We start from the raw sequence: 57671 nt of genomic DNA, 5'->3' as shown, positions 1-57671 counted from the left end.
AGGCGATTGGTGCGCAGGTCCAGCTCGCGGTAGGTCAATTGCTCCTCACCGAACACCAGCGCCAACGCATCGGGTCGCTCACGGGCTTGCGCCTCGAACAACTGGTGAGCACACATGCCGGACGGGGTAATTGCCGCGCTAGGGTTCCAGTCATGCAGCACCCGTTGGCGCTCGGCCCCACCCAGCAACGACAGCTCACCAATAGCCGTCGTAGCATCATCGACCAGTGCCCGCAACAGATTGCCGAAATGCTCGGCCAAGCGCTGGATAGCCACATCGTCCCAGTTGGCGCGGTTGTGGCTGTACTGGATGGACAGGGTCTCACCCAATGTGGCGGCCAGGGTCAGGGGGTAGTTGGTCTGCTCCAGGTTGGCCACCGGACCGAAGCGCAGCCCCTCTGGTGCACCCTCTTGCAGAGCCTGCGAAACCGGGTAGTTCTCGAACACCAGCAGGCTGTCGAACAGCGATTCGCCGCCCAGGCCGGCCCAGCGCTGCACCTCGTTCAACGGAGTATGCTCGAACTCGCGCATGGCCAGGTTGCAGGCCTGCACCTGGGCAACCCATTCGGCCACGGTCTGCTCGCTGCGCGGCGCACCGATGACCGGCAAGGTATTGATGAACAGGCCGATCTGCTCCTCCACCCCCGGCAGGTCCGCAGGGCGCCCCGCCACGGTGGCACCAAAGCATACGGCAGGCTGCCCGGTGTAGCGTTGCAACAACAGCAACCAGGCAGACTGCACCAGGGTATTGACGGTAACCCGGTTGGCACGCGCGAAGCCTTCGATTCGCAGGGTTATCTCGCGATCGAACAGTTGATAGTGCTCACCCTGGCCTTGCTGCGGTGGAGCGCCTCGGCGCACCGCCTGGGACAGCCGGGTCGGCTCCCCCAGCGGCGCCAACCGAGCCTTCCAGAACGCTTCGGCTGCCGCTGCGTCCTGGCGCTGCAGCCAAGCGATATAGTCGCGATATGGCGCCGTCTGTGCCGTGACCTGCCGCCCGGCATAACGCTGCAGCACCTCTCCCAGCAGGCGTGAAGTGCTCCAGCCATCCATCAGGATGTGATGGTTGGTGTAGATCAAATGGTGGCAGTCAGCCGCCGTGCGCACCAGCGTCAGCCGTTGCAGTGGTGCCCGGTCTAGCGCGAAACCAGCTTGGCGGTCACCCTCGGCCAAGGTTTGCAGTGCCTGTTCCAATGCCGGCTGGCCGCGCCAGTCGTGCTCGACCAGCGCCTGCACAACTTCCTTGTGCACCACCTGCACGGCCTGCTCCAACTCACCCTGCCAGATAAAACTGCTGCGCAGGATAGCGTGGTTATTCACCGCCGCCTGCCAGGCCTGGCGGAAGCGCTCCACGTCCAGCCCCTGGACATCCACGCGCATCTGGTTGATGTAGTCACCGGACTGCTGTTCGTACAGGGTATGGAACAGCATGCCCTGCTGCATCGGCGACAACGGATAGAGATCGGCGACCTGCTCGACCTGCACGGGCAGGTTGTCCAGCTGCGCCTGCGTCAGGAAGGCCAGCGGGAAGTCCGAGGGCGTGAAGCCACGGTGCTGCGGCTGGCTGCAATGGGCGATAAGCAGCGCCAGCTCTTGCGCATAATCGTCGGCCAGGTGCTGGACAGTAGCCTCGTCGAACACTTCGCGGCTGAAGCTCCAGCCCAGTTTCAGTTCACCTCCATACACCTGCCCGTTCAGTGCCAACAGGCTGCCCAGCGGCGCATCTTCGTCACAGGTGGAGCCAGGGTACTCCTTGGCTGGCTCGAACAACCCCGCTTGCTCGTCGAAGCTGGCGTCAAACTGGCCGAGATAGTTGAACACGATCTCGCCACGCGGCAAGGCCGCCAGGGTCGCCTGCGCCTCGGCGTCGCCCTGGTAGCGCAGCAGACCATACCCAAGCCCTTTGTTGGGCACCGCGCGCAACTGCTCCTTGATGGCTTTGAGCGAATCGGCCATTCCGGCCTGCGGGCTGAGCCTGACCGGATACATGCTGGTGAACCAACCCACGGTGCGGCTCAAGTCGACCCCCTCGAACAGGTCTTCACGCCCATGGCCCTCCAGGCGCACGAGCACATCGGCGTTACCCGTCCAACGGCTGATCACCCGGGCGAGTGCTGTCAGCAACAGATCGTTGACCTGTGTGCGGTAGGCTGCCGGTGCGTCCTGCAGCAGTTTCCGGGTCAGCTCGCGGTCAAGGCGGGTACTGACCGAGGTGGCATGCCGCCCCAGGTTGCTGCCTTGTGGGCGGTCGCACGGCAGGACATCGCTGGCGCCGTGCAGTTGCGCCTGCCAATAGCCGAGCTCCGCTTGCAGCGCTGCGCTAGTCGCATGGCCCCGTAACTGCTCGGCCCAGGCTTTGAATGACGTTGTCTTGGCCTGCAATTGCACCAGCTCGCCTCTGCGCAACGCCTGGTAGGCCAGCTGCAGATCTTCCAGCAGCACCCGCCAGGACACGCCGTCCACAACCAGGTGATGGATGACCAGCAACAGGCGTTGGCTGCCGTCCGGCAAGTCGGCCAGAACGGCACGCAGCAACGGGCCGTGCTCCAGGTTCAGGCTGCACTGGGCCTCGTTGGCCAACGATGTCAGCGCCCCAGCATCTGCCACCTCTCGACGCCACAACAGAGCCTGCCCGGCACCGCCGAAGCTGGCCTGCCAACGGCCATGCTCCTGGACGAACTGCAGGCGCAGTGCATCGTGGTGTTCGACCAGCGATTGCAACGCCGCTTGCAGGTGTTGTTCATCCAGTACCTCGCTGGCGCGCAGCATCACCGACTGGTTCCAGTGATGCCGCTCGACGATGTCCGATGCGAAGAACCAGTGCTGGATCGGAGTCAGCGGCATGCTGCCTTCCACCCGCCCTTGATCGATTGCAGTACCGGTGTTTTGCCGGGCAATCGCCGCCAGCCCCTGCACAGTCTGGTGCTGGAACAGCTCCTTGGGGGTGAACTGGATGTCCAGCTGACGAGCACGGCTGACCACCTGCAGCGACATGATCGAGTCGCCGCCCAACTCGAAGAAGTTATCGGCAAGGCCAACCTTCTCCAACTTCAGCACATCGGCCCAGATCGCCGCGATCTGCTGCTCCAGCTCGGTTTGCGGCGCAACATATTCACCCTGCAGCAAGCTGGCATCCGGCGCCGGCAAGGCCTTGCGGTCGAGCTTGCCGTTACCGGTCAGTGGTAGCTGCTCCAGGAACAGCAGATGCGCAGGTACCATGTGCTCAGGCAGGCTGGCCTTCAGTTCGGCGCGCAGGCTGTCACGCAACACGGCCTGCTGTTCAGCCCCCTGCAGCAAGCCAGCGTCGACGGGTACCACGTAGCCCACCAGTTGCTTGCCACTGGCGCCATCCACCGCCAGCACCGCTACCTGGCGCACCGCAGGTTGTTCGAGCAAGCGTGCTTCGACCTCACCCAGTTCAATACGGAAACCGCGAATCTTCACCTGATGGTCGATACGCCCGATGTATTCGATGACCCCGTCGGTACGGTAACGGGCCAGGTCGCCCGAACGGTACAGGCGGCCACCGTTGTCATCGAAGGGGTTTGGCACGAAGCGCTCGGCGGTCAACCCGGGGCGACCGTGATAACCCCGCGCCAGGCCCGCCTGGCCAATCAGCATTTCACCTGTGCAGCCCGGCATGATCGGGTTCAATGCCGCATCGAGCAGGTACCACGACAGGTCGGGAATCACCTCGCCGATCGGGCTGCTGGCACCCTTTTGCAAGTCTTCGAGGGTGATCGGCCGGTAGGTCACGTGCACGGTTGTTTCGGTAATGCCGTACATGTTGATCAAGCGCGGCGTGCGGTCACCAAACACGTCGAACCAAGGCTTGAGGCTGCTCACCTCCAGGGCTTCGCCGCCAAACACCACGTATCGCAGGTTCAGGCCCTGGCCGGCCTTCGCCGCCTCGCAGGCTACCGGGACAAGCGGCTTGAAGGCTGATGGCGTCTGATTGAGTACGGTAACCTGCTCACGTACCAGCAAGGCATGGAAGTCTTCGCTGGAACGTGCCACATCCTTGGGCACGATGACCGCTCGGCCGCCATACAGCAACGCGCCATACAGCTCCCATACCGAGAAGTCGAAGGCGTAGGAGTGGAACACCGTCCATACGTCACTGGCGTCGAAATGGAACCAGTGGCGGGTAGCTGCAAACAGGCGCACCACGTTCCGATGCGGCAGCAGCGTCCCTTTGGGCTTGCCGGTAGAGCCCGAGGTATAGATCACATAAGCCAGGTTGTCCGCGCTCACCTGGCAGGCAGGGTTGGCTTCGCTGTAGCCGGCCAACTCGGTATCGCCGTCCAGCATCAGTGTCTGCACGCCTGCCGGTACGGGTAGCGCGTCACGCAGGTGCTGCTGGGTCAGCAACAGGCGTATGCCGCTGTCCTCGAACAGGTAGCTGAGGCGGTCCTGTGGATACTCCGGGTCGAGTGGCACGTAGGCAGCGCCCGCCTTGAGAATGCCCAGCAGGCCGATGACCATCTCAAGGCTGCGCTCAACGGCCAGGCCAACCAGCACATCCGGCCCGGCACCCAGCTCCAGCAGTTTGTGCGCCAACTGGTTTGCCCGTCGGTTGAGCTCGGCGTAACTCAGGGTCTGCTCGCGGCAGACCAGCGCCACCGCATTCGGAGCGGCTTGGACCTGGGCCTCGATCAGTTGATGAAGGGGCTGCTCGCCTGGGAAATGCGTCAAGGCCGGGTTCCAGGCCTGCACGGTCTGATCCTGCTGCGCCAGGCTGACCAGCGGCAGATCGACTACGCGCTGCCCGGGCTGGCGCACGATCGCCTCCAGCAGGTTCACCCAGTGTTGTGCCATCTGTTCGATGGTCGCGGCATCGAACAGGTCGGTTGCGTAACTCAGGGCAGCGCCGAGGCTGTGCTCGTATTCAAAGGTGTCCAGGGTCAGGTCGAACTTGGCCGTGTCGTGGTCCCAGGTCAACCCCTCCACCTGCAGCCCCGGCACGCTGCGCTGCTTGCCCTTGGCCTGCATCTGGTGGTTGTACATCACCTGGAACAATGGGCTGTGGCTCAGGCTCCGTTCGGGCTGAAGGGCATCCACCAACTGCTCGAATGGCAGGTCCTGGTGGCTCTGCGCGCCCAGCGCACGCTGTTTGACCTGCGCCAGCAGGTCACTGAAGGTCATCTGCAGATCGAACTCGGCGCGCAATACCTGGGTATTGACGAAAAAGCCGATCAGCCGTTCGGTTTCCACCCGGTTGCGGTTGGCAACCGGGACCCCGACACGGATGTCCGACTGCCCGGAATAGCGGTGCAGCAGGGTCTGGAAACTGGCCAACAGCAACATGAACAGTGTTGCGCCCTGACGCTGGGCCAACTGCCTGAGCGAATGCACCAGGGCCTCGGGCAGCCGAACCTCATGCCGGGCGCCTCGGTGGCTACTGGACACAGCACGGGGGCGATCGGTCGGTAATTCGAGCACTGGCTGCTCATCGCCAAGCTGTGCCTTCCAGTACGCCAGTTGCCGTTCCTGTTCGCCCGCTTCCATCCACTGGCGTTGCCAGATCGCATAGTCGGCATACTGGACCGGCAGCGTCGGCAGCTGCACCTCCTGGCCTTGGCTGTAACCCGCATACAGCTGCATCAACTCATCGATCATCAGCGGCATCGACCAGCCATCGGACACGATGTGATGCATGGTCACGACCAGCACATGCTCGTTCTGGCCCAGGCGCAGCAACTTGCCCCGCAGCAATGGCCCCTGCTGCAGATCGAACGGGCGGCGTGCCTCGGCTTCCACCTGCTCACGCACCTTGGTTTCGTCGGCGCATTGCAGCGTCTGGATATCCAGCGCCAGAGTGTGTTCGGGGTGAATGACCTGTACGGCGCCCTGCCCTTCTTCGCTGAAGGTGGTGCGCAGGGTTTCGTGGCGGGCAATCAGCGCATCGAAACTGCGCTGCAACGCCTCGACATCCAGATGACCTTGCAGACGCAAGGCCGCTGGTAGGTTATAGATCGATGCGGCAGGCTCCAGTTGCCAGAGAAACCATTGCCGCTGCTGGGCATAGGAGAGGGGCGGCGACGCTTCAGGCTCACGCTTGAAGATCGGGGTGACGCCATACAGGTTCACCCCCTGTTGCTTGAGCAAGGCTGCCAGGGCCTGGCGCTCTTTGGTGGACAGTAGCTTTACAGACTCAAGCAGCTCTTGCACAGTCAAAATCTCCTAAGAAACCAGCTTTTCAATTTCCTCCGTAGTTAGACGTTTCAGGGCCTCCAGGGATTTAGCCAGTTCATTCTGAACGGGGTCTACCTGTGGCATGAGCTGCTCAAGCTGCGCGCAGTAGTCGCCCAGATCGGGGTATTCGAACAGCGCCTTCAGACTGACCGGCAGCCCGGCCTGTTCCTGGACCCGACTGGTTACCTGGGTTGCGATCAGCGAGTGCCCACCCAGCAGGAAGAAGTTGTCACCCAGGCCAACCCGTTCGACTTTCAGCACATCTGCCCAGATGGCGGCCACCTGCTGTTGCAAGGGTGTGCGCGGCGGCACATGGGCTTCTTCCGGCAGGGCAACGTCCGGGCGTGGCAGCGCCTTGCGGTCCAGCTTGCCGTTGGGTGTCAGTGGAAGCTTGTCGAGCAGCAACAGGTAGGAAGGCACCATGTATTCCGGCAGGTGTTTCCTCAATGCAGCGCGCAGGTGGTCACGCAGGAACGATTGCGCAGCGGCATCGACCATCACGCCAGCATCGGCAGGCACCACATAGGCCACCAGGTGCTGGCCAGCGGGCCCGTCAACGGCCATGACCACGGCTTCGCGCACAGCCTCCTGCTGCAGGCGCACCTCGATCTCGCCCAGTTCGATGCGGAAGCCGCGGACTTTCACCTGATGGTCCACCCGGCCGACGTACTCCAGCACACCATCAGGCCGATAACGGGCCAGGTCACCGGTCCGGTAGATGCGCCCGCCCTGCGCATCGAAGGGGTTGGGAATGAAGCGCTCGGCGCTGAGCCCCGGGCGCCTCAGGTAACCACGGGCCAAACCGGCACCGGCCAGGTACAACTCACCGACGACGCCCACCGGCACCGGTTGCAGTGCACCGCTCAACACGTAGGCAGCACTGTTGTGCAAAGGCCGGCCGATGTTGGCCTTACCACCGGCCGCCCTCAGCGTGCAGGTGGAATAGGTCGTGTCTTCGGACGGGCCATACAGGTCGTACACATCACTCACATGCTCCAGGTGGTAGAGGTCATCGACAATCGACTGCTTCAGTGCTTCACCACAGAGGTTGATGGTTTTGACCGATGGCGGAATGTTACCGGTTTCGCACAACTGCTTGATGGCCGAGGGCACGGTATTCACCAGCCGCACCCGGTCCTTGGCAGCCAGGTTCGGTAGCTCGAGGGCATTGGCAGCCAGCACCGCATAGCCACCGGCCGACAGGGTGACGAACAGCTCCCAGACCGACAAGTCGAAGCAGATCGAGGTGGAGAACAGCACGCCACACAGGTCTGCCTGGCTGTAAACCGACAGCGACCAGCCGATCAGCGCCGCCACGCTGCGGTGCTCGACCTGCACGCCCTTGGGCTTGCCCGTCGAGCCTGATGTGTAGATGCAGTAGATAAGGTTGCGAGGGCTGGTCACACAGGTCAGCTCGGTGTCCGGGTAGCCTTCCAGCGACAGCTGGTCGAGCAGCAGCGTGCGCGACTGGAACTGCCCGGGCATTCGGGCAATCAGGCTGGTCTCCGACAGCAGCAGGATCGCCTGGCTGTCTTCGAGCATGTATTCCAGGCGGTCCTGCGGGTATTCCGGGTCCAGCGGCACGTAGGCGCCACCCGCCTTGAGAATAGCCAGCAGGCCGACGACCATTTCCAGGGTGCGCTGCATGGCGATGCCCACCAGCACATCCGGGCCAACCCCCTGTTCGCGTAGCTTGTGCGCCAACTGGTTGGCCCGGCGGTTGAGGGCGGCATAGCTCAGCGTCTGCTCGCCGAAGATCAGCGCCGGGGCATCCGGGGTTTTCGCCACTTGCGCCTCGAACAGCTGGTGGATGCAACTGGCATTCGGGTAGCTGGCCTGGGTAGCGTTCCAGTCTTCGATGATCTGCCGGTGCTCATTGGCGTCCAGCAGGGCCAGGTCTGCGATGCGCTGGGTGGGCTGCTCGACGATGGCCGTCAGCAGGTTCTGCCAGTGTCGGGCCAGGCTGCAGGCAGTCGAGGCATCGAACAGGTCGGTGGCATAGACCAGTGCAGCGCCGATACCGGTTTCGTGTTCGAAGGTTTCCAGGGTCAGGTCGAACTTGGCCGTGTGGTTGTCCCACGCCATAGCTTCCAGTTCCAGCCCCGGCAGACTGCGGCGCTCGCCCCTGGCCTGGGTCTGATGGTTGAACATCACCTGGAACAGCGGGCTGTGGTTAAGGCTGCGCTCTGGTTGCAGGGCCTCCACCAGTTGCTCGAACGGCAGGTCTTGATGGGCCTGAGCCTCGACCACACGCTGTTTGACCTGGCCCAGGAAATCCGTGAAGGTCATCTGCACGTCGAACTCGGCCCGCAGTATCTGAGTGTTGACGAACAGGCCGATCAGGCGTTCTGTTTCCACCCGGTTACGGTTGGCTACCGGCACGCCGACGCGGATATCAGCCTGCCCCGAATAGCGGTGCAACAGGACCTGGAAGCTGGCCAGCAGCAGCATGAACGGCGTTACACCCTGTTGCTGGGCGAACTGCTTGAGCGCACGCGCCTGCTGTTCCTGCAAGTCAATAGCAAGCCGCCCTCCCTTGAGGCTGCTGACCGCTGGTCGGGGGCGGTCCATCGGCATTTCCAGTACCGTGTCCTCGCTGCCCAGTCGCGCGGTCCAGTAGGCCAGTTGCCGTGCCTGCTCACCGGCCTCCATCCAGCTACGCTGCCAGATGGCGTAGTCGGTGTACTGGATGGGCAGCGCGGGCAGCTGCACATCACCGCCCTGGCTATAGGCCTCATACAGACGCATGAGCTCTTCCACCATCAACGACATGGACCAGCCATCGGCAATGATGTGATGGAGGGTCAGCACCAGCACGTGCTCGTGCGCATCGCGCGCCAGCAGTTTTACCCTCAGCAGCGGCCCATGCTCCAGGTCGAAGCCTTGACGTGCCTCGTGCTCCACTTGCTCGCGCAAGGCCTCCTCGCCTGCCCCATTCAGCTGTTCATAGGTCACCGTCAACGCAAGGTGTGGGTGAACCACCTGCTGCACCTGCCCGTCCTGTTGGTGGAAGGTGGTACGCAGCGCATCGTGCCTGGCCAGCAGGCTGTCGAAGGCTCGCTGCAGGGCTGCCCGGTCCAGGCTCCCCTTGAACCGCAAGGCCGAGGAAATGTTATACACCGCGCTCGCCGGGTCCAGCTTCCATAGGAACCACTGGCGTAGCTGGGCGTAGGAAAGCGGCAGTTGCTCGAAGTCTCCGCGCACCTGCGGAATGGGCAGTTGCGCCAGGCTGCCGCCCTTGGATGCCAGCTTTTCCAGAAACAGCTTGCGCTGCTCGAGCGGCAGCCGAATGAAGCGGTGAACCAGATCGGTGTTGCGGTTATCGGTGCTCATCTCAAACTGCCTCAAGCTCATTCATGAAATCGTGGAACTCGTCCAGGTCTGCCGTGCATTCGGTAATTGCTGCGCTGACGGCGGCGGCGTAGTCACCAAGGTTGTCGGTCTGGAAAATCAGGGCCAGGGGTGTATCCGCACCCAGTTCCATCTGCAGGCGCGCCACCGCTTGCGTGGCGAGCAGGGAATGCCCGCCAAGCTGGAAGAAGTTGTCGCTCAGCCCGACCCGCTCCAGCTTCAGCACATCCGCCCAGATCGCCGCGATCTGCTGCTCCAGATCACTCTGGGGCGCGATGTACTCGCCCTGCAACTGACTGGCATCCGGCTGCGGCAGGGCCTTGCGGTCCAGCTTGCCGTTCGGCGTCACTGGCAGTTTGCCAAGCAGCAGCAGGTGCGCCGGCACCATGTAGTCCGGCAAACCGGCCTTCAGCGCCTCGCGCAGGCTGTCGCGCAATGCACCTTCGTCTTGCGAGCTGTCGGCAGGCACCACATAACCCACCAGCTGCTTGCCGCTTGGCCCGTCCAAGGCCAACACCACGGCTTCCTGCACGCTCGGCAGCTCCAGCAGGCGCGCCTCGATCTCGCCCAGTTCGATGCGCAGGCCGCGGATCTTCACCTGGTGGTCGATGCGCCCGGCGTAGTCGATCACACCATCGGCGCGGTAGCGCGCCAGGTCGCCGGTGCGGTACAGGCGCCCGCCATTGTCGCTGAACGGATCCGGCACGAAGCGTTCGGCAGTCAGCGCCGGGCGCTGGTGGTAACCACGGGCCAGGCCGACACCGCCGAGGTACAGCTCGCCGGCACTGCCGCGTACCGCCGGTTGCAGGCTGCCTTCGAGGATGTGGGTCTTGAGGTTGTCGATCGGCTGGCCGATCGGCACGCTGATGCTTTCGTCCGGCTGGCAGGTCCAGTGGGTGACGTCGATCGCCGCTTCGGTCGGGCCGTACAGGTTGTACAGGCCCGCCGCCGGCAGGCGCTGCAGGGTCTGGCGGGCCAGCTCGGCCGGCAGTGCTTCACCGCTGCACACCACGCGCTTGAGGCTGACGCAGCTTTCGACCGCTTCGTGGGTCATGAACGCCTGCAGCATCGACGGCACGAAGTGCAGCGTGCTGATGCCGTAATGGTTGATGGTTTCCACCAGTAGCTGCGGGTCGCGGTGCGCGCCCGGCTGGGCCACCACCAGGCGTGCCCCGGTCATCAGCGGCCAGAAGAACTCCCACACCGACACGTCGAAGCTGAACGGGGTTTTCTGCAGCACGCTGTCGCTGGCGTCCAGGCCGTAGGCCTTCTGCATCCACCACAGCCGGTTGACCAGCGCCTGATGGCTGTTGCCAGCGCCCTTCGGGCGACCGGTGGAGCCGGAGGTGTAGATCACGTAGGCGAGGTTCAGCGGCGCCACGTCGATGTTCAGGTTGGCATCGCTGTAGCCGTCGAGGTTCTCGGTATCCAGGTCCAGGCTGCGCAAGCCGGCCGGGATCGGCAGGGCTTGGTGCAAGTGCGACTGGGTCAGCAGCAAGGCGATGCCGCTGTCCTCGAACATGTAGCTCAGGCGGTCCTGGGGGTACTCCGGGTCCAGCGGCACATAGGCGCCACCGGCCTTCACGATGCCCAGCAGGCCGATGACCATCTCCAGGCTGCGCTCCATGGCGATGCCCACCAGCACGTCCGGGCCCACGCCCTGCTCGCGCAGCTTGTGCGCCAGCTGGTTGCCACGGCGGTTGAGCTCGGCATAGCTCAGGGTCTGCTCGCCAAAGGCCAGCGCCGGCGCGTCCGGGGTGGCGAACACCTGGGCTTCGATCAGCTGGTGGAGGCTGCGCTCGTCCGGGTACGTCGCCTGAGTTTCGTTCCAGCCTTCGACCATTTGCTGCTGTTCTGGCAGGCCCAGCATTGGCAGCTCGCCCACCACCGCGTCGGCATTCTCCACCAGCGCTTGCAGCAGGTTGGCAAAGTAGCCAGCCAGGCGGCCAATGCTCTCGTCGCTCCACAGCGCACGGTCGTGGCTGTACTGCATCGACAGCGTGGTGCCCAGTTCCACCACCAGGGTCAGCGGGTAGTTGGTCTGCTCCTGCACGGCCACGTCGCCGAAGCGCAGGCCACCGGGCGCGCCCTGTTGCAACGCCTCGGCCACCGGGTAGTTCTCGAACACCAGGATGCTGTCGAACAAGGCGTCACCGCCCTGCCCCGCCCAGCGCTGCACGTCGTACAGCGGGGTATGCTCGAACTCGCGCACAGCCAGGTTGCCGGCCTGCACCTGGCCGATCCACTCGGCCACGGTCTGCTCGGCACGCGGGGCGCCAATCACTGGCAAGGTATTGATGAACAGGCCGATCTGCTCCTCTACGCCCGGCAGGTCTGCCGGGCGGCCGGCGACCGTGGCGCCGAAGCACACGCTGGCCTGGCCGGTGCAGCGCTGCAACAGCAGCAGCCAGGCCGATTGCACCAGAGTGTTGACCGTGACCCGGTTGGCCCGGGCGAAGGCTTCGATGCGTGCGGTCTGCTCGCGGTCGAAGGCCAGGCGGTGGTCGCCATGGCCGCTGCCGTTTGCGCCTGCGCTGCCGGCGATGGCCTGGGCCAGACGGGTCGGCTCGTCCAGGGCCGCAAGCTGGCCTTTCCAGAAGGCTTCGGCAACGGCCGCGTCCTGGCCCTGCAGCCAGGCGATGTAGTCGCGGTAGTACGTGGCCTGGGCCTGCGGCGCCAGGCCGGCATAGCGCTGCAGCACTTCACCCAACAGGCGCGAGGTGCTCCAGCCGTCCATGAGGATGTGATGGTTGGTATAGATCAGGTGGTGGCGGGTATCGCCCGTGCGCACCAGTACCAGGCGCAGCAGCGGCGCGGCAGACAGGTCGAAGCCGCGCTGGCGCTCACCCTCGGCCAGTGCCTGCAATGCCTGCTCCAGCGCCGGCTGGCCACGCCAGTCGTGCTCGCTGCACGGCAGTTCGACGGCCTTGCGTACCACCTGCACGGCTTGCTCCAGCTCGCCTTGCAGGATGAAACCGCTGCGCAGGATGTCGTGGGCATCGAGCGTGGCCTGCCAGGCCTGCTGGAAACGCTGCACATCCAGCCCGTCCACATCCACGCGCAGCTGGTTGATGTAGTTGCCGGCCTGCTGGTCGTAAAGGGTGTGGAACAACATGCCCTGCTGCATGGGTGACAGCGGGTACACGTCGGCGATCTGCCCGGGCTCCAGCGGCAGGCTGTCCAGTTGCGCCTGGGTCAGCGCGGCCAGCGGGAAGTCCGACGGTGTCACGCCCTGGTGCCGGGTATCGCAGCAGTGCTCGACCAGCTCTGCCAAGGCCTGCCCGTAGGCCTGGGCCAGCTTCTCGATGGTGGCCGGGTGATGAACGTCGGCGCTGTAGGTCCACTCCAGGAACAGCTCGCCGCCGTACACCTGGCCGGTGATGCTCAGCCAGTTGCCCAGCTGTGCGCCGGCACATTGGGTACGGCCTGCACTTTCCCCGCTCGGGGTGAACAGGGTGCCGGCCTCGGCATCGAAGCTGGTATCGAACTGGCCCAGGTAGTTGAAGGTGACACGGGCCTGGGTGGCACGCTCGAGCCGGTCACGCACTTCAGCATCGCCGAAGTAGCGCAACAGGCCGTAGCCGAGGCCTCTGTCCGGCACGCCGCGCAGTTGCTCCTTGATCGCCTTGATCGACTGGCCAAGGTCCTGGGCGGGTGTGAGGCGCACCGGGAACAGGCTGGTGAACCAGCCCACGGTGCGGCTGAGGTCGAGGTCGTCGAACAGGTCTTCGCGGCCATGGCCTTCCAGCAGTACCTGCACGTTGTCCCGTGCGCTCCACTGGCACAGGGTGCGCGCCAGCGCGGTCAGCAGCAGGTCGTTGATCTGCGTGCGGTAGGCCGCCGGGGCCTGTTTCAGCAGCTTGGCGGTGCGCTCGGCATCCAGCCGCGTGGCGGCGGAGCGGGCATGGGTGTTGGCCAGGCTGCCCTGCGGGTTGTCACGCGGCAGTTCGCCGTGGTCGCCGGCCAGGGCCTGCAGCCAGTAGTCGCGCTGTGCATGCAGCGCCGGGCTGCCGGCATGGCTGACCAGGCGCTCGGCCCAGGTTTTTACCGAGGTGGTCTTGGCGGGCAGGCTCACGGCCTGGCCGTTCAGCAGTTGCCGGTAGGCCGCTTGCAGGTCTTCCAGCAATACCCGCCACGACACGCCGTCGACCACCAGGTGATGGACTACCAGTAGCAGACGCTGTTGGCCATCGGCGAAGTCGAACAGTTCGGCGCGCAGCAGCGGCCCGTGCTCCAGGTTCAGGCTGGCCTGTACCTGGTTGCCGGCGGCGTCCAGTTCATTCAGTGCGGCCAGGTTGCGCTGGCGCAGCAGTGGTGCATTGGCCAGCGGCTGGAAGCGCGCCTGCCACTGGCTTTCGCCACGGCTGAAGCGCAGGCGCAGGGCATCGTGCTGCTCGACCACGGCGCGCAGGGCTGCCTCCAGGTGTTGCACCTGCACCGGGCTGGCCGGCTTGAGCAGCACCGACTGGTTCCAGTGCGCCGGCTGGGCGATCTCCATCTCGAAGAAACGCGCCTGGGCCGGCAGCAATGCCACCTCACCGCTGGTGGCGGTGTCCACGGCTGCGGCCGCAACCGCTTGCTTGGGCTCGATGCGCTTGGCTACCTGGGCCAGCTGGGCGATGGTCTGTTGTTCGAACAGCTGCTTGGGGGTGATCCTGATGCCCTGGCGTTTGGCCCGGGCGATGATCTGCAGGCTGAGGATCGAGTCGCCGCCCAGTTCGAAGAAGTTGTCGGTGCTGCCGACCTGCTCCAGCTTGAGCACATCGGCCCACACTGCGGCCAGCTTTTCCTCGATTTCGCCTTGCGGCGCCACATAGCCACGGCTGACCGCGCCCGGTGCCGGCAAGGCGCGCTTGTCGAGCTTGCCGTTGGCAGTCAGTGGCAGGCGCTCCAGCAGCAGTATCTGCGCCGGCACCATGTAGTCCGGCAGGCGTGCCTGCAGTTGCGCCTGCAACTGCTGCACGGTCACGCCTGCGTCGGCTACCCCGTAGGCCACCAGTTGCAAGCGCTCGGCGTCGCCCTCCAGCGGCAAGGCCAGTACCACGGCCTCGCTGACACCGGGCAGGCCGGCCAGCACCCGGCCGACTTCACCCGGCTCCACACGATAACCACGGATCTTCACCTGGTCGTCGGCACGGCCAATGAACTCGACCAGGCCATCGGCAGTGAGCCGCGCGCGGTCGCCGGTGCGGTACAAGCGGGCACCACCCTCGGTCGGCACGAAGCGTTCGGCGGTCAACGCTGGCTGGCCCAGGTAGCCCTGGGCGACGCCTTGCCCGCCCAGGAAAAGCTCACCGGGCACCTGCGCCGCCAACGGGTTGAGGTAGCCATCCAGCACCTGGGCGCAGGCGTTGCCCAGCGGGCGCCCGACCGGCACCGTGCGGCAACCTGGCAGCGGCTGACCCGGCTCGAAGGTGAGCACGCCGACAGTGGTTTCGGTCGGGCCGTAGTGGTTGATGACCCGGCAGGCCGGGCGCAGCTCGCGGACCTTTTCCAACAAGCCCCAACTGCATGCCTCGCCCCCCAGGATCAGCGCTTCGGCGGGCAGCACATCGGCGGCGCGAGCCGCTTGCAGCAGCCCTTGCAGGTGGCTCGGCACCAGCTTGAGCACGCCGACCTGGTGCTGCGCCATGTAGCTGGCGAAGCCATCCGGGTCGAACGCCAGTTCCTGCGGTAGCAGGTGCAGCAGGCGGCCCGAGGCCAGGGCACCGAACAGCACGGTGTGGCCCAGGTCGGCCGCGGTGGTGGAGACCATCGCCATGCTCGCTGCGGCCGGCAGTTGCAGGCGTTCCAGCACCGCCTGAATGTAGCTGGCAAGTGCGCCGTGGCTGACCACCACGCCTTTCGGCTGGCCGGTCGAACCCGAGGTGTAGATCAGATAGGCCGGTTGTTCGGCGGCGATGGCCACTTCGACCGGGCTGTCACTGCAGGTAGCCCAGGCGGTGTGATCGCAGGCAATCAGCTGCACGCCGTCCAGGCCAGCAAAGCGCAGGTCGCCCGGTTCGTGCATCAGCACGGCGGCGCCACTGTCGGCAACCAGTTGTTGCAGGCGCTCCTGCGGTTGCTGGGTGTCCAGCGGCAGGTAGGCGGCACCGGTCTTGAGCACTGCGAGCAAGGCGCTGATCCAATCGATGGAGCGTGGCAGGCATAGGGCAACGATGCTGCCGGCACCGACGCCGTGCTGGCGCAGGTAGTCGGCCAGGCGGTTGGACGCCGCCTCCAGCCCGGCCTGGGTCATGAACCGGTCACCGGCACGCACACCGCCGTGGGCCTGGCCTTGCGCCAGTGCCTGGCGCCACAGGGCTAGGAAAGTGCCGTGCGGGTAGGCCTGCGTGGCCGCTGGCAGCAGCGTCGCCACTTGCGGGCTATCGACGATCGCCTGCTGCGGGTCGCGGATCAGCGCATCCAGCACCTGGCGCAGCGAAGCGGCCATGCGTTCGATGGTGGCCTGTTCGAACAGGTCGGTGGCGTAGGTGAAGTAGCCTTCGATGCCGTCAGCCTTGTCGGAGAAGTCGAACGCCAGGTCGAAGCGGGCATCGCCGCCATCACGGGCAAAACCTTCCACCTCCAGCGCGCCCAGGCGCCTGCGCCCTGCATCGCTGGCGGCCACGTGCTGGTTGATCTTGAACTGGAACAGCGGGTTGTGGGCCAGGTTGCGCTCGGGCAGCAAGGCATCGACCAGGTGCTCGAACGGCAGTTCCTGGTGCGACTGGGCGCCGCCGATCACGTCTTTGACCTGCTCCAGCAACGCGGCGAAGGTGGCGCGCTCGTCCACCTGAACACGCAACACCTGGGTGTTGATGAAGAAGCCGATCAGGCCTTCCAGCTCCTTGCGGTTGCGCCCGGCGTTCGGAGCACCGATGCGGATATCAGCCTGGCCGCTGTAGCGCGACAACACCACCGCCATGGCCGCCAGTACCAGCACGAATAACGTGTGGCCACCCTTGCGCGCCTGGCTGCGCAGGGCCTCGGCCTGCTCGGCGCCAATGTCCACGCGCACCACCGCGCCACGCTGGCTGGGCGTGGCCGGGCGCTCGAAGTCCAGCGGCAGGCTCAGCACCGGCTGCTCGTCGCCCAGCTGGGCCTGCCAGTAGGCCAGCTGGCGCTGCGCTTCACCGGCCTCAAGCCAGGCGCGCTGCCAGATGGCGTAGTCGGCGTACTGGATCGGCAGCGCCGGCAACTCGGCCTGCCGGCCTTCGGCCAGGGCGCTGTACAGCTGGATGAATTCCTGCACCAGCACATCGCTGGACCAGCCGTCGGAGATGATGTGGTGCATGCTCAGCGCCAGCACGTGGTGATCGGCGGCCACGCGCAGCAGGGTCACCCGCAGCAGCGGACCGGTCAGCAGGTCGAAGGGCTGCTTGAGGGCCGCGTCCACGGCCACGCTCAGCGCTGCCTCATCGGCGGCACCGTCGAACATCACCAGTTCCAGCGCCAGCGGGCAGTGCTCAAGGATTTCCTGGTGGAACTCGCCCTCCTCCGAGGCGAAGCGCGTGCGCAGCGACTCGTGGCGTTGCACCAGCGCATCCAGCGCCTGTTGCAGCACCGCCTGGTCCAGGGCGCCCTTCAGGCGTACCGCCATCGGCACGTTGTAGGCCGGGCTGTCGGGCTCCAGCTGCCAGAGAAACAGCAGACGCTGCTGGGCGTAAGACAGCGGAATACGCGCCAGGCCCTGGCGCGCAGGCACGATGGGCAGCAGGCGGAAGCTCTGCCCGCTGGCCTGCATCTTTTCCAGGATCTGCTGGCGTTGTTCCACGGGGAGGCCAACGAAACGTTGGGCGATGCGTTGTGCGGCAGTGAGTTCCATGTCAGGCCTCTGTGAATGCATTCATCATTTGTTCGATATCGCTCAGGCCGTCGTCGGAGAGCGACAGGCCCTGTTCGTCCAGCGCCTGGGCGAACGCGCGCAATTCGGGGTGGCTGAAGATCAGCCGCAGGGGGATGTCGAGCCCCAGCTCGACGTTGATCCGCGACACGGCCTGGGCCGCCAGCAAGGAGTGGCCGCCCAGCTCGAAGAAATTGTCGTTCAGGCCGACCCGGGCAACGTTGAGCAACTGTGCCCAGATGCTCGCCAGCTGCTGTTGCCGCTCGGTCTGCGGCGCCTGGTAGTCATGCTGTGGCTGGTTCGGGTCGGGTAGCGGCAGGGCCTTGCGGTCGAGTTTGCCGCTGGGGGTCAGCGGCATGCTCGGCAGGGTCACCAGGTAGGCCGGGATCATGTAGTCCGGCAGCCTGGCCTTGAGGTACTGCTTCAAGGCCAGGCGCAGATCGCCGCGGTAGCCTTCGGCCGGCACCGCGTAGGCGCACAGCTGCTTGCCACTGGGCAGGTCGATGGCCAGCACGGTGGCTTCGCGTACGTCCGGGTGCGCCCGCAGGTACTGCTCGATCTCGCCCAGCTCGATACGGAAGCCGCGCACCTTCACCTGGTGGTCGACCCGGCCGCGATAGGCCAGCTGACCGTTGTCGTCATAGCAGCCGAGGTCGCCGGTGCGGTACAGACGGCCACCGCCAACCGGGTCGAACGGGTCGGGGATGAAACGCTCGGCGGTCAGCGACGGCCGCTGGTGATAACCGCGCGCCAGGCACCCTGCCCCGCCGATGAACAGCTCGCCGGGCACGCCTACCGGTGTCGGCGCCAGGCCATCGTCCAGGGCATGCAGGGTACGCCCCGGCAGGGCACGGCCGATCGGCACGCCGCCCCGGCTGACCTGCTCCACGGTCATTTGCGAGCAGTCGTAGGTGGTGGCGACCACGGTGGCTTCGGTCGGGCCGTAGGTGTTCAGCAGACGCACTGCTGGCGGGCCATCGGCCAGCCAGGCGCGCAGGGCATCTTCCGGCACCGCCTCACCCCCCACGTGAATCTGTTTCAGCCGGCCATAGCCCTCGGGGGCTCGGCGCTCCAGCGCCAGCAGGCGCCAATAGGCCGCCGGCAGGTCGGCCACGGTCACGCCGTGGCGGTTGATCTCGTCCAGCAGGATGGCGGTATCCCACAGCCGCAGGTCGCGCAGCACCACACAGGCGCCCTGGGCCAGCGGCGGGAAGAACTGCTCGATGAAGCCGTCGAAGCTGACGGTGGCGAACTGCAGCACTCGATCATCCGGGCTGAGGCGCGAATAGTCGCCGGCCACCTGGCAGAACACCGACAGGGCCTGGTGGTCGATGGCCACGCCCTTGGGCATGCCGGTGGAGCCGGAGGTGTAGATGACATAGGCGAGGTTGTGCGGTGCAGCCAGGTTGGCCAGCGGCTCGGCGGGCCAGGCATGCAGCCACTCGGTGCCCGGTTCCAGTACCACGCAGGGCAGTTGCTTGCCCGCTTGCAGGCGCTCACGCGAGGGCGCGTCGGCCAGCAGCAGGCCGATGTTGCTGTCCTCGACCATGTAGGCCAGACGCTCTTGCGGGTAGTCCGGGTCCAGCGGCACGTAAGCGCCACCTGCCTTGTGAATGGCGACCAGCGCCAGGGCCATGCCCAGGCCGCGCTCGACGGCCACGCCGACCAGGCAATCCGGCCCCACGCCCAGCGCCCGCAGGCGGTGGGCCAGCTGGTTGCTGCTGCGGTCCAGTTCGGCATAGGTTATCTGCTGGTCGTCGAAGATCAGCGCCAGCGCATCCGGCCGCTCACGCGCCTGGCGCTCCAGCAACTGGTGCGCGCACAAGCCGCTGCCAGCCTGGGGTGCCGGGTTCCAGCCGTAGGTCAGCTGCTGGCGTTCGACACTGCCGAGGAAGTCCAGCTCGGCAATGCAGCGCTGCGGTTCGGCGCAGATGGCTTGCAGCAGTACTTGCCAATGCCCGGCCATGCGCTCGATGCGTGCGGCATCGAACAGGTCGGTGGAATAGTTGAACGAAGCGGTTACGCCATCGGAGCGCTCCAGGGTGTTGAGCGAAATATCGTACTGCGCGCCCGGCTCCTGCAGGTCCACTTCCTTGACCTGCAGGCCGTGCAAGGCATCGCTGGAAACCTGCTCGCCAAGGTCGCGCAGGTGGTTGTACAGCACCTGGAAGAACGGGTTCACGCCCTGGTCGCGCTCCGGGTACAGCGCTTCGGCTACCTCCAGGAACGGTACATCCTTGTTGGCCTGGGCCTGCAAGGTGGTTTCCTTGATCGCCGCCAGCAACTGCGGGAACGGCTGGCTGCCGTCGACACTGATGCGGGCCACCACCACGTTGATGAAGAAGCCGATCAGCCCCTCCAGCTCCAGGCGATTGCGGTTGGTGACCGGCACGCCGATGTTGAGCGTGCCCTTGCGGCTGTAGCGCGACAGCACGATGGCATACGCCGCCAGGAACACATGGAACAGCGTGGTGTTGGATGCCACCGCCAGTGCCCGCAGGCGCTCGGTGAGGGCCTGCGGCAGGCGCACGTCGAAGCGGCTGCCCTGGTAGCTTTTGACCTGTGGGCGAATGCGATCGGCGGGCAGTTCCAGCACTTCGAAGTCGTCTTCCAGGCGGGCCTTCCAGTAGCCGATCTGCGCCTGCATCTGCCCCTCGGCCAGCCACTTGCGCTGCCAGGCGGCGAAATCGGCGTACTGCACCGGCAGCGGCTCGAGGGTTTGCGCCTGGCCCGTGGCGGCGGCGTTGTAGGCGGCGGCGAACTCGCGCACCAGCAGGCTCATCGACCAGCCATCGGAAACGATATGGTGCAAGGTCAGCGACAGCAGGTGCTCCTGTGCATGCACCTTGAACAGCCGGGCACGCAGCAGCGGACCGCGCTCCAGGTCGAACGGCACGAAGGCTTCGGCTTCCAGCTTGCGCATCTGCGCGGCGTGGTCCTGGCCGCAGAGGTCTTCGAAACCGATCGGGACCGTGGCCGCCGGCAAGATGCGCTGCCAGGGCAGGCCGTCGGCCTCGACGAACACCGTGCGCAACGATTCATGGCGGGCCACCAAGGCATCCAGTGCGGCCTGCACGGCGGCGCGGTCGAGGTGGCCCTGCATGCGCACGGCCATCGGCGTGTTGTAGGCCAGGCTTTCGGGGTTGAGCTTCCAGAACAGCCACTGGCGGTTTTGCGAACGGGACACCGGCAGGGGTTGCTGGCGGTCGAGGATTTCGATGTCCAGGCCCGCGCCCTGCTCGCCTTCGGCCACAGCCTGGGCAAAGGCCTGCAGGTCGACGGTGTCGAACAGGGTGCGCAGCGGGATATCCACGCCCAGTTGCTTGCGTATCCGCGATACCGCCTGGGTGGCCAGCAGCGAATGGCCGCCAAGGGCAAAGAAGTTGTCGCTCAGGCCTACCTGCGGTACTTGCAGGACTTGCGCCCAGATCTGCGCCAATTGCGTTTGCAGCGGGGTCTGCGGCGCCTGGTAGGCCACCTGGGTGGCGACGGGCTCCGGCAGCGCCTTGACATCGACCTTGCCGTTGACCGTGACCGGCAGGTGCTCCAGCACCATCAGATGGGTCGGCACCATATGCTCGGGCAGCAGGCTTTTGAGGCTGGCGCGGATCGATTCCTGCCAGGCCAGGCTGTCGGCCGGCATCTGGCTGGGCACCAGCCAGGCAGCCAGTTGCAGTTGCGGCGCCTGGCCATGCACGCGAACCAGGGCATTGGCAACGCCATCCAGGGCACGCAGCCGGTTTTCGATTTCGGCCAGTTCCACGCGATAGCCACGGATCTTCACCTGGCCATCCATGCGCCCGGCAAACTGCAGGTCGCTGCCTTGGCGTACCCAGTCACCGCTGCGGTACAGGCGTTGGCCGTGGCTGCCGCTCGGGTCGGGGACGAAGCGCTCGGCGGTGAGTGCCGGGCGGTTCAAGTAGCCACGGGCCAGGCCGGCGCCGCCGATATACAGCTCACCCTTGGCCTTGGTCGGCAGGGGTTGCAGGCAGTGGTCGAGCACCGCGACGCGGGTGTTGGCCAGCGGCTGGCCGAGGCTGGCCTGCTCGTTCAGCTCGGCGACCAGCACACCGACGGTGGTCTCGGTCGGGCCGTAATGGTTGAACACCTTGAGCGCCGGGGCCAGGTTGCGGACCTTGCCCAGCAGGCTCGGGCTGATGGCCTCGCCGCCGAGCACCAGGCACTGCGCCGGCAGCGCCGAGCGGCCTGCCACCAACATGGCCTCCAGGTGCGACGGTACGATCTTCAGCGCGTCTACCTGGTGCTCGGCCAGGTAGGCGGCGAAGCCTTCGGCATCCAGCACCTGCTCGCGTAGCAGCAAATGCAGGGTGTGGCCGCCGCACAGGGCGCCGAACAGCATGGTGTGGCCAAGGTCGGCAGCCGGGGTCGAGACCTGGGCCATGCTGCGGATACGCTCGACCGGCAAACGCGCGCTGACGCCTTCGACGTAGTTGGCCAGGGCGCCGTGGCTGATCGCCACGCCCTTGGGCTGGCCGGTGGTGCCGGAGGTGTAGATCACGTAGGCCAGGTTGGCCGGTGCCGGGACGATGCGGGCGGCGCGGCCATTGCCGGTTTGCGTCCAGTCCAGACGCTGCACGCCCTCGGGCAGTTCGGCCTGCCAGTCATCGGGCGCCAGCAGCAGGCGCGCCCCGCTGTCGGCAAGCATGTAGGCCAGGCGTTCGGCCGGCTGCTCGGGCTCCAGTGGCAGGTACGCGCCACCGGCCTTGAGCACGCCGAGGATACTGGCGAGCATGCCGACACTGCGGTCGGCCAGCACGCCGACCAGTGTGTCCGGCCCTGCTCCGGCTTCCACCAGCCGACCTGCAATGGCCTCGGCGCGGGCATCGAGTTCGGCGAAGCTGGCCTGCTCGCCCGCGGCCATCACCGCCGTGCGCTCGGGGTGGCGCCTGGCGGCGGCGGCAACGCGCTGGTGGACCAGCAGCGTTGCGTCAGCCTGCACAGGCGCGCCAATGGCAGGGGCCAGGCCTGGCAATGGCAACTCGCCGACTGCGCCACCCGCTTCGTCGGCCAATGCCTGTACCAGGGCCAGCCACTGCTCGCCCAAGGCTTCGACGGTGGCCGTATCGAACACATCGGTCGCATAGGTGAACGCTGCGTGCAGCTGCCCCGCTCGTTCATGGGTGTCCAGCGCGAGGTCGAAGCGGGCGCTGTGCTTTGCCAGCGCGACAGGCGCCAGGCTCAGGCCGGAGCGGGTCTCGATGGCCTGCACATCCGCCACCTGCGCCTGGTGGTTGAACAGCACGCGGAACAGCGGGCTTTCGCTGGTGCGCGGCAGGTCCAGGGCTTCGACCAGTTGTTCGAACGGCAGGTCCTGATGGCTTTGCGCGCCCACGGCGGTTTCGCGCACGCGCTGCAACAGACCGGCGATGTCCAGCAAAGGGTCGATTTCGGTGTGCAGTACCTGGGTATTGATGAAGCAGCCGATCAGCCCTTGGCTTTCGACGCGGTTACGGTTGGCGATAGGCACGCCGACGCGGATCGCCGACTGGCCACTGTAGCGCTGCAGCAACAGCTTGAAGGCGGCCAGCAGGACCATGAACAGGGTGACGTTATGCTTGCGTGCCAGGCCGCGCAGGCGTTCGGCGACATCGGCGGCGATGGGGAACTCGTAGCGCGCGCCGCGATAGCTGGGGCGGCCCTGGCGGTTGCGGTCCAGTGGCAGCGCCAGCGGTGAATGGTCGTCGCCCAGGCGCGCCTGCCAGTAGGCCAGCTGGCGCTCCTGCTCACCGGCCTGGAGCCAGCTGCGCTGCCACAGGGCGTAGTCGCGGTACTGGATCGGCAGCGGTTCCAGGCGGGCTTCGCTGCCGGCCACGGCGGCGTCGTACAGGTGCAGGAATTCGTCGATCAGCACGTTCATCGACCAGCCGTCGGCGACGATGTGGTGCAGGGTCAGCAGCAGAATGTGCTCCTGTGCCGCCAGTTGCAGCAGGCGTACACGCAGCAGCGGGCCGCTGGCCAGGTCGAAGGGGGCCAGGGCTTCGGCTTCGGCGATGGTTTCGATGGCGGCCTGACGGGCCACCTCGTCCAGGCCGGCCAGGGCATCCTGGTGCAGCTGCAACGGGGCGGCGCTGGCATCGACCTGCTGGCGCACGTCATCGCCGTCGGCGACAAAGCGGGTGCGCAGGGTTTCGTGGCGAGCCACCAGGGCATCGAAGGCATGCTGCAGGGCAGCCAGGTCCAGTGGGCCATTCAGGCGCACGGCCATGGGCAGGTTGTACGCCGCACCTTGTGGGTCGAGCTGCCAGAGGAACCACATGCGCCGCTGGGCGTACGACAGCTGGTCACGCTCGGCCACCTCCACCCCGGGCGCGATCGGCAGCACGGAAAAATCCATGCCCTCGCCCTGCAGCGCCTTGAGGAACAGGCGGCGCTTGTCGGGGCTGAGTTCGATGAAGCGGCGGGCGAGCTTGAGCGTTTGGTCGGCATTCATGTCGAGCGGTGTCCTGGCAGTCGAGCGGTAACTGTCAGACGAAGGTGTGGGGGGTTGATTTAGTGGCGGGACTGCAGGGCTGTGGCGGTGGCCTTGTCGGCCTCTTCGCGGGTAAAACCCACAGGTACACCACAGCTATCGAGGCTTGTGCACTACCTGTGGGAGCGGGCATGCCCGCGAAGAGGCCGGCATTGCCATCAATAAAATCACGTAGTCCAAATCTCTATTCCTTGTAGGACCCTTCCTAAACCCTCCCCAACCCGAAAATACCCGCCCACAGCCTGCTAGGTTCCTGGCTTCCACCTGAAAAAGAGGCGAGCCATGAGCATGCGCATGAACATCTTCGGCCGATACCAAGGCCTGGACGGCGACGAAACCAGCACAGGCGCCATTTGCATTGCCAGCCAAGCCAGGGGCCGTGTGCATGGCCGCAACTGGCTACTTCAAGGCGACCCGACCACACCCTGCCCGCTATGTGGACAAGCGGGCACCATCGTCGAGGGCGAAGTCCGCTGGCGGCAGGATGGTATTCCCACGGCTCTGGACGGAGCACTGGTGCAATGCGGGTGCCCACAGGGCAGCAATCGCCTGGTTGCAAGTGGGTACGCACCTCCGGCTTCGCGCAGGGCACCCGCACCTGAGCCTGTTCGTGAGGCACCAGCACAGGCCCGGACGGGTAACCCGGCAAGAAGTACCTATCAGCCTGAGGTGGTTCAGCCCTCGCCCACTCCTCAAGGCATGGAGCCCGGCTTCTACATCGTTCCGCGCTGCATGTCATACCAGGAAGTCCTGGCAGAGCTGGGCGCGCCGCAGGCCAACCTGCCTCGGTCAATTCTGGAGCGGCTGAACCCGACGTACCAGCAGGGGTTCAAGGCGGGCGAGATCTTTGTCATTGGCGATGGTTTGAGGCGCCCGGTGTGCACTCGGGAAGAACTGTCTGCGATGAGTGCAGCAAAACAAGCTCGTGAAGCACTGGCGGAACTGACGCCCGAAGAGGCGGAATTCATGATGCGCCATCAAGCCGAGATTGCTGCGTTGCTCAGCGATGTGAGCCTGGCGATGGGGGTGAGCGAGGCGATGGTTGCCAAGTCGCTGGATGAACTCAGCACCCTATTGCAAAAAATAGAGGATCTACATAAAGAGCAATTCATCAAGTACGGGCATCTCCGCCACCCTGAGTTCTTTGCGGAGCGTCAAAGACTGTTCAAGCAATTGAATGCGAACCTGAAAGCAACCACTCTGAACAAGCGACTCAATCTTGGAAGCTATGAAAACCTACGACGAGATTTGGGGATATCATCAAGAAGCCTAGTTCATCACTGGAGTAAAGCAGGGACCCCGACGCATATCCCTGGTTACTCGACACACCTAGACAAACTGGCCAAAATGGCTAAATACCTCAAGGCCGGAGGATATATAGGCATTACCATTGGCGGCACTGGCTCGGCATTAAAAATATCGGAAGTTTGCCAGACAGGCAACATGAAGGATTGTCAAAAGGTAAGAATCACTGAAGCGGGAAATTTTTCAGGCGGGCTAGCTGCGGGCTGGCTAGGCGGAAAGATAGCAGGCAAAGCCGCCACAAAAGTTTGTTGGAAAGCCGGAGCCGCCGGCTTGGCATGCGGAATTGTGATTACTGGCGCAGGCGCACTAGCGGGAAGCATTGCAGGCATGGGCGGCGGCGAAGAGTTAGGCGAAGTAATCTTCGAGGCCTTTCAAGATGATTGATCATCTGGACATAAAATTAAGGATATTTATAGTAGCCTCACCTTTCTGCCTCGGCCTGACCGCACTTGCAATGGACTTTCACATTGCAAGTTCTCAGCAGTATAAAGAAATGGTCACAGCACTTCACCGAAGCCCATGTCTTTCATACGCCATAACCCTTTGGGGAGAGAAAAGCATACGCTCAAGAATGCTGGTGATTTTCATGGTAGCAGGCGCCATCACCTTCCCAATCTCCAGTATTCGCAGAGGCCTACTTGACAAAGAAGATTATGAGAGACTCCCCAGACCATTAAAAACCAAAATCGTTATCGCATCATGGTTAAATACAACCGGGTTCACTTGGCTAGTCATAAACCACTTCATAATTTAGCCACAACAGAGACAACACAATGTACACATTTGAGAATTCGCCAGCCGAGTTACCACACACCAGAACGCAGCTCTACGTAACCTCCATATCAAAGTTAATAATAATGGGAGGGTTATCTGCGGGACTCTATCTTTACTACTGGAATTACAAACACTGGTTACTCATCCGGGGTCAGCGTGGCTTTAAACTCATTCCACTCCTATGTACAATTTTTGGCGCCCTAACAATATACTTCTTGATGAGAAAAATTGTCGCTCGATGCCGCCAAGCGAACCAGCCGGTAGAAGGTAGTGCACTCGGCGTCACCCTTATGTATTGCACCCCTCCACTAATGATGATGTGCTGGGAGTTCTCACTTTCCGAATCCTACCTTGCCAATCTTCCGCTCTCAATCTTGATCATGGCTCCGATCATGCTAATGCTCATCTACATCACATTTTTTGCGGTAGCAATGATACAAGTACAGCAGGCAGTCAATGTCTGCGAAGGTGATGCGTGTGGGCTGCAAAATTCACAAATAACTTGGACAAATGTTATGTGGTTGATTGCTTGCTGGATGCCTATGGCCGCGCTCTTTGGATTCTTGTCAGGTTACGCACCATTCACGAAATAACTCGATCAGCCAAACCTTGCCTGCTGGAACCTGACCCGGATGAACCCATTCCCACAGGAGTTGTGCATACCCTGCGGCATTCTGCTTAACCTGAGGCATGCACAATCCCTGTAGGAGCGGCTTTAACCGCGAAAGGGCCAGCCCAGCCAATACAAGGATCAGCGCATCAAACCCAACTCGGCATCATCCAGCAGCGCCTTGGCCATGGCTGCAAAGTAATGCGATGCCCAGAGCATCTGCTGATCGCCGTCCATCAAACCGGTCAGTGACAAGTCGCGTGCATAGCCCATCAGTTCCGAGGCTTGCTCCCGGGCGCTGCGGCAGGGGATGCCCTCAGCGATACGGAACAGCGGATGGGTTTGGCCTTCGCCTTGGTAGAAGTAGGTGACACCGGGGGTGGTTTTGGTTTCGTCGGTCATGGAATGGTCATCATATGAGTTATGTGCCACCCGTCCGTTTCCACACATTGGGGTGACAGCTGCACACGGGGTGGAAAACCAGGCATATGATGAACCCGGTAGGCCCGAAAGCCTCCCGCGTACAGCTGTCATGTCAACAATCATCATATGTCTTGCCAGGTTTCCACACCCGATCGCTGAACCGTCAGCGACAGGCAAAGCCTAGAGTGCGGGATTTGCAGGAACAATCAGACGCGTGTCGACAGAGGTTGTAGGGTATTTCGCAGGGGGTGGAGTTGCCAGTCCCGAGGCGTAGGAAGAGTCTGGGATTTTTGTAGGTTGCTGGGGGCATGTCTTGAGAATGCGTCAGGGCTGACAGGTGTTCGCCATGACAGGTTCAGCGCCTATGAGATCGAGCGCCGCCCGCGCGGCGCATCGCGAGCGAAGCTCGCTCCTACATTTGTTTCGGGCCAGTATTGCCTGTGCCAGCGCGCGCGGCCGCCTTGTTTGTCCCACACGATATCCAGTCGAACGCCAAGGGGCCGCGCGCCAATGCCTCAGGAATAATTGGCCCGAAACAGATGTAGGAGCGAGCTTCGCTCGCGATGCGCCGCGCGGGCGGCGCTCGATCTCACAGGCGCCACACCTGCCAAGGCGAACACCTGTCAGCCCAACACCTCCCTATGCCCCTGCGCCATCGCCACCACCACCTTGCGCTTGCCGGTAAACGGCGACCGCGCATGCGCCGCGAGCATGTTATCCAGCATCAGCACATCGTTCTCCAGCCAAGGGAAGCTAATGGTGCATTCATCCAGCACCCCACGCACTTCATCCAGCAGCGAATCCTCGATGGTCGTACCGTCGCCGTAATACACGTTACGCGGCAGGTCCTCTTCCTCGACGATGTCCATCAACGACTCGCGCACTTCTGGCTGCAGGTTCGACACATGGAACAGGTGCGCCTGGTTGAACCACACGTCCTCCCCGGTCACCGGGTGACGCGCCACCACCTGGCAGCGCTGACGGGTGCGCAATTCGCCGTCATCCTTCCAGATGCACTCGATGGCATGCGCCCGGCAATAGGCCTCGACCTGGCGCGGGTCCTCAGTGTTGAACACCTGCGACCATTCCACATCAAGGCCGTTGCCGTAGTTGCGCACGTACATCAGCCCCTTCTCCACCAGCCGCTCACGAATACGCACCGGCATGCGCCGGTACACCTCGCGGCTGTCGGCAATCGGCGTCTGGCCACCGGTCTCGGCGGGGATCACGCTGTAGAACCAGATCTTCATCGGCCATTCCAGGGTATAGGCCTGCTCGTTGTGCAAGGGGATGCTCTGGTGCGCCGGGTACTCGGTGGAGGTGTACACCCCCTTGGTCACGTTGCTGCGCGGGGTGGAGCCAAATTCGTAATTGAGCAACGGGTGGCCGAAAGAAGCGGCGAACTGGCGGAACGCTTCGGCGCCACCCACCTCGAACCCGCGAAACAGGATGCCGCCGGCCTGCAGCAGGTGCTGGTCCACCAGCGGCTGCAACTCGGCAAAGGCTTCCAGCAGGTCGATACCCGGCTCCGGCGCGCGTACCAGCAGCGGCAGGTTGCCGCGCGCGGCGTCCAGGGGTTCGATCGCAAAGCTCAGCAGTTCACTCATGTCCGGTCACCTCAAGCCAGGGCCGCATAGGCGGCGAAATCGGGATGTGCGCCATGTCGGCGCCTGACTAGATGAACGAGCGGGCCATGGGGAAATTCACCAGGGCCGCACACACAGGTAAAGCTGGCACGCGCCGGTTCGTCTGAACGATGTGCACCCGTTTATCGCCCAGGAACCGTACATGACTCGCCAGCTTCTGCTCCTCGCCCTGCTCGCCGCGGCCCCTGCCGCGTGGTCGGCAGAGCCATGCGCCGTGGAAATCCATGGCACCGACCAGATGACCTTCGACAAGGCCGCCATCAGCGTGCCCAAGGCCTGCACCGCGTTCACCGTCACCCTCACCCACCCCGGCGCCATGCCGAAGAACGTGATGGGCCACAACTGGGTGCTGAGCACCCAGGCCGACATGCAGGGCGTGCTCGACGACGGCCTGAAAGCCGGCGAAGCGCAGGACTACGTGAAGCCCGGCGACACCCGGGTCATCGCCCACACCCGCCTGATCGGCGGCGGTGAAACAGACAGCGTCACCCTCGACACCCGGTCGCTCAAGGCCGGTACCGCCTACAGCTTCTACTGCTCGTTCCCGTTCCACAGCACCTTGATGAAGGGCACCCTGACCCTCGGCAGCTGACCCCGCCCACTTCACCAGCGAGATCACGCTTCATGAAAACCTCCTCCCCCGGGGCCATCCGCGAATTGCTGGGCCTGCTGAAACCCTACCGCCCGGCGGTAATCGTCTCGGTGCTGCTGGGCATGCTCGGCGGCCTGGCCGTCACCGCCCTGCTGGCCACCGTCAACCAGGGCCTGCATGCGGCGGGCGGCATGAGCCAGGGCGTGATCCTGGCCTTCGCCGGCCTGTGCGTGCTGGCCCTGGTCAGCAGTGTGGCGGCCGACAGCGGCACCAACTACGTAGGGCAGAAAGTCATAGCCAGGCTGCGCAAGGACCTCGGCGCCAAGGTGCTGTCGGCACCGATCGAGCAGATCGAGCGCTACCGCACCCACCGCCTGATCCCGGTGCTGACCCGCGACGTCGACACCATTAGCGACTTTGCCTTCGCCTTCGCTCCGCTGGCCATCTCGCTCACCACCGTGACCGGCTGCATGGCCTACCTGGCCTGGCTGTCGTGGCCGATTTTCCTCATCACCCTGGCAGCCATCGGCATCGGCAGCGGCGTGCAGTACATCGCCCGGCAAAAAGGCGTTGCCGGTTTCAACGCTGCCCGCGATGCCGAAGACAACCTGCAAAAGCACTACTCGGCCATCGCCGAGGGCGCCAAGGAGCTGCGCATCGACCGCCGCCGCCGCCACGCCATGCTGACCCGCAACATCCAGGGCACCGCCGACTTCATCGCCAACACCCATATCCGCGCCATCAACATCTTCGTCGCGGCCAAGAGCCTGGGGTCGATGCTGTTCTTCGTGGTCATCGGCCTGACCCTGGCCCTGCAATCGCTATGGCCGAGCAACGACCCGGCGGTGATGAGCGGCTTCGTGCTGGTGCTGCTGTACATGAAAGGCCCGCTGGAAACCTTGATCGGCAACCTGCCTATCCTCGGCCGCGCCCAGGTGGCGTTCCGCCGCATCGCCGACCTGTCCGAGCGCTTTTCCTCGCCCGAGCCGCACCTGCTGCTGGAGCCGCCGGTCAAGCGCGCCGCCCCGGCCAGCGCGCACCTGGAGCTGCATAACGTCGAGTATGCCTACCCGCCGGTGGACGGCAACGAGCCGTTCCGCGTCGGGCCGGTGAACCTGAGCATCGAGCCGGGCGAGATCCTGTTCATCGTCGGCGAGAACGGCTGCGGCAAGACCTCGCTGATCAAGCTGCTGCTGGGCCTGTACACCCCGCAACGCGGCGAAGTGCGCCTGAACGGCAAGGCCGTCGGCCCGGAGGGGCTGGATGACTATCGCCAGCTGTTCACCACGGTATTCGCCGACTATTACCTGTTCGACGACCTGCCCGAGCACGAGCACAGCCTGCCCAGCGATGCCACGCGCTACCTGGAACGGCTGGAGATTGCCCACAAAGTGAGCGTGCGCGATGGCGCCTTTACCACTACCGACCTGTCGACCGGGCAGCGCAAGCGCCTGGCACTGGTCAATGCCTGGCTGGACGGGCGGCCGGTGCTGGTGTTCGACGAATGGGCGGCGGACCAGGACCCGACCTTCCGCCGGGTGTTCTACACCGAGCTGCTGCCGGACCTGAAGCGCATGGGCAAGACCATCATCGTGATTTCGCATGATGACCGGTATTTCGATACGGCGGACAAGGTGGTGCACCTTAGCCGAGGGAAAGTGGTCGAGGCGTTGGAGCCGGCTTGAGACAGCAAAGGGGGGCTGCGCGCCCCCTCATCAACCACAATCTATAATCGCTCTATAGTCTGTCTATAATTCCCTATAAACACCGAACCAGAGAGGTTTCCTGAGAGGACGCAGGGGGCGCTTTGCACCCCTATCGCGACACAAGGCCGCTCCCACAGGTGCTGCGCAATTCCAGGGAGTGGCGCGGTAGCTGTGGGAGCGGCCTTGTGTCGCGATGGGCTGCAAAGCAGCCCCAACCGGCAGAATCAGAACAACCAGCGATACAGCAGATACGCCACCACCGCCGCCAGCACCGGCCGCAGTACGCGGTAGGCCTTGGGGTTGGCGCGCTTGAACTGCTTCACCTGGCCACTGATCCGGTTGCTGAAGCGCTTGCTCCAGGCATACGCCTGGTTGATCCCGCCCACACGCTCGTCATCGGTGTTCTGCGGCGCAGTAGCACGGCCGAGGAAGGCGCTGACCTGGCGGTTGATGCGGGTCATCAGCGGGCTGCTCAGCGGGCGTTCGATGTCGCAGAACAGGATCACCCGGGTGACGTCGGTCTCGTTCTTGACCCAGTGCACGTAGGTTTCGTCGAACATCACATCCTCGCCATCACGCCAGGCATATTCCTCGCCATCGACGTAGATGCGGCAAGCATCGGAGTTGGGGGTGGACAGGCCAAGGTGGTAGCGCAGGGAACCGGCGAACGGGTCGCGGTGCGGGTTCAGGTGGCTGCCGCCGGGCAGCAGGGCGAACATCGCACCCTTGACGTTGGGGATGCTGCTGACCAGCTCGACGGTGCGCGGGCACAGGGTTTCGGCAGAAGGCAACGGTTTGTCGTACCACTTCAGGTAAAAGCGCTTCCAGCCTTTCTTGAAGAACGAACCAAAGCCGGCGTCGTTATCCTTCTCGGCGGCGCGGATGTAGCCCTCGTCGAACAGGCGCATGGCCTCTTCGCGGATTTCCTGCCAGTTGTCCTTCAGCACGTCCAGCTCGGGGAAGCGCTGGCGGTCCAGGTAGGGCTTGGACGGTACGCCGGAGAACAGGTACATCAGGCTGTTATAAGGGGCGAACAGCGCCGAATGGTTGACGAACTGGCGCAACACCGGCAGGCGAGCCTTGCCGCGCAGGTGCACGAACAGCACGCTGCCGAAAAACACCAGCAAGACACCCGCCTTGGCTGCAAAGGAAAAGGTCATGCTTTCACTCCTTGAGGAAGCAACAGGGGTACGCACCCTGCTCTCCGATAAATCATCCTGCCATCATAAACTGATGCCGCCGAGGTAAAAACAACCTGGGCGGCAACTCAATCATGAAGATTTTGCAATGAACCAAGCCGCCAAACGTTGCGCCGGATCAGCGGCAAGGCCGATTACTGCTGGTTTTCCTGCTCGCTGAACATGTCGCTGAACAGCATGCTCGACAGGTAGCGCTCGCCGGAGTCCGGCAAAATTACGACGATGGTCTTACCCTGCATTTCCGGCTTTTCGGCCAGGCGCACGGCTGCCGCCATCGCCGCACCACAGGAAATACCGCAGAGGATGCCCTCCTCCTGCATCAGGCGGATGGCCATGGCCTTGGACTCTTCATCGGTTACCGTCTCCACCTGGTCGACAATCGACAGGTCGAGGTTCTTCGGCACGAAGCCGGCGCCGATGCCCTGGATCTTGTGCGGGCTCGGCTTGAGTTCTTCGCCGGCCAGGGTCTGGCTGATCAGCGGCGATGCCGCTGGCTCCACTGCCACCGACAGGATCGCCTTGCCCTGCGTATGCTTGATGTAGCGCGACACACCGGTGATGGTGCCGCCGGTACCGACGCCCGCCACCAGCACGTCGACCGCGCCATCGGTGTCGTTCCAGATTTCCGGGCCGGTGGTTTTCTCGTGGATCGCCGGGTTGGCCGGGTTTTCGAACTGGCCCGGCAGGAAGTATTGGGCCGGGTCGGAGGCGACGATTTCATTGGCCTTCTCGATGGCGCCCTTCATGCCTTTGGCCGGATCGGTCAATACCAGTTCGGCGCCCAGCGCCTTCAGCACCTTGCGGCGCTCCAGGCTCATCGAGGCGGGCATGGTCAGCATCAGTTTGTAGCCACGGGCAGCGGCAACGAAAGCCAGGCCAATGCCAGTGTTGCCCGAGGTCGGCTCGACGATGGTCATGCCCGGCTTGAGCTTGCCGCTGCTTTCGGCGTCCCAGACCATGTTCGCGCCGATGCGGCATTTGACCGAATAACCCGGGTTACGCCCTTCGATCTTGGCCAGGATGGTCACGCCGCGCGGGGCAATGCGGTTGATCTGCACCAGCGGCGTGTTACCGATGGAGTGGGCGTTGTCTGCAAAGATACGGCTCATGGCAGGGGTCCTTGGCATGAATAAAAGCAGGGAAAGACCTCAAGGGTAAGCCCGGGCCGGTGGCCCGTAAAGCCTGTTCGAACTCAGCCAGACACGTTGCGGTCAACCGCACATCCTGCCTTGGAGACACTTCGATGAGAGCCCGTTATCGCTGGCCGTTGATCGGCCTGGCCAGCCTGATCGTGCTGTTGGTGGCGCTGCACCTGGCCCTGCCCTATCTGGTGCGCGACTACCTCAACGACAAACTGGCCGACATGGGCGACTACCGTGGCCAGGTGGCCGATGTGGACCTGGCCTGGTGGCGCGGCGCGTACCAGATCAACGGGCTGAAGATCGTCAAGACCACCGGCAAGGTGCCGGTGCCGTTTCTCGACGCTCCGCTGATCGACCTGTCGGTGAGCTGGCACGCCCTGTGGCACGACCGCGCAGTGGTTGCCGAAGTGGTGTTCGACCGGCCGGAGCTCAACTTCGTCGATGGCGGCAACAAACAGAACTCGCAGACCGGTCAGGGCACCGACTGGCGCCAGCAACTGGAAAAACTGCTGCCGATCACCCTGAACGAGGTTCGCATCGACAAAGGCGTGCTGACGTTCCGCAACTTCAACTCCAGGCCACCGGTCAACCTCAAGGCCACCCAGCTCGATGCCAGTATTCGCAACCTCACCAACATTCGTGACGAAAAGGGCCGACGCGATGCCAGCTTTGATGGCACCGCGCTGATCGTCGGCGAGGCCAAGGTGGAAAGTCGCGCCACTTTCGACCCCTTCAGCGATTTCGACGACTTCGAGTTCCGCCTGCGCGCCACGGGTATCGAGCTGCGCAAGCTCAATGACTTCGCCAGCGCCTACGGCAAGTTCGACTTCAATGCCGGGCACGGCGATGTGGTAATAGAGGCCGAGGCGACCGACGGCCGATTGAACGGGTATATCAAGCCACTGTTGCGGGATGTGGATGTGTTCGACTGGCAGCAGGATGTGCAGGAAAAGGACAAAGGCTTCTTCCGCTCAGTCTGGGAAGCGCTGGTGGGCGCGACCGAGACGGTATTGAAAAACCAGCCAAAGAACCAGTTCGCGACCCGTGTCGAGCTCAGCGGGAGCGTGCACAAGCAAGATATCAGCGCCTTCGAGGCGTTTTTGCAGATACTGCGCAACGGGTTCATTCAGGCGTTCAATGCGCGGTATGAGCGTGACGCGCCGGATTCCGACTAGGAGCGCGTGACGGGGCATTCAGGGACTGAATACCTGGTCTGCGTTTCCAGTCGACGAACCCCGCGTTATAGTCGGTGACAAATCAAAATATGTACTGCTTGTGCTGGCCTCTTCGCGGGTAAACCCGCTCCCACAGGTACCCCACCTTTCTTGAGGTTTGTGGAATACCTGTGGGAGCGGGTTTACCCGCGAAAGGGCCGGTGCAGGCTTCCAGCAGAGGACAGACCCATGAAGTTCGAAGGCACCCGCGACTACGTCGCCACAGACGACCTGAAACTGGCGGTAAACGCGGCCATCACCCTCGAACGCCCCTTGCTGGTCAAGGGCGAACCCGGCACCGGCAAGACCATGCTCGCCGAGCAGCTGGCGGCTTCGTTCGGTGCGCGCCTGATCACCTGGCACATCAAGTCCACCACCAAGGCCCACCAGGGCCTCTACGAGTACGACGCGGTCAGCCGCCTGCGTGACTCACAACTGGGCGTGGACAAGGTCCACGACGTGCGCAACTACCTGAAAAAGGGCAAGCTGTGGGAAGCCTTCGAGGCCGAGGAACGGGTCATCCTGCTGATCGACGAAATCGACAAGGCCGACATCGAGTTCCCCAACGACCTGCTGCAAGAGCTCGACAAGATGGAGTTCTACGTCTACGAAATCGACGAGACCATCAAGGCCAGACAGCGCCCGATCATCATCATCACCTCCAACAACGAAAAGGAGCTGCCGGACGCCTTCCTGCGTCGCTGCTTCTTCCACTACATCGCCTTCCCTGACCGCACCACCCTGCAGCAGATCGTCGACGTGCACTACCCGAACATCAGCCAGTCGCTGGTCAGCGAGGCGCTGGACGTATTCTTCGACGTGCGCAAGGTACCGGGCCTGAAGAAAAAGCCCTCCACCTCCGAACTGGTCGACTGGCTCAAGCTGCTGATGGCCGACAACATCGGTGAAGCGGTGCTGCGCGAACGCGACCCGACCAAGGCCATTCCGCCGCTGGCCGGCGCGCTGGTGAAGAACGAGCAGGACGTGCAGCTGCTCGAACGGCTGGCCTTCATGAGCCGGCGCGGCAACCGCTGACAGGAGCCGGGCCATGCTGCTCAACCTGTTCAATGAAATGCGCGCGGCCAAGGTGCCGGTGTCGGTACGCGAACTGCTCGACCTGCACCAGGCCCTGCAAAAGCGCGTGGTGTTCGCCGACATGGACGAGTTCTACTACCTCGCCCGCGCCATCCTGGTGAAGGACGAGCGCCACTTCGACAAGTTCGACCGGGCCTTCGCCGCCTACTTCAAGGGCCTGGAGAACCTCGACCGGCACATCGAGGCGCTGATCCCCGAAGACTGGCTGCGCAAGGAATTCGAGCGTTCGCTGACCGACGAGGAGCGCGCGCAGATCCAGTCGCTGGGCGGCCTGGACAAGCTGATCGAGGAGTTCAAGAAGCGCCTCGAAGAGCAGAAGGAACGTCACGCCGGCGGCAACAAGTGGATCGGCACCGGCGGCACCAGCCCGTTCGGCTCGGGCGGTTTCAACCCCGAGGGCATCCGCGTGGGCGAGGCCGGCAAGCGCCAGGGCAAGGCGGTGAAAGTGTGGGACCAGCGCGAATACAAGAACCTGGACGACCAGGTGGAGCTGGGCACGCGCAACATCAAGCTGGCGTTGCGCCGGCTGCGCAAGTTCGCCCGTGAAGGCGCTGCCGAAGAGCTGGACATCGACGGCACCATCGACCACACCGCACGGGATGCCGGGCTGCTGAACATCCAGATGCGCCCCGAGCGGCGCAACACGGTGAAGCTGCTGTTGCTGTTCGACATCGGTGGCTCGATGGACGCCCACGTCAAGGTCTGCGAAGAGCTGTTCTCGGCGTGCAAGACCGAGTTCAAGCACCTGGAGTACTACTACTTCCACAATTTCGTGTACGAGTCGGTGTGGAAGAACAACCTGCGCCGCACCTCGGAGCGCTATTCCACCTTCGACCTGCTGCACAAGTACGGTGATGACTACAAGGTTGTGTTCGTCGGCGACGCGGCCATGGCGCCCTACGAGATTACCCAGCCGGGTGGCAGCGTGGAGCACTGGAACGAAGAAGCCGGGTATGTGTGGATGCAGCGTTTCATGGAGAAGTTCAGGAAGATCATCTGGATCAACCCGTATCCCAAGCAGGCCTGGGACTACACCGCATCGACCCATCTGGTGCGGGACTTGATCGAGGACAAGATGTACCCGCTGACCCTGCAGGGGTTGGAGGAAGGGATGCGTTACCTGTCCAAGTGATGTTGCCGGTACCGGCCCTTTCGCGGGTGAACCCGCTCCCACAGGTATTGCGCAAGCCTTGAGGCCTGTGGGGTACCTGTGGGAGCGGGTTCACCCGCGAAGAGGCCGGCAGCCTTAACGCCAACGGTCCAGGTATACCTGCTGCTCCCGCCAGGCCTCGTCCTGCACCACCGCCCTGAACCGCACCACAGCCCCCGGCATGCACTGCGCCAGTTGCGCCAGCGCCAACGGCGTCAACGCCCCCAGCCGCGGATAGCCGCCAATGGTCTGCCGGTCATTGAGCAACACGATCGGCTGCCCATCCGGCGGCACCTGCACCGCCCCCAGCGGAATCCCCTCGGAAATCATCGGCGCACCCTGGTAGACCAGCTGCGGCCCCAGCAGGCGGATGCCCATGCGGTCGGCCCGACTGTCCAGCCTCCACTCACGGTTGAACGCCTCGAACAGGCTGGTACCGCTGAAGTCACCGATCTGTGCGCCCATCACCAGGTCAAGCACAGGCTTTTGTGCGTACTGTGGCCGCAGCGCTTCCGGTACCTCACGCAGGGTCGCCGACGTGCCTGAAAATGCCAGCGCCTGGCCTTTGCCGAGCGCAGAGCCGTGGCCATCGATACCGCCCAGTTCTTCGCGCACGACCGTGGCACAACTGCCCAGCACATCCTCGCCCAGAAAACCGCCAGGTGCTGCCAGATACGCCCGCACGCCCTGCTTCGGCTGTTTCAGGCTCAACCGCTGCCCCTTGGCCAAGGCAAAGCTGCGCCAGGGCGCCAGCGGCTGGTCATCGACCCGCGCATCCAGGTCGGCACCGGCCAGGGCCAGCACACAATCCTGTTCAGCGACCACACAGAAACCGCCCAGCGCCACCTCCACCACCGGTGCCGCCAACGGGTTGCCCAGCAGCCAGTTGGCCCAGTGCATCGCCACCCAGTCCAGCGCCCCGCCCTGGGTCACGCCCAGGTGGCGTACGCCAAAACGCCCGGCATCCTGCAACTGGCACAGCGGCGTACTGGCCTCGATCTTCAACTGCTTCATGCTTGTGCCTCCACATCACCGCCCAACGCCAGGAACTCGCTGCGCGAAACCGGCACGAAGCGCACCCGGTCACCGGGTTGCAGCAGGCTGTAGCCCTCGCGTTCACGGTCGAACAGGCGCACCGGGGTACGCCCGATCAGGTTCCAGCCCCCCGGCGATACCGCCGGATAGGCTGCCGTCTGGCGCTCGGCAATGCCGACGCTGCCGGCCGCCACGCGCTTGCGCGGGGTGCTCAGGCGCGGGCTGGCCAGGCGTTCGTCCACCAGGCCCATGAAGCCGAAACCGGGGGCGAAACCCAGGGCGAACACCGGGTACTCACGCTGGCTGTGCAAGCGGACCACCTCTGCTTCACTCAAGCCACTACGGGCCGCCAACACCGGCAGTTCCGGGCCGACACTGGCGTCGTACCACACCGGGATCTCATGGCGGCGGCCAGCGCTGCCCGTGTCGGGCTGCAAGCCTTCCAGCGCACGGATGATCAGCGCCCTCGCCTCACCCGGTGGCAGGTCGAACTGCACCATCAGCGTGGTGTAGGACGGCACCAGGTCCAGCAAGTGCTCGCCGAACGCCGCGTGCAAGCGCTGGCTGGCGGCGAGCATCCACGGCATGTTGCCCTCGTCGATACCATCGAACAGGCGCACCATCAGGCTGTCGATGGCCACGACTTCAATGCGCGGTTTCATCGCGACTCCAGGGCATCGAGGGCCTGGCGAATCTGCCGCACTGCCGCCACCGAACTGTCGTTGTCGCCGTGCACGCACAGCGTGCTGGCCACAAGCCTCAAGGCACTGCCATCATCCGCCACCAGCGTATCGCCACGGGCCAGGCGCACGGCCTGCTCCACCACCAGTGCCGGATCGTGGTGAACCGCGCCCGGCAGGCGCCGCGACACCAGATGACCGCTGGCGGTGTAGGCGCGGTCGGCGAATGCTTCGAACCACAGCGGCACGCCAATTTCATCACCCAGGGCCTGGGCGGCGCGGTTGTCGGCAGTGGCCATCAGCATCAGCGGCAGGTCGCCGCCGTAGGCCGCCACAGCTTCCAGTACGGTACGCAGCTTGAGCGGGTCGGCCATCATGTCGTTGTACAGCGCACCATGGGGTTTCACATAGGCCACGCGGCCGCCCAGCACTTTGCAGATACCCTCCAGCGCACCGATCTGGTAGTGCAGCAGGTCGCGGATTTCCTCCGGGCTGCAGGCCATGGAACGGCGGCCGAAGCCGACCAGGTCCGGGTAGGCCGGGTGCGCGCCGATGGTCACCCCGTGCTCCAGCGCCAGCGCCACGGTGCGGCGCATGATGCCGGGGTCCCCGGCGTGGTACCCGCAGGCGATGTTGGCGCAATCGATGTAGGGCATGACCTCGGCATCCAGGCCCATGCGCCAGCTGCCAAAACTCTCGCCCATGTCACAATTGAGTAGCAGGCGTTCCACCGCGCGGCCTCCATTGTCGTTGTTCATATGCCTACCTTACCGCGCCTGCAGCTGTTTGCCGCGGGTTTCCGGCAGGCTCAGCGCCGCCACGATCACCACGCCGTAGGACACGGCGGAGAACACGCCGATGCCCAGGCCCAGCGGCACTTTCTGGCCGAGCACGCCGATCAGCAGCGGGAACAGCGCCGCGATGACCTTGCCGATGTTGTAGCAGAAGCCCTGCCCCGAACCGCGGATACGCGTGGGGAACAGTTCGGTGAGGAACGCGCCCATGCCGCTGAAGATGCCCGAGGCGAAGAAGCCCAGCGGGAAGCCCAGCCACAGCATCACGCCATCGCTGACCGGCATTTGCGTGTACAACAGCACGATGACGAACGAGCCCACGGCGAACAGGATGAAGTTCTTCTTGCGCCCCAGCAGGTCGGACAGGTACGCACTGACCACATAGCCGACGTAGGAGCCGACGATCACCATGGCCAGGTACCCACCAGTGCCCAGCACGCTCAGGCCGCGCTCGTTCTTGAGGAAGGTCGGCAGCCACGAGGTGATGGCGTAGTAGCCACCCAGTGCGCCGGTGGTCAGCAGAGACGCACGCACGGTGGTCCAGAGCATGCCCGGGGCGAAGATTTCGTAGAACTGTGCAGGTGCCTCGGCGTTTTCCACCGCCTTGGCTTCGCGGTACACCTCGGGGTCCTTGACCAGGCGGCGGACAAAGATCACGAAGATCGCCGGTACCAGGCCCAGCAGGAACAGCGCGCGCCAGGCCTGCTCTGCCGGCAGCCAGGAGAACAGCAGCGCGTAGAGGATGGCGGTGAGGCCCCAGCCAAGGGCCCAGCCGGACTGCACCATGCCCACCGCCTTGCCACGGTCCTGGGCGCGGATCACCTCGCCGATCAGCACCGCGCCGGCGGTCCACTCACCGCCAAAGCCAAAGCCCATCAGGGTACGGGCAATCAGCAGCTGTTCGTAGTTCTGGGCGAAGCCGCAGAGGAAGGTGAAGAAGGCAAACCACAGCACCGTCAGTTGCAGGGTGCGTACGCGGCCAATACGGTCGGAGAGTATGCCGGCCACCCAGCCACCCACGGCCGAGGCGATCAACGTGCTGGTATGGATCAGCCCGGCTTCGGTGGTGGTGATGCCCCACAGCATGATCAGCGTGGGGATGACGAAACTGAGCATCTGCGTGTCCATGCCGTCCAGGCCATAGCCGATCTTGCAGCTCCAGAATGTCCGGCGTTGCTGTGAGTCGATGTCGCGGTACCAGGCGAAAGGCCCGGACGAAGAGGGGGTACTGACCTGCTGCTGCACGCCGGTAGGGTTCATGCTTGCCTCGGCTTGTTGGTATTGTTTTATAGGCGACAAAGGGTCGCGGCCTGAGCGCCATTGTTCAGAGGCCGCGCCACCTGCGTCCAACGAGAAAAACCGCCGGTCTGGAACAAGAAAAACTGATCATGAACCTTCGCTTCCTCGAAACCTTCGTCTGGGTCGCCCGGCTCAAGAGCTTCCGCCTGACCGCGGAGAAGCTGTTTACCACCCAGGCCTCGGTGTCCAGCCGCATTGCCGCGCTGGAAGCCGACCTGGGCGTGAAGCTGCTGCTGCGCGACTCACGCGGCGTCAGCCTGACCCCGGAAGGCGGCAAGGTGCTGGAATATGCCGAGCGCATGCTGGAAACCGCCAAGGCCATGAAACAGTCGCTGGACAGCGACCGGGCCAAGGTCGGGCGCATCCGAATCGGGGTGATGGACACGGTGATCCACACCTGGATGAGCGCGCTGGTGGCGGAGCTGACCGAGCGTTACCCGCAGGTGGAGATCGAACTGGTGGCCGACACGGCGCTGAACCTTCGCGAGCAATTGCAGAAGGGCTTTCTCGACGTGATCCTGCAGACCGACCTGCTGCGCGAGCAGTCGATCCGCAGTCTCGACCTGGCGCGCTACCCGATGGGTTGGGTGGTGGCCGCCGGCTCGCACCAGCACCGCGACTACGCTTCACTGGCCGAGCTTGGGCGGGAACGCATCATCACCTTCTCGAAGAACTCGCGGCCGCACCAGGAAGTGCTGAGCCTGCTGCAGGGCGCGGGGGCCGAAGCGCCGCGGCTGAACTGCGTGAACTCGGTGGCGGCGATTACCCGGCTGTTGCGCGACGGGTTTGGCATTGGCGCACTACCCCCGGCGCTGGTGGATGCCGAGTTGAGCCGGGGTGAGCTGGTGTTGCTGCAAGGGTTGCAACCGCCGCCAAGCCTGGAGCTGGTGGTGGCCTGGCAGACCGGGGTGGCGTTGGTGGATGAAGTGGTCGGGGTGTGCCGGCAGGTGCTGGAGGGGTATGCGCGGGATGTGGGTGGGCAACGGATTGTGTTAGTCTGACAGATTTGCAGTGCCTGTGCTGGCCTCTTCGCGGGTAAACCCGCTCCCACAGGATCACCACAGATCTTGAAGGCTGCGCTGTACCTGTGGGAGCGGGTTTACCCGCGAAGAGGCCAGCACAGGCACAGGATGCCTTAGCGCCAGCTCTCTTTCACCGCCCCACGCCGCCCGCCCAGGATCACCCAGCCAATCCCCAGCAACAGGCTCTCGACCACGAAGGCCAGCACAAACCCTGCACCAAGCCCCCAGCCAACCGCCTCGGGCACCAGCAGGATCTGGTAGCTGTAGCCATTGAGGGTTTCTTCGCGCAACTGCGGGTCGGCCTGCACCAGCACATGCCAGGTACGCTGCACCCATGGCCCTTGCAGCGCCTGCCATTCGTTTTCCAGCAGTTCGTTGCGGATCATCAGGCTTTCGATGCTGTTGGCATCACTGTTGAAGACCGGGTCGTCGCTAGTGCGGTAATGCCGCAGCAGCGCCTGCAGGTCGCCATTGAAGAAGCGTTCGGCGGTCTGCCGGAAGCCGTCGAGCGCCTCGCGCGACTCGAACAGGTGCGCCTCGACCCGCTGGCTGTAGTCCTTGACCAGCCCCGGGACCTGGATACCGGCCAGCAAGCCGAAGGTGAACAGCAGCAACCGCAGGTAACTTCTGAACATGCCGCGTCCTTAGCTCTGGCCGTGTGCCACGCACTCGCCGTGCCGCCACAGGGCCCACTGACCCGGCTCGTAGCGCTGCCAGGTCTCGTTTTCGGTCAAGGCCTCGGTGGCGATTACCGTGACCACGTCGTTGGGGGTGGTTTCGGTGTGAAAATCGACGATCAGGTCGACATCCTTCAACCGCGCCGCACCAAAAGGTGCACGGCGGGTGATGTGCACCAGCTTGGTCGAACAGAAGCAGAACAGCCAGTCGCCGTCGCTGAGCATGCAGTTGAACACGCCCTGGCCACGGTAACCGGCACAGGCTTCGACCAGCACCGGCAACAGCTGCTCCACCGGCACGGGCTCGGGGAAGGCGCTGCGGATGCGGTTGAGCAGGTCGCAGAAAGCCGCCTCGCTGTCGGTGTCGCCCACCGGCCGGTAGAAACTGGCCTGGCCTTTGAAGTCGCCCAACTGGCCGTTGTGCGCAAAGCACCAGTTGCGGCCCCACATTTCCCGCACGAAGGGGTGAGTGTTGGACAGGCACACCTTGCCGACGTTGGCCTGGCGGATATGGCCGATGACCACCTCACTCTTGATCGGGTAACGCTGCACCAGGTTGGCCACTTCCGACTCGCTGCTGGCGGCCGGGTCCTGGAACATGCGCAGGCCTCGGCCTTCGTAGAAGCCGATACCCCAGCCGTCACGGTGCGGGCCGGTACGGCCACCGCGCTGCATCAGGCCGGTGAAGCTGAAGACGATGTCGGTGGGGACGTTGGCACTCATGCCCAGCAGTTCGCACATAGGCGTGTCTCCGCTTACAGACGGGGCTCGACCCGGCCACCGCCACGAGTGGCGGCTGGGGCGGCAGGGGGTGGCGCGTCACGGTAACGGTCGCGGCGCTCGGCGGCCAGCGGGGCATGGGCACCGAGCTGTTCATCTTCGGCCGCCTGGCGCTGGGCAGCGGCCTCGGCCTGTGCACGGCGCTCGCGGGCGCGTTTTTCCAGCGGAAAGCGCAGCAGTACGAAGAGGAAATACAGGGAAAAGGCGCCCATGCCGTACATGGCGAAGTCGGACACCGCGCGCCAGGCGTTGTTGCCGACCTTGAAGGCGACATCCAGGGCGGTGATGGCGATGGCCGGGGCGAAACTGTCCTTGACCGGGTCGACGATGGTCGGGGTCAGCAGCAGCACCGCCAGCACCACCCGCAGCGGTTCGCGCAGCCAGCGCCACATCCAGCCGGTGAGCTTGAAGCCCACCAGCAGGCAGCCCAGGGCGGCAACCGCGTAAAGGCCCCAGGCGAGGGTGTAGTCGTTCTCGGTCATGGTGTTCGTGCAAGCCAGGCAAAGAGATGCCTATGATAAACACTTTTCCGGGCGCAGACAGTGTTTGCCTGTACCGGCCTCTTCGCGGGCTTGCCCGCGAAGAGGCCGGTACAGGCACCCCCAATCAAGAGATCTTCAATGCCAACCAAGCCCCAACCCCCGATTGCCCACCAGGCCCAGACCGCCGACCCGTACGCCTGGCTGCAACAGCGCGACACCCCCGAGGTGCTTGCCTACCTGCAGGCCGAGAACGCCTACCAGGAAGCCTGCCTGGCCGATCAGGCGCCACTGCGCGAGCAACTGTTCGAAGAGATCAAGGGCCGCATCCTGGAAACCGACCTGTCGCTGCCGGCGCCCTGGGGCCCCTACCTGTACTACACCCGTACCACCGCAGGCGACGAATACCCGCGCCACTACCGCTGCCCGCGCCCTGCCGATGACTCCAACACGGTCGATGAAAGCCAGGAGCAACTGCTGCTTGACCCCAACGCCCTGGCCAACGGCGGCTTCCTGTCCCTTGGCGCGTTCAACGTCAGCCCCGACCACCGCCTGCTGGCCTACAGCCTCGACACCAGCGGCGACGAAATCTTCACCCTGTACGTCAAGGACCTGGCCAGTGGCAGCGTCACCACCCTGCCCTTCGACGACTGCGACGGCAGCCTGACCTGGGCCAACGACAGCCAGACGCTGTTCTTCGCCGAACTGGACGACACCCACCGCCCGTGGCGCCTGCGTCGCCACACCCTGGGCAACGAAGGCGCGCAGACCGTGTTCGAGGAGCCCGACGGGCGCTTCTTCCTGCATTGCTACCGCACCAGCTCCGAGCGCCAGCTGGTGCTGCTGCTCAACAGCAAGACCACCAGCGAGGCCTGGGTGCTGGACGCGGAAACCCCGCAGGCACCGTTCACCTGCCTGGCGCCACGCGTCGAAGGCCACGAGTACTTCCCCGACCACGGCCAGCTCGACGGCCAGTGGCGCTGGTTCATCCGCACCAACCAGGACGGCATCAACTTCGCCCTGTACCACGCCCCGGTCGCACCGGTGCCCAGCCGCGAGCAATGGCAGTTGCTGGTCGCGCACCGCGACACGATCATGCTCGAAGGCCTCAGCCTGAATGCCGGGGCGCTGACCCTGAGCCTGCGCGAAGGTGGCCTGCCGATCATCGAGGTACGCCCGCAGGGCCTGGCGGCTTACCGCGTCGAGCTTCCCGACGCGGCCTACAGCCTGTACGTGCAGGACAGCCTGGAGTTCGCCAGCCCACGCCTGCGCCTGCGCTATGAAGCACTCAACCGCCCCGCCCAGGTACGCCAGCTGGAGCTGGCCAGCGGTGCCCAGGCGGTGCTCAAGCAAACCCCGGTGCTGGGGCCGTTCGATGCCGACGACTATGTCAGCGAGCGCCTGTGGGCCACTGCAGCGGACGGCACCCGGGTACCGATCAGCCTGGTGCGCCGCCGCCAGGACCTGGGCCGGACCGTACCGCTGTACCTGTATGGCTACGGCGCCTATGGCGAAAGCCTCGACCCGTGGTTCTCGCATGCGCGCCTGAGCCTGCTGGAGCGCGGCGTGGCCTTTGCCATCGCCCATGTGCGTGGCGGTGGCGAACTGGGCGAAGCCTGGTACCGCGCCGGCAAGCAGGAGCACAAGCACAACACCTTCAGCGACTTCATCGCCTGTGCCGAGCACCTGATCGCCGAAGGTGTGACGGCTGCCGACCGCCTGGCCATCAGTGGCGGCAGTGCCGGTGGCCTGCTGATGGGCGCGGTACTCAACCTGCGCCCCGAGCTGTTCCGCTGTGCGATTGCCGAAGTGCCATTCGTCGACGTGCTCAACACCATGCTCGACCCCGAGCTGCCGCTGACCGTGACCGAGTACGACGAATGGGGCAACCCTGAGGAGCCGCAGGTGTATGAGCGGATCAAGGCCTACGCGCCGTATGAGAACGTGAAGGCACAGGCCTACCCGGCGATGCTGGTGGTGGCGGGCTACAACGACAGCCGCGTGCAGTACTGGGAGGCGGCCAAGTGGGTGGCGCGGCTGCGCACGCGCAAGACCGACAGCAACCTGCTGCTGCTCAAGACCGAAATGGGGGCTGGGCATGGCGGGATGAGCGGGCGGTATCAAGGGCTCAAGGATGTGGCCCTTGAGTATGCGTTCGTATTCGCCGAGCTAGGTATCGTTTGATATGGCTGGGGGCGCCTTGCGCCCCTTTCGCGACACAAGGCCGCTCCCACAGGTACCGAGCATGCCCTGAATCCTGTGCGATCCCTGTGGGAGCGGCCTTGTGTCGCGATGGGCTGCAAGGCAGCCCCAAAATCCCACAGCCAACACAGCCCTCTCAGTCAGTCATCCTGCACCGGCTGCTTCGGCGGGTCCTGGCGCAACCCCGGCAATGGCTGGTCCTTCGGCGGCCCGGGCACCGGCATCGGCGGCAACAGGGGCGCCCCCGGCTGGTTGTCGTAGGCCTTGGGCGGCGTACTCGGGGTAATCTGCGGGTATGGCGTAGGCGTAGGTGTACCCGGTGCACCGGGCACCGGCGTGGTCAGCCGGGGTGGCGTGCTGGCAGCTTCGGCCATGGACAGGCCGGCCAACAACAGCACAGCGAGGATCGCGCGAAACATCAGCAACCTCCTGTCGGGAACCTTCCTACAGGCTACGCCTAAATCGAAGCTTTCGCCTGTCCCCCGGCCCCGCAAGCGCGCTAGACTCAATGGCATAACCGTCATCTGCCTGATCAGAACAAAGGAAACACCATGAGCTCCACCTCTTCTGCCGCCGCCACCGCGCGCCTGGACCGCATCCTGGCCGATGCCAAGCGCGACAAGGAAATGGGCTACCGCGACAAGGCCCTGAAAATGTACCCGCACGTCTGCGGCCGCTGCGCCCGCGAGTTCTCCGGCAAGCGCCTGAGCGAGCTGACCGTGCACCACCGCGACCACAACCACGACAACAACCCGCAGGACGGCTCCAACTGGGAGTTGCTGTGCCTGTACTGCCACGACAACGAGCACTCGCGCTACACCGACCAGCAGTACTTCAGCGAAGGCTCCACCAGCACCCCGAGCATCGCCAAGGCCACCCACAACCCGTTCGCCGGGCTGGCGGGCATGCTGAAGAAAGACTGACCATCGATTCGCCCCCCGCTGCTACCGGGCAGCCCGTATAATCGCGCTTTTTTTCGCGAAGGGCCCCGGTACGTGGCAAACAAACGATACAGCTGCATCGGCCTGTTCAACCCCAAGTCGGCAGAAAATGTCGGCTCGGTGATGCGCGCCGCGGGTTGCTACGGCGTCAACTCGGTGTTCTACACCGGCAAACGCTACGAGCGCGCGCGTGACTTCGTCACCGACACCAAGCGCGTGCACTACGACATCCCGCTGATCGGCATCGACGACCTGCAGCGCATCATCCCGCTGGGCTGCACGCCGGTGGCTGTAGAACTGGTTGAAGGTGCGCGGCCATTGCCGGAGTACACCCACCCGGACCGGGCCATCTACATCTTCGGGCCGGAAGACGGCAGCCTCAGTGCCGATGTACGGGCGTGGTGCGAAGAGACCATCTACATTCCGACCGAAGGCTGCATGAACCTGGCGGCGACAGTGAATGTGGTGCTGTATGACCGCATGGCCAAGGGGCTGAATACCCGTTCGGGGCCCAGGTTCAAATAGCCGACTGAACGATGACGGTGGCCGACAGGTCACCTGCATACACTTCAGACGGAGACCTTGCCATGCTTGATATCCATTCGGCAGCGACATCGCAGGACAACAACGTTCGTGGCCTGGAGCGCGCCAGTTCGCTGGCTGGTGGCGCGTTGATGGTAAGCAAGGGGTTGCGCCACGGCGGCCTGGTCGGGTTGTTGCAGATCGCAGTTGGCGGCCTGGCACTGGCTCGGGGCTTCAGCGGGCGTTGTGCGACCAAGGCCTGGTGGCAGCGGCATCGGCAGGAATATCACCGCTTGCGTTCGGACATCGAGCGCAGCGCGGCGGAGCTGAAGGCATTGAAGGCCAGTGCCGACGCAGCGACGCGGGGGGTGACGGTGACCGGGAAGGATCCGTTGGCCAATTGATTTTGCACTGCCTGTGCCGGCCCTTTCGCGGGTAAACCCGCTCCCACAGGATCACCAAGGCTTCGGCCTCTTCGCCGTACCTGTGGGAGCGGGTTTACCCGCGAAGAGGCCGGCACAGGTACAGAGATGGCTAGCGCAACGCCTTGCTCTGCAACACCTCGGAGCGCCGCCCCAGCACGTTCTCGCTGATCTGCACGAAGTCTTCGGTGCTCACGCTTGGCAAGCGCATCAGCCCGCGTGCCACATCGTCCAGCGAGCGTTTGGCCTGGGTGTGGATGCGGATTTCCTTGTCCAGCGCCTGCAGTAACATCACCCCACGCGCCACCTGCGCCGGGGTGGCATGCTCGCCCTTGAGCCGGGTGACTTTGGCACCCTGCTTGCTCAGGCGCGCCTGCCAGGCCTGGTAACGGTCGTCACTCACCCCGCCCGAGCGACGCAGCAACTCGCTGGCGTAGTAGTCGGTCAGGCTTTCCACCAGCCAGTCACTGCCGTCACGCCCACGGATCTGCGCAAACAGTTGCACCACTTCGCGCAGCAACGGGCTGCTGCCGTTCTCGCTGATCATCGGCCGGGTACTGTGCAGGTACAACGAGCCTTGCGCAGCCATGGCCCCGCGCCACATGCCGTCGCGGGCGCCGACCAACAACAGCTTCGGCGGATTGCGCGGGAACACCGCCTGCAATTGCGGCCAGACAAAAGTCAGCAAGGTCAGGTTGTCCATGCGCCGCATACCCTGCCCCACCGGGGCGGCCACAGTCACCTCGGTTTCGCCCAGGCGGGCGCGGCGGCTGCCCAGGTCGCCGGCGAGCATCCAGCCAGTGGGCCGGTCGAACAGCCGCGAAACGTTGTCGATGCGGAACTTGTCCTTGCCGATGCGCGGCCACGAGGTCTCGATGCTCTTCCAGCCCTCGGGCAGGTCGAACGCCAGGCGCGCCACCAGCTCGGTGCCATCCTGCTGGTCGAGCCGTGCAGGCGGTACCAGCTGGTCGCCGAGGAACAGCGCCCAATGCGGGGTAATGCGCGAAGAATAGGCGCCGCTGCCGCGCTTCTGGTCCAGTTGCACGCGGTAGCTGAGGCTGGTCTTGCCGGCCGCCGGTTGCCACACGCCGCGCTGGCCTTGCAGATGCCATTGGCCATCAGCCTGGAAGCCGCTGTAGGCTCCGGCCTTGCCCAGGTCGAAGTCCAGGCTGCGCACGGCACTGCCTTCGGCCAAGGTGAGGCGGACTTCCGCCTGGCCACTGGCCGGTAACAGGCGCACCTGATAGTCGAGGTCGACCTTTTTCGCCCAGGCCGGCGAACTGGCCATCAGGCCCAACAGCAACAACAGCTGGCAACGCATACAGAAACTCCTTGTTTCCCCGTGGCAGCGGGCCGCGCCGGTCAGCTGGCGCGGAAGATCAGGTGGTCTTCCCAGTCGTCTTCGTGCACATCATGCTCACTGAGCATGCGCCCCGACTGGGAAATGCGCTGTTCATGGACCTGCTGACGATCGCCGCAGACCAGGTGATGCCAGGCCGGCAGGTCCTTGCCCTCGCTGACCAGGCGGTAGCCACAGGTGCTCGGTAGCCACTTGAACTGGTCGGCCTTGCCCGGGGTGAGCTGGATGCAGTCAGGTACCTGGGCGAAGCGGTTGGGGTAATCGCTGCACTGGCAGGTGTCCAGATCCAGCAGTTTGCAGGCGATGCGCGTGTAATAGACGCTGTTGTCGTCCTCGTCCTCGAGCTTTTGCAGGCAGCACAGGCCGCAGCCGTCACACAGCGACTCCCACTCTTGCGGGCTGAGTTGCTCGAGGGTCTTGCGCCGCCAGAACGGCGCGTTTTCAGCGATCATGACACGGGTTTCCTGCATTCATCTTGGGGCCACGGCGCGCGGCGGCGCCAGTCTAGAGCCTGGCCTTCGGCAAAGCCAGACCGCTTGTCAGTCGCGACGCGACGCAGTAGCGTGCGCGTTTCCCGTACTTTTGCAGGAGCCGCCATGAGCGCCAACCCCCGCATTGCCGATTACGCCATCAACGAGCAGTTCATCAACCGCTGGTCGCCACGCGCCTTCACCGCCGAGCCGATCAGCGAAGAAACCCTGCTGAGCTTCCTTGAAGCCGCACGCTGGGCACCGTCGGCGAACAACTCGCAACCTTGGCGCTTCCTCTATGCCCGCCGTGACACGCCGAACTGGGAGCGTTACCTGAACCTGCTGGTGCCGGCCAACCGCAGCTGGGCGCAACAGGCTTCGGCACTGGTGGTGGTGATTTCCAAGACCACCTACGCCGCCCCGGGCACCACGGAAGAAAAACCGGCGCTGTGGCACACCTTCGATACCGGCTCCGCCTGGGGGCACCTGGCCCTGCAAGCCAGCCTCAGCGGCTGGCACACCCATGGCATGGCCGGTTTCGACCAGGCGCTGGCGCGTCAGGAGCTGAAGGTGCCTGAGGGCTACGTGCTGCATGCCATGGTGGCGATCGGCAAGCTGGGTGACAAGGCCAGCCTGAACGAAGCCCTGCAGGCGCGTGAAGTGCCGAGCCCGCGCAAGCCACTGAGCGAGCTGGCTGCCGAGGGTGATTTCAGCCTGTAAGCCTTGCACTTGCTGTACTGGCCTCTTCGCGGGTAAACCCGCTCCCACAGGTGCCCCACAGAACCTGAGGGCCATGGAGACCCTGTGGGAGCGGGTTTACCCGCGAAGAGGCCGGCACAGGCATTACAAATTCAGTAGCCCCGGGCGAAGTCCACTTCCCCACGCAATGCCTGCCCCGCCGCAAACGCCCGCACATTCTCGACAAACAACCGCACCATCGCCGCCGGCGAGGTAGGCGCCGAGCTGTGCCCGGTCAGCAGCAGGCCCCACGCCGTCCAGAACGGATGCTGCCTGGGCAGTGGCTCCTGCCGGCAGACATCGATCACCGCCCCCGCCAGGTGCCCTTCCTTCAGCGCTTCGACCAGGTCGGCGTCGACCACCGCCACCCCACGCCCGGCATTGATGAACAGCGCCGTGGGCTGGAAGCATTTGAACAACGCCGCGTCATACAGGTCGTGGGTGGCCGGGGTATCGGGCAGCAGGTTGAGCACGTAGTCGGCCTGGCCAACCATGCGCGGCAGGTCGGCCAGCGCCGCTACCTCGACGAACGGCGCCTGCTCGCGGGCGCTGCTGGCAACGCCATACAGCACCACGCCGAACGCCTGCAGGAACTCGGCCACCCGCTGACCAATGTCGCCAGTGCCGACGATCAGCACCTTGCGCCCCTCCAGGGTACGCCCCGGGCGATCATCCCATCGCCGCTCCACCTGGCTGACCAGGCGCGACAGCACCTCGCGCTCATGGCCGAGCATGTAGGTGAGCATGTACTCGGCCATCACCTGGCCAAAGATGCCCACGGCGCGGGTCAGGCGATAGTCACGCGGCAGGCCCTCGGCCAGCAGCGGAGTGATACCGGCCCAGGTGGATTGCATCCAGCCCGGCTTGTGGCCCTGGCGCAGCAGGCTTGCCAGCAGGTCCGGCTGGCCCAGCCACACCGGGCACTGCGGCGCCTGGAGGGCCAGTTCGGCGGAGTCACCGCTGGTGAGGATTTCCAGTTCAGGCGCGGCTGCGCGCAAAATCTCGGCGTATCGAGCATGATCATGCTCAGCAATCAGTACTCGCATGATCAGGCCGGGTCGTTACGTCGCAGCAACTCTTCGGGCAGGTGCTCGATGTAGTCGTCTTCCGGCGGCGGCATCTGCAGGTGGTAACCCTGGTTGTCGAGGTTTTCCAGCACCTTGGCGATGTCCTCGCGGGCCAGCTTGCGCTCGGGGGTCAGCACCAGGTCAAAGGCATGCATGGGCGTGCCGAAGAACGGCAGCAGGCCTTCGGGCACGCGCTCCAGGCCGTCGGCCTTGAGCACGTAAAGGTACATTTCGTTCTTGCGGGGGCTCTTGTAGATAGAGCAAATGCGTTTCATCGGGTCTCTCCGGCGCCTGCCAGGCTGTCCAGCAGGGCCTGGCCCATACGCTCACGGCGCCAGCCGCGCAGCGAATCGGGCAATTGATAGGGGCCATTGGGGTAGCCGCTCTTGAGCAGCGCTTCCAGGGCTTTCTTGCGCAGCATCAGCTCGGGGGCAATGCCCAGCCGCTCGCCTTCGGCCTGGCCGATGGCACGCAGCTGCTTGAGGATACCGGCGGCCTCGATTGGCAAAGGCTCGGGCAAGGCCTGGGGCCATTGCTCGGCTGGCAGGCTGGCGGCACGCTTGATCAGCTGGATGAGGAACTCACCGTCCTGACGAATGGTGCGCGGATGCATCTCGTCGATCTTGGCCAGCGCCGACAGGTTGTTCGGCTGGCTCTTGGCCATGGGCCACAGCGAGTGTTCCTTGAGGATGCGGTTGCGCGGCACGTCGCGGTTGCGCGCTTCACGCTCGCGCCAGGCGCACAGCTCACGCAGCACTGCCAGTTGCTGGGGGGCCAGCTTCCAGGCCAGCTTGACATCGCGGTACAGGCTCTCGGGCTCGACTTCGCGGCGCAATGCGGCCACCAGCTCGGCGCCGTCCTCCAGCACCCAGGCGTACTTGTCGTCACTCAGGCGCGGGCGCAACACAGTGAACAGCTCGGCCAGGTGCACGGCATCTTCGGCGGCATAGCTGACCTGGGTATCGGACAGTGGGCGCTGCAACCAGTCGGAGCGGGTTTCGCCCTTGGGCAGTTCGATGCCCAGCACTTCCTGCACCAGGCGCGAATAGCCCATGGAGAAGCCCAGGTTCAGGTAACCGGCGGCCAGCTGGGTGTCGAACAGCGGCTGTGGCAGTTTGCCGGTCAGGCGCAGCAGCACTTCGAGGTCTTCGCTGCAGGCATGCAGCACTTTGACCACCCCGCTGTCATCCAGCAGTTCGGCCAAGGGTTGCCAGTTGCCGATCAGCAGCGGGTCGATCAGGAAGGCACGCTGGCCGTCGCCGATCTGGATCAGCCCGGCTTTCGGGTAGAAGGTGTCGACCCGCATGAATTCGGTGTCGACGGCGACAAAGGGCAGCTGGTGCCAGTCGCGGCAGTGTTCGGCCAGGCTCTGGTCGTCACGGATCCAGTGTATTTCGATAGCCACGAGGCTCTCCCACTAACATTGGCGCGCAGTATATACGGCGCGGGCACTGCTGGTGAAACCCGGGCCATCCTTGATATCGATCAGTGGTGCTGTTGTGCATGTTCAGTGCGCAATATCCGCAAGCTTCGCGATCCCTGTGGGAGCGGGCATGCCCGCTCCCACAAAGACCGCGCAAGCCCAAGTATGGAACGCGCTTCGACTCAGCGCTTGGCGGCCAGCCACGGCCGGCAGCTGGCGAACATGTCCAGCGACTGCTGGTAGACCTCGGTGTGCACCTGCAACAGACCGAGCATCGAGTGGAACAGGTTGTCCTGCGACAGCGGCGCATCGCTGAGCTTGGCCAGGCAGTCGGTGTCGACGCCGAAGTCCTCCTTGTAGCTGTCGGAGAACCAGGTCAGCAGCGGCACGTGCTTCTGCTGCTCGGGGGCGATGGCGTAAGGCGTGCCGTGCAGGAACAGGTTGTACTCACCCAGCGACTCGCCATGGTCGGACAGGTAGATCATCGCCGTGTCGACCTTGTCCTGCTTGCTGCGCAGGGTGTCGATCAGCGAGGCCAGCACCTTGTCGGTATAGGCCAGGGTGTTGTCGTAGCCGTTGATGATTTCCTGCTCGCTGCACTGGTCCAGCGCGTTGCTCTGGCACACCGGGGCAAAGCGCTGGTCGGCGCCGGGGTAGCGCTTGAAGTATTCAGGCCCGTGGCTGCCCATCTGGTGCAGCACCAGCACGGTGTCCTTGTCGAGGTTGTCGAGCAGCTCACCCAGGCCCTGCAGCAGGATCTGGTCATGGCATTCTCCGTCAGCGCACAGCTGCGGGTCCTTGAGGTTGCTGACATCGATGAACTGCACACGGTCGCAGGTGCCCTTGCAGCCCGACTGGTTGTCACGCCACTGCACCGCCAGGCCGGAGCGCTGGAGGATGTCCAGCAACCCTTCGCGGTTCTTCGCCACGCGGGCATCGTAGTCCTTGCGCTTCATGCCAGAGAACATGCACGGCACCGAGACGGCGGTTTCCGTGCCGCAGGAGTGCACATCGGAGAACGCCAGCAGGCCCTGCTCTTTGGCAAGGTTCGGCGTGGTATCGCGGTTGTAGCCGAGCACGCCGAAGTGGTCTGCCCGCGCACTTTCGCCTACCACCAGCACGGTCAGCGACTTGCGTTCATGTTTTTGCCAGGCGGCATCGCGCTTGGCATCTTCGCCATAATGCTGGAAGGGCCGCGATGCGGTACCGAGGCGCTCGCTGACATAACCGATGGAGGCACCCACGATATTGCTGGGGGTGAGCATCAGGCGCAGTTCGTGATGATTGCGAAACAGCGACGACAGGCCCTGGTAGTTGATCAGTGCCACCGAGCCCAGGGCCACCACGCAGGCACCGCCAACCACCAGTTTGCCGAGCAGTTCACGGTGCCAGGCGCGGTAGGCGATCGGCGCCTTCCACAACAGCACCGAAGGCACTACACCGAGGCCCAGGATATACAAGGCAAACTTCAGCGAGAGCAAGTCACGCACTTCCGCCACGTTGGTTTCCGCCATATTGCGGAACATACCCGCGTCGATAAGTACACCGTATTGGTTCATGAAGTAAGCCACACCCGCACCACTCATGAACAACACGATAAGTATCGGTTTCAATACATACCGGAAGGCAAACAAGGTAAGGATCAGGTTGAATGCGAACAACATCAGCACGGCAAACGCCAGGCTCAGCCAAAGCCCCGGCAAACCGGACGGAACGATCTGTTCAAGGTGTTGCCAGAGGAAGACATTGAAGCCGATCAGCAGGTAAAGGCTGGCCAGCAGCGTGACCCATTCAGTCCGCAGGGATTTGAAGTTGAGCATTAGTGTTCGCAATCAAGAGTGATTATCAGCCCAAGGGCCTGCGCGGCACCGGGGAAACTGGGCTGAACTCTAGAAAGCGCACCATCAATTTTTTGTGAAAAAGACGCCAACAAATTCGTGAGCAGGCGCCTTTTCTACATTAAAAGAAGTTCATTCAGCACTGTTCAGCCTGGCAGGCGCGCCTTGGCGTATGGCTCGCGGTCGATGTCCAGCACTTCCACGCACAGCTGAATGTCCAGCCCGGGTTGCTCGGGAATGGCTTCACGCAGTACCTCCAGCAGGCTGGCGGACAGTTGCGTCTTCACCTCGGGCGAGCGCCCGCTGAGAATGGCCAGGCGCACATGGGCAAAGGCGCGCTCGCCTGGCGCGGTACCCACGCGAAACTGGCCGAAGGCCTGGGCGCGGCTCTTGATGTCGGCCTCGTCGGCAAACTGGCCACTGCCGACCAGGGCGTGGTTCAGGCGCAACAGCAGGGTATCGACGTTCAGCTCGCGCAGGTTGTCGCTGTATTCCAGGTTCAGGTGGGGCATGGTGCAGGTTCCGGGTCACGGGAGAGATGCGACAGCCTAACCCAGTCCCCTACCTGCGCAAAGGCGACTATCCTCAAAGGTCAGAACCATTCGCCAACCCCCGACAGAGGTGAAGAAATGCCAGTTCCGCATGATCTGCTCGCTGACCTGCACGTTACCGCTGATGCATTCCAGGCGCTCATCGACAAGGACCAGACGCTGCACTCACTGCACAAGGAATACAACGCCAAAGACAAGGAGGTGGTCGCCGCCGAAAGCAACGGTACCAACGACGAGGCCGTCAACCGCCTGCGCAAGGAGCGGTTGCTGATCAAGGACAAGATCGAACGGATCATTCATCCGCCCAAATCCTGACAGGAATTCATTGAATCCACCGACCTCTTCGCGGGTGAACCCGCTCCCACAGGTACAGCGCCAGCCCTGATGGCAGCCGAGTCCCTGTGGGAGCGGGTTTACCCGCGAAGAAGCCAGCAGCCCTTACACAGCAGCCGCAGCCTTCAACGCCCCATCCAGGTCTTCGACCAGGTCACGGTAATCCTCGATCCCCACCGACAACCGCAGCAGGTTCTCGCTGATCCCCATCACGCCCTTCTGCTCCGGGCTCAGCGAGCAGTGCGACATGCTCCAGGAGTGGTTGATCATGCTCTCCACCCCGCCCAGCGAGTCGGCCAGCACGAAGATCTGCAGCGCCTCGACCAGCCGGTTGAGCGCGGCCCGGTCGCCCTTGACCTTCATCGCCACCACCGCCCCGCCACTGCGCATCTGGCGTTTGCACAGCTCATGCTGCGGGTGGCTTTCCAGCCCCGGGTAATACACCTGCTCGATCTGCGCGTGGCTTTCGAGGAAGCGCGCTACCTGCAGGGCATTGGCACACTGGCGCTCCATGCGCACATCCAGGGTCTTCAGGCCGCGCAGGGCCAGGTAGCAGTCGAAAGGCCCCTGCACCGCGCCAATCGCCATGCTGATGCGGCGCAGGCGCGCCAACAGCGCATCATTGGCGGCTACCACCACGCCACCGGTAAGGTCGGAGTGGCCGCCGATGTATTTGCTGGCCGAGTGCATCACCAGGTCCACACCCAGGGTGATGGGGCGCTGGTTCCATGGCGAGCAGAAGGTGTTGTCGATGCAGGTAAGGATGCCCCGCGCCTTGGCCAGGTCGCACACAGCCTTGATATCGACCAGGTGCAACAAAGGGTTGGTCGGCGATTCGATCCAGATCAGCTGGGTTTCCGGCTTGATGGCGGCAGCCACCGCCTCGAGATCGTTGAGGTCGACGTAGGTGGTGGTCAGGCCCGAGGTGCGGCTACGGTAGTCTTCGAGGATGCGGAAAGTACCGCCGTACACACCGTTCATCACCACCACGTGGGCATCCTTGGGCAGCAGCTCCAGCACGGTGGCGGTGGCGTTCACACCCGAGGCGCAGGCAACCGCGCCCACCCCTTCTTCCAGGGCGGCGACACAGGTTTCGTAGGCATGCCGGGTGGGGTTGCCGACGCGGCTGTAGGAGTATTCCGGTTTGTCATCCAGGCTGCGCTTGGTGAACGAGCTGGCGGTGACGATCGCCGGGAAAATAGCGTTATCGGCGACGCTGAACTGCTCACCGGCGTGAATGGTACGGGTGGCGAAATTGCGCGGCTTGTCGGACATGGTCAGGCCCATTGGCAGAATGAAAGTTGCCACTATCGCACAACCCAAATCTTCTGGCCTTGGGGTAATCTGTGAAAAATTTTTCTCCACGGCCCACATGCAATATGGACAGCTTCGACCAGCACATTCTCACCCTGCTTCAGCGCGACGCCTCGATCTCGCTCAAGGACCTGGCAGAGGCCGTCAACCTGTCCACCACGCCGTGCTGGAAGCGGGTCAGGCGCCTGGAGGAGGACGGCTACATTGTCGGCCGCGTTGCCCTGCTGGACCCGCAACGGCTGGGGCTGGGGCTGACGGTGTTCGTCCAGCTCAAGACCCAGCGCCACGACAGCGCCTGGCTGGAGCAGTTTGCCGCGACCGTGACCGGGTTCGAGGAAGTGATGGAGTTCTACCGCATGTCGGGGGACTGGGATTACATGCTGCGGGTGGTGGTGGGGGATATTGCGGCGTATGACCGGTTCTACAAGAAGCTGATTACCAGTACTGATGGGCTGTCGAACATTACTTCCAGTTTTGCCATGGAGCAGATGAAGTACACCACGGCTTACCCGGTGCATCGTTCCTGATCGGTGCTGGATTCTTCGCTGGCTTGCCCGCTCCCACAGGAGTACCACAGTGCTGAAACTGTGGGGTCCCTGTGGGAGCGGGTTTACCCGCGAAGAGGCCAGCACAGGCAACCCATCATTCCGAAGCAAGCACCGCCGCGATCCGGTTCCCCGCCTTGGCCTTCTCCACCTTGATCGCCACGAACTTCGAGGTCGGCGTATAGGTCCCCTCGCCGTAGCTTTCCAGCGGCACCAGCGGGTTGGTCTCCGGGTAATAGGCCGCCGCCTGCCCCTCGGGCACGTCATACGCCACCAGGCGGAAGCCCGACACCCGCCGCTCCACGCCATCCTCCCACAGCGACACCAGGTCCACGTGCTCGCCTGGCTCGAAGCCCATCCGGCGGATGTCGACCTCGTTGACGAACACCACTTCACGCAGGCCGAACACCCCGCGATAACGGTCGTCCAGGCCATACAGGGTGGTGTTGTACTGGTCGTGCGA

The 57671-nt window shown here is 64.2% G+C and carries 39 protein-coding genes (2 of these 39 cut by a window edge); 14 read left to right on the top strand and 25 right to left on the bottom strand.

The window, feature by feature from the left end:
- The 4 genes in view from J5M71_RS06285 to J5M71_RS06270 are tightly spaced (at most 12 nt apart) and all read right to left on the bottom strand, a layout consistent with a single transcriptional unit that may run on beyond the window.
- Positions 1–6170 carry the 5' portion of a non-ribosomal peptide synthetase gene (locus J5M71_RS06285; RefSeq protein WP_207830849.1) on the bottom strand. Its footprint begins 5662 nt before the window's first position, so only the first 6170 of its 11832 coding nucleotides appear in the window; it begins with the start codon at positions 6168–6170; its stop codon lies off the left edge, out of view.
- Positions 6171–6182: 12 nt separating this feature from the next.
- Positions 6183–9527 (bottom strand): non-ribosomal peptide synthetase, encoded by a 3345-nt coding sequence (locus J5M71_RS06280; RefSeq protein WP_207830846.1) that lies wholly within the window; start codon positions 9525–9527, stop codon positions 6183–6185.
- A 1-nt stretch (position 9528) separates the two neighbouring features.
- Entirely contained in the window at positions 9529–17352 is a 7824-nt protein-coding gene (locus J5M71_RS06275) for a non-ribosomal peptide synthetase (RefSeq protein WP_207830844.1), read from the bottom strand.
- Position 17353: 1 nt separating this feature from the next.
- Positions 17354–23821: a non-ribosomal peptide synthetase gene (locus J5M71_RS06270; RefSeq protein ID WP_207830843.1), complete on the bottom strand. Its 6468-nt coding sequence runs from the start codon at positions 23819–23821 to the stop codon at positions 17354–17356.
- A 321-nt stretch (positions 23822–24142) separates the two neighbouring features.
- Here J5M71_RS06270 and J5M71_RS06265 point away from each other — a divergent pair, with 321 nt between their 5' ends.
- Positions 24143–25549: a PAAR domain-containing protein gene (locus J5M71_RS06265; protein WP_207830841.1), complete on the top strand. Its 1407-nt coding sequence runs from the start codon at positions 24143–24145 to the stop codon at positions 25547–25549.
- Positions 25550–26690: 1141 nt separating this feature from the next.
- On the opposite strand, the gene J5M71_RS06260 is transcribed toward J5M71_RS06265, so the two are convergent.
- Together J5M71_RS06260 and J5M71_RS06255 are read right to left on the bottom strand one after the other, a co-directional pair.
- Positions 26691–26951 carry a DUF3077 domain-containing protein gene (locus tag J5M71_RS06260; protein WP_025340199.1) on the bottom strand — a complete coding sequence of 87 codons (261 nt, stop codon included), beginning with the start codon at positions 26949–26951 and terminating at the stop codon, positions 26691–26693.
- 644 nt (positions 26952–27595) lie between these two features.
- The gene (locus J5M71_RS06255; RefSeq protein ID WP_207830840.1) at positions 27596–28579 is read right to left on the bottom strand and encodes a TauD/TfdA family dioxygenase; all 984 of its coding nucleotides are present in this window, start codon (positions 28577–28579) and stop codon (positions 27596–27598) included.
- A 181-nt stretch (positions 28580–28760) separates the two neighbouring features.
- Here J5M71_RS06255 and azu point away from each other — a divergent pair, with 181 nt between their 5' ends.
- Positions 28761–29210: an azurin gene (gene azu, locus J5M71_RS06250; RefSeq protein ID WP_063912959.1), complete on the top strand. Its 450-nt coding sequence runs from the start codon at positions 28761–28763 to the stop codon at positions 29208–29210.
- A 32-nt stretch (positions 29211–29242) separates the two neighbouring features.
- Positions 29243–30895 carry a cyclic peptide export ABC transporter gene (locus J5M71_RS06245; protein WP_207830839.1) on the top strand — a complete coding sequence of 551 codons (1653 nt, stop codon included), beginning with the start codon at positions 29243–29245 and terminating at the stop codon, positions 30893–30895.
- A 245-nt stretch (positions 30896–31140) separates the two neighbouring features.
- On the opposite strand, the gene J5M71_RS06240 is transcribed toward J5M71_RS06245, so the two are convergent.
- Both J5M71_RS06240 and cysK read right to left on the bottom strand, forming a co-directional pair.
- Positions 31141–32076 (bottom strand): aspartyl/asparaginyl beta-hydroxylase domain-containing protein, encoded by a 936-nt coding sequence (locus J5M71_RS06240; protein WP_063912961.1) that lies wholly within the window; start codon positions 32074–32076, stop codon positions 31141–31143.
- Between the two features lie 173 nt (positions 32077–32249).
- Entirely contained in the window at positions 32250–33224 is a 975-nt protein-coding gene (cysK, locus tag J5M71_RS06235; protein ID WP_207830838.1) for a cysteine synthase A, read from the bottom strand.
- Between the two features lie 134 nt (positions 33225–33358).
- On the opposite strand from cysK, the gene J5M71_RS06230 reads away from it, so the two are divergent.
- The 3 genes from J5M71_RS06230 to J5M71_RS06220 all read left to right on the top strand — a co-directional run bounded on the left by J5M71_RS06230 (position 33359) and on the right by J5M71_RS06220 (position 36698).
- Positions 33359–34432, top strand: a complete 1074-nt coding sequence (locus J5M71_RS06230) for a DUF748 domain-containing protein (RefSeq protein WP_207830836.1) — start codon at positions 33359–33361, stop codon at positions 34430–34432.
- A 228-nt stretch (positions 34433–34660) separates the two neighbouring features.
- A complete protein-coding gene (locus J5M71_RS06225; RefSeq protein WP_013973748.1) occupies positions 34661–35506 on the top strand; it encodes a MoxR family ATPase in 846 nt (281 codons plus the stop codon).
- 13 nt (positions 35507–35519) lie between these two features.
- Entirely contained in the window at positions 35520–36698 is a 1179-nt protein-coding gene (locus tag J5M71_RS06220) for a VWA domain-containing protein (RefSeq protein ID WP_013973749.1), read from the top strand.
- A gap of 114 nt (positions 36699–36812) precedes the next feature.
- Here the strand turns inward: J5M71_RS06220 and J5M71_RS06215 are convergent, their stop codons facing one another.
- From J5M71_RS06215 to J5M71_RS06200, 4 genes are read right to left on the bottom strand one after another with little or no spacing between them, the layout of a single operon-like run.
- Entirely contained in the window at positions 36813–37730 is a 918-nt protein-coding gene (locus J5M71_RS06215) for a biotin-dependent carboxyltransferase family protein (RefSeq protein ID WP_207830834.1), read from the bottom strand.
- On the bottom strand, positions 37727–38413 hold the full coding sequence (gene pxpB, locus J5M71_RS06210) for a 5-oxoprolinase subunit PxpB (RefSeq protein ID WP_207830832.1): 687 nt from the start codon (positions 38411–38413) through the stop codon (positions 37727–37729). The genes J5M71_RS06215 and pxpB overlap by 4 nt, the downstream gene beginning before the upstream one ends.
- Positions 38410–39189 carry a 5-oxoprolinase subunit PxpA gene (locus J5M71_RS06205; RefSeq protein WP_207830825.1) on the bottom strand — a complete coding sequence of 260 codons (780 nt, stop codon included), beginning with the start codon at positions 39187–39189 and terminating at the stop codon, positions 38410–38412. The genes pxpB and J5M71_RS06205 overlap by 4 nt, the downstream gene beginning before the upstream one ends.
- 9 nt (positions 39190–39198) lie before the next feature.
- Positions 39199–40485 (bottom strand): MFS transporter, encoded by a 1287-nt coding sequence (locus tag J5M71_RS06200; protein ID WP_207830823.1) that lies wholly within the window; start codon positions 40483–40485, stop codon positions 39199–39201.
- A gap of 128 nt (positions 40486–40613) precedes the next feature.
- Here J5M71_RS06200 and J5M71_RS06195 point away from each other — a divergent pair, with 128 nt between their 5' ends.
- A complete protein-coding gene (locus J5M71_RS06195; RefSeq protein ID WP_063912969.1) occupies positions 40614–41525 on the top strand; it encodes a LysR family transcriptional regulator in 912 nt (303 codons plus the stop codon).
- A 134-nt stretch (positions 41526–41659) separates the two neighbouring features.
- Here J5M71_RS06195 and J5M71_RS06190 read toward each other — a convergent pair whose 3' ends face one another.
- From J5M71_RS06190 to J5M71_RS06180, 3 genes are read right to left on the bottom strand one after another with little or no spacing between them, the layout of a single operon-like run.
- Positions 41660–42181 (bottom strand): DUF2937 family protein, encoded by a 522-nt coding sequence (locus tag J5M71_RS06190; RefSeq protein ID WP_207830821.1) that lies wholly within the window; start codon positions 42179–42181, stop codon positions 41660–41662.
- Positions 42182–42190: 9 nt separating this feature from the next.
- Entirely contained in the window at positions 42191–42964 is a 774-nt protein-coding gene (locus J5M71_RS06185; RefSeq protein WP_207830818.1) for a class II glutamine amidotransferase, read from the bottom strand.
- Positions 42965–42978: 14 nt separating this feature from the next.
- The gene (locus J5M71_RS06180; RefSeq protein ID WP_063912972.1) at positions 42979–43485 is read right to left on the bottom strand and encodes a hypothetical protein; all 507 of its coding nucleotides are present in this window, start codon (positions 43483–43485) and stop codon (positions 42979–42981) included.
- 138 nt (positions 43486–43623) lie between these two features.
- Here J5M71_RS06180 and J5M71_RS06175 point away from each other — a divergent pair, with 138 nt between their 5' ends.
- Complete coding sequence (locus J5M71_RS06175) at positions 43624–45666, top strand: S9 family peptidase (RefSeq protein WP_207830817.1); 2043 nt, start codon at positions 43624–43626, stop codon at positions 45664–45666.
- A 158-nt stretch (positions 45667–45824) separates the two neighbouring features.
- Here the strand turns inward: J5M71_RS06175 and J5M71_RS06170 are convergent, their stop codons facing one another.
- The gene (locus J5M71_RS06170; RefSeq protein WP_207830815.1) at positions 45825–46103 is read right to left on the bottom strand and encodes a hypothetical protein; all 279 of its coding nucleotides are present in this window, start codon (positions 46101–46103) and stop codon (positions 45825–45827) included.
- Between the two features lie 132 nt (positions 46104–46235).
- Between J5M71_RS06170 and J5M71_RS06165 the strand changes: the two genes are divergently transcribed.
- The 3 genes from J5M71_RS06165 to J5M71_RS06155 all read left to right on the top strand — a co-directional run bounded on the left by J5M71_RS06165 (position 46236) and on the right by J5M71_RS06155 (position 47551).
- Entirely contained in the window at positions 46236–46607 is a 372-nt protein-coding gene (locus J5M71_RS06165; protein WP_003259546.1) for a YajD family HNH nuclease, read from the top strand.
- A gap of 72 nt (positions 46608–46679) precedes the next feature.
- Complete coding sequence (locus J5M71_RS06160) at positions 46680–47150, top strand: RNA methyltransferase (RefSeq protein WP_015271348.1); 471 nt, start codon at positions 46680–46682, stop codon at positions 47148–47150.
- Between the two features lie 62 nt (positions 47151–47212).
- Positions 47213–47551: a DUF2892 domain-containing protein gene (locus J5M71_RS06155; RefSeq protein ID WP_207830813.1), complete on the top strand. Its 339-nt coding sequence runs from the start codon at positions 47213–47215 to the stop codon at positions 47549–47551.
- Between the two features lie 130 nt (positions 47552–47681).
- Here J5M71_RS06155 and J5M71_RS06150 read toward each other — a convergent pair whose 3' ends face one another.
- Together J5M71_RS06150 and J5M71_RS06145 are read right to left on the bottom strand one after the other, a co-directional pair.
- Positions 47682–48890, bottom strand: coding sequence for a hypothetical protein (locus tag J5M71_RS06150; RefSeq protein ID WP_207830811.1), 1209 nt, complete (start codon positions 48888–48890; stop codon positions 47682–47684).
- 41 nt (positions 48891–48931) lie between these two features.
- The gene (locus J5M71_RS06145; protein ID WP_063912977.1) at positions 48932–49381 is read right to left on the bottom strand and encodes a YcgN family cysteine cluster protein; all 450 of its coding nucleotides are present in this window, start codon (positions 49379–49381) and stop codon (positions 48932–48934) included.
- Positions 49382–49525: 144 nt separating this feature from the next.
- Between J5M71_RS06145 and J5M71_RS06140 the strand changes: the two genes are divergently transcribed.
- Positions 49526–50119, top strand: a complete 594-nt coding sequence (locus J5M71_RS06140; RefSeq protein ID WP_207830809.1) for a nitroreductase family protein — start codon at positions 49526–49528, stop codon at positions 50117–50119.
- Positions 50120–50250: 131 nt separating this feature from the next.
- Here the strand turns inward: J5M71_RS06140 and J5M71_RS06135 are convergent, their stop codons facing one another.
- From J5M71_RS06135 to J5M71_RS06115, 5 genes are all read right to left on the bottom strand, one after another.
- On the bottom strand, positions 50251–51183 hold the full coding sequence (locus J5M71_RS06135; RefSeq protein WP_207830807.1) for a D-2-hydroxyacid dehydrogenase: 933 nt from the start codon (positions 51181–51183) through the stop codon (positions 50251–50253).
- A gap of 2 nt (positions 51184–51185) precedes the next feature.
- Complete coding sequence (locus J5M71_RS06130; RefSeq protein ID WP_063912980.1) at positions 51186–51479, bottom strand: YcgL domain-containing protein; 294 nt, start codon at positions 51477–51479, stop codon at positions 51186–51188.
- On the bottom strand, positions 51476–52609 hold the full coding sequence (gene rnd / locus J5M71_RS06125) for a ribonuclease D (RefSeq protein ID WP_207830805.1): 1134 nt from the start codon (positions 52607–52609) through the stop codon (positions 51476–51478). Before rnd ends, J5M71_RS06130 begins: the two co-directional genes overlap by 4 nt.
- A gap of 200 nt (positions 52610–52809) precedes the next feature.
- Complete coding sequence (locus J5M71_RS06120) at positions 52810–54447, bottom strand: phosphoethanolamine--lipid A transferase (protein ID WP_207830803.1); 1638 nt, start codon at positions 54445–54447, stop codon at positions 52810–52812.
- 164 nt (positions 54448–54611) lie between these two features.
- A complete protein-coding gene (locus J5M71_RS06115) occupies positions 54612–54977 on the bottom strand; it encodes a 5-carboxymethyl-2-hydroxymuconate Delta-isomerase (RefSeq protein ID WP_207830800.1) in 366 nt (121 codons plus the stop codon).
- A 117-nt stretch (positions 54978–55094) separates the two neighbouring features.
- On the opposite strand from J5M71_RS06115, the gene J5M71_RS06110 reads away from it, so the two are divergent.
- Complete coding sequence (locus J5M71_RS06110; protein WP_207830797.1) at positions 55095–55331, top strand: YdcH family protein; 237 nt, start codon at positions 55095–55097, stop codon at positions 55329–55331.
- A 123-nt stretch (positions 55332–55454) separates the two neighbouring features.
- Here J5M71_RS06110 and J5M71_RS06105 read toward each other — a convergent pair whose 3' ends face one another.
- Positions 55455–56636 (bottom strand): aminotransferase class I/II-fold pyridoxal phosphate-dependent enzyme, encoded by a 1182-nt coding sequence (locus J5M71_RS06105; RefSeq protein ID WP_063912985.1) that lies wholly within the window; start codon positions 56634–56636, stop codon positions 55455–55457.
- 92 nt (positions 56637–56728) lie between these two features.
- Between J5M71_RS06105 and J5M71_RS06100 the strand changes: the two genes are divergently transcribed.
- Positions 56729–57190: an Lrp/AsnC family transcriptional regulator gene (locus J5M71_RS06100; protein WP_046616476.1), complete on the top strand. Its 462-nt coding sequence runs from the start codon at positions 56729–56731 to the stop codon at positions 57188–57190.
- Positions 57191–57305: 115 nt separating this feature from the next.
- On the opposite strand, the gene J5M71_RS06095 is transcribed toward J5M71_RS06100, so the two are convergent.
- Positions 57306–57671 carry the 3' portion of an FdhF/YdeP family oxidoreductase gene (locus J5M71_RS06095; RefSeq protein ID WP_207830795.1) on the bottom strand. It continues 1965 nt past the right edge of the window, so the window shows 366 of its 2331 coding nt (coding positions 1966–2331); the start codon falls outside the window, past its right edge; the stop codon is at positions 57306–57308.

The sequence above is a fragment of the Pseudomonas sp. 43(2021) genome (genome assembly GCF_017490805.1).
GTDB lineage: Bacteria > Pseudomonadota > Gammaproteobacteria > Pseudomonadales > Pseudomonadaceae > Aquipseudomonas.
This window is presented reverse-complemented; position numbering and strand designations above follow the sequence as displayed.

Coding starts and splice junctions, on each gene's coding strand:
- J5M71_RS06130 (WP_063912980.1), bottom strand. CDS start 51,479: ATGAAACGCATTTGCTCTATCTACAAGAGCCCCCGCAAGAACGAAATG.
- J5M71_RS06260 (WP_025340199.1), bottom strand. CDS start 26,951: ATGACCGACGAAACCAAAACCACCCCCGGTGTCACCTACTTCTACCAA.
- J5M71_RS06245 (WP_207830839.1), top strand. CDS start 29,243: ATGAAAACCTCCTCCCCCGGGGCCATCCGCGAATTGCTGGGCCTGCTG.
- J5M71_RS06185 (WP_207830818.1), bottom strand. CDS start 42,964: ATGTGCGAACTGCTGGGCATGAGTGCCAACGTCCCCACCGACATCGTC.
- J5M71_RS06275 (WP_207830844.1), bottom strand. CDS start 17,352: ATGGAACTCACTGCCGCACAACGCATCGCCCAACGTTTCGTTGGCCTC.
- azu (WP_063912959.1), top strand. CDS start 28,761: ATGACTCGCCAGCTTCTGCTCCTCGCCCTGCTCGCCGCGGCCCCTGCC.
- pxpB (WP_207830832.1), bottom strand. CDS start 38,413: ATGAAACCGCGCATTGAAGTCGTGGCCATCGACAGCCTGATGGTGCGC.
- J5M71_RS06180 (WP_063912972.1), bottom strand. CDS start 43,485: ATGACCGAGAACGACTACACCCTCGCCTGGGGCCTTTACGCGGTTGCC.
- J5M71_RS06155 (WP_207830813.1), top strand. CDS start 47,213: ATGCTTGATATCCATTCGGCAGCGACATCGCAGGACAACAACGTTCGT.
- J5M71_RS06175 (WP_207830817.1), top strand. CDS start 43,624: ATGCCAACCAAGCCCCAACCCCCGATTGCCCACCAGGCCCAGACCGCC.
- J5M71_RS06195 (WP_063912969.1), top strand. CDS start 40,614: ATGAACCTTCGCTTCCTCGAAACCTTCGTCTGGGTCGCCCGGCTCAAG.
- J5M71_RS06190 (WP_207830821.1), bottom strand. CDS start 42,181: ATGTTCAGAAGTTACCTGCGGTTGCTGCTGTTCACCTTCGGCTTGCTG.
- J5M71_RS06150 (WP_207830811.1), bottom strand. CDS start 48,890: ATGCGTTGCCAGCTGTTGTTGCTGTTGGGCCTGATGGCCAGTTCGCCG.
- J5M71_RS06240 (WP_063912961.1), bottom strand. CDS start 32,076: ATGACCTTTTCCTTTGCAGCCAAGGCGGGTGTCTTGCTGGTGTTTTTC.
- J5M71_RS06280 (WP_207830846.1), bottom strand. CDS start 9,527: ATGAGCACCGATAACCGCAACACCGATCTGGTTCACCGCTTCATTCGG.
- J5M71_RS06215 (WP_207830834.1), bottom strand. CDS start 37,730: ATGAAGCAGTTGAAGATCGAGGCCAGTACGCCGCTGTGCCAGTTGCAG.
- J5M71_RS06140 (WP_207830809.1), top strand. CDS start 49,526: ATGAGCGCCAACCCCCGCATTGCCGATTACGCCATCAACGAGCAGTTC.
- J5M71_RS06135 (WP_207830807.1), bottom strand. CDS start 51,183: ATGCGAGTACTGATTGCTGAGCATGATCATGCTCGATACGCCGAGATT.
- J5M71_RS06165 (WP_003259546.1), top strand. CDS start 46,236: ATGAGCTCCACCTCTTCTGCCGCCGCCACCGCGCGCCTGGACCGCATC.
- J5M71_RS06105 (WP_063912985.1), bottom strand. CDS start 56,636: ATGGGCCTGACCATGTCCGACAAGCCGCGCAATTTCGCCACCCGTACC.
- J5M71_RS06270 (WP_207830843.1), bottom strand. CDS start 23,821: ATGAATGCCGACCAAACGCTCAAGCTCGCCCGCCGCTTCATCGAACTC.
- J5M71_RS06220 (WP_013973749.1), top strand. CDS start 35,520: ATGCTGCTCAACCTGTTCAATGAAATGCGCGCGGCCAAGGTGCCGGTG.
- J5M71_RS06200 (WP_207830823.1), bottom strand. CDS start 40,485: ATGAACCCTACCGGCGTGCAGCAGCAGGTCAGTACCCCCTCTTCGTCC.
- J5M71_RS06170 (WP_207830815.1), bottom strand. CDS start 46,103: ATGTTTCGCGCGATCCTCGCTGTGCTGTTGTTGGCCGGCCTGTCCATG.
- J5M71_RS06255 (WP_207830840.1), bottom strand. CDS start 28,579: ATGAGTGAACTGCTGAGCTTTGCGATCGAACCCCTGGACGCCGCGCGC.
- J5M71_RS06115 (WP_207830800.1), bottom strand. CDS start 54,977: ATGCCCCACCTGAACCTGGAATACAGCGACAACCTGCGCGAGCTGAAC.
- J5M71_RS06120 (WP_207830803.1), bottom strand. CDS start 54,447: ATGCTCAACTTCAAATCCCTGCGGACTGAATGGGTCACGCTGCTGGCC.
- J5M71_RS06110 (WP_207830797.1), top strand. CDS start 55,095: ATGCCAGTTCCGCATGATCTGCTCGCTGACCTGCACGTTACCGCTGAT.
- J5M71_RS06225 (WP_013973748.1), top strand. CDS start 34,661: ATGAAGTTCGAAGGCACCCGCGACTACGTCGCCACAGACGACCTGAAA.
- J5M71_RS06145 (WP_063912977.1), bottom strand. CDS start 49,381: ATGATCGCTGAAAACGCGCCGTTCTGGCGGCGCAAGACCCTCGAGCAA.
- J5M71_RS06230 (WP_207830836.1), top strand. CDS start 33,359: ATGAGAGCCCGTTATCGCTGGCCGTTGATCGGCCTGGCCAGCCTGATC.
- J5M71_RS06100 (WP_046616476.1), top strand. CDS start 56,729: ATGGACAGCTTCGACCAGCACATTCTCACCCTGCTTCAGCGCGACGCC.
- J5M71_RS06205 (WP_207830825.1), bottom strand. CDS start 39,189: ATGAACAACGACAATGGAGGCCGCGCGGTGGAACGCCTGCTACTCAAT.
- cysK (WP_207830838.1), bottom strand. CDS start 33,224: ATGAGCCGTATCTTTGCAGACAACGCCCACTCCATCGGTAACACGCCG.
- J5M71_RS06265 (WP_207830841.1), top strand. CDS start 24,143: ATGAGCATGCGCATGAACATCTTCGGCCGATACCAAGGCCTGGACGGC.